Here is a 57,671-nt window from a genome sequence, read left to right as displayed (position 1 = left end):
GTAATCCTGGATTACAGGCCAAATGAAGGCTGCGCCCCCATGAATACAGCGGGCAGAGTTTCCGGTGCCAACCTTTCCATAAATTACCAATATACGGTCTGAGGGACAGCGCTTATACCTTCTTATAAAAGTAATAAGGATGATAAAGACAAATAAAATGGCGAACCCAATGGCCAATAAAGGCGCAAATGATTCTGCTTGAAGTGGTAAAAATGTCATGATTAGGCGGTGTGTTTGTTTACTATTAAAATTCCCGTCCCCGTTACTTGGGCTACGGTTACTATATCTCCTTGGTGAAGGTCTGAGGGTTCGTCGGTCAGCGCATCAAGTTCGCGCATCCCTCCTTGAATATTTATGTGAACTTTTCCAATCCGGGAGCGGTTTGCGCCAATGGTAAGATATACTTCTCCAATTTGGTTTAGGGCGTTTTCAATTTTAAGGGAGCCGCTACTGTTTAATTTTCCAAGATAGTAAAACAATGAAGCCATAATTGCCATCATCAACAATCCACATATTGTTGAAATTAAGATGGTCATCCCTTTGGAAAGTCCTTCGCCAATACAGGCAATTCCTGACCATCCAAAAAGTGTAAAAAAACCGATTAAATTTTTAAAGGAAAGAAACTGAAAGTGGATTCCTGTATCGCCTTCTATGTCTGAATCTACGTCGCCTGTGTCATCAAGTTCACCACCTACAAAGGTTAAAATTATAAGTACGATAAAAATTGCGGAAGCGATTAAGGCAATGGACCAGTAAACCTTTTCAAAAGGCTCAAATGCAGCAAACCATTCGTTCATTGGTTGGGTGTTAAATTAATCTTGGTAAGATATAAACTTTATGAAAAGGAAGCAATAAGTTAAAAAATTATTATTAAGATATTTTTGTTCAATTATGAAAAGATAACTTCCTAAATATTGAACGAAGCCCCCAAATTAACGGCGAATTGGTTGTGAAGTTTTTCAGCAGGGGTTAAGGTTTCTGTATTAAATTTTGCAAAGGGGGCGCTAAACTCCGTAAAAACCCCAAAACCGCTGGTAAAGAAATAACGCGCGCCCAAATGCCCGCCAAAGTTTTTCAAACTCACGTAAAGTCCGGGATACACATCAAAATTCGGGTCCACATTTATTACATTTCCCAGATTTGCATTGAAGCGTCCACGGAAATCGAAACGGTCTTTAAATTCCGCAAAGGGTTTTTCATTGCCGTCCAAATCGCTTACTTTATCAATCCCTAAAAGGTAAGCGGACGCAATGCCCAGGGAAATGTTCTCACCCACTCCAAAATCCAAACTGCCCATAATTCCGGTACCGTTGTTTTGAAAATTGGCGCCCACCTGAAATTTCACATCGCCCGCACCTGAATAGGCCTGCGCAAAGGTGAATTGGACGATAAGAAGTGCGAAAATGGTTGCAAATAACTTCATCATCAAAAAATTTAAAGGAAAGGTAGTGATTTCTTCGTTAATTATAGCGCTTTGTTGGTGCGGACAATGGCTTGCTCATTTTTCCAATCAATCCATTTTTGGCCTTTCAGCTTTCGCATCAATTGGTCAAAATAGCGCATAAAGGCAATGTTATAAACCGCTTTCGCTAAATTTTTGGGGTTTCGGGCAATGGCACGAAGGCTCATGGAAAAACCAGGGGTAATGTAGCGCATATAGTGCCAGTAACCTTCGGGCATATAAAGTACGTTGCCGTGCTCCAGATGTGCGGTGTAACCTTTAGCTTTTTTAAGGGCTGGCCATTTATCGTAATCGGGATTGGCAAAATTTATGTCTTCACGCGTAATTAAAGAATGGGGAATTTTGTATAAATAATCGTTTTGCTTTTGGTCAAAAAGGATCACTTTTTTTTTCCCTTCGAAATGGAAATGAAAAATGTTTGCCAAATCGATATCATAATGCATAAACGTGTATGAATCTCTTCCGCCGAAAAAAAGCATGGGCAGACCTTTCATCAATTTAAGACCAAAATCCGGAAAGTCAAAATCCTTTTGAAGTTGGGGCACTTCCTTTAAAATATTCCACAGAAAGATGCGGTATTTTGTAGGCTCGGTTTTTAATAACTCCACATAATCGCGCATTTTCATTTTGGCGTGTGGTTCATTAAATCCATCTTTGTGGCTCACTGGGCGATTGTCATAAAGAGGAACCATTTTATCCCCCGCCACATTCGCCATATAATCTAGATTCCATTTGGTATATGCAGGCCAGTCCTCAATAAACCGTTCAATTACAACGGGTTTTTGAGGTTTAAAGTAGTGTTTTAGAAAATCTTCTTTGGTAATAGTTTTTACCCTGTCTATTTGCTGTAGTTGCATAATTTTCTTGAACAGGCAAATTTACAAATCTCACTTTATTGTTGGGGGTGATGTTAATATAACTTTAAGTTTTTAAATTATCAACCCATTTTGGATTGTGGGGATCTGTGGCATCGTATAATTCAATTTTCAACTTTTTCGCCAATTCTTTGCCTATAATAAGAGCAATATCAGCCTTATTTTGAATAGCAAGATTGAAGTGCCTATTTCGGTCATACCACAGATTTATTTCAAAGAAATTTTTTTTGTTTCTGTAAACTGAAATATACTCTAGATTTTTAAAGCTTTTCCAGCTACCTATTTTCACTGGACCTACACAAAATAAAATCTTATATTTCTTTTCTTTAAAATTGAAGTGATAATCACGAACAATGGAAAAACTAATTCCTCCTCCGAACAAAAAAATTGCCACTGTCAAAAAATTGAGTGAGTTTCTCACTTTTTTTGTAGATTCAAAAATATTGAAAGTGTTGAAGAAAAAATATAAACAAATAAGCATTCCCGTAAAGAAAAGAGCAGCCAGTATAATCTGCCAAAATGGTCGATTGCCTTGGGAAATTAATATTTCTTTTTGTTCCATTTTGTTGTGAAATATTTCCAAAAATAAAAAATGCTTCCAATAGAGGAAGCATTTTTAAATATTTAAACAAGATAGCTTTTAATCTGCCAAAACCATCACACGATTGTTGTTACATTCAACAGTGCCGCCAGAAATTTGCAGTACCCATTTGCCGTCTTCCTGCGTAAATTTCTTTTCAAAACCTTCCGCAATGGTTGGATTTCCTTTAAATTTCACTTTTCCTTCCTGCAAAACAGATACAATAGGAGCGTGGTTGTTAAGCATTTGGAATTCTCCTTCCACACCTGGAACGGTTATGCTTTCAACTTCTCCGGCAACTAAGGATGCTTCTGGGGTTACTATTTCTAAGTACATATTTTCTAGTATTGAGATGTGAGATATGAGACGTGAGAAAATCTATTATCTCACATCTCAAATCTAAAATCTATTTTAAACTTCAGCAAGCATTTTCTCGCCAGCAGCAATCGCTTCCTCTATGGTTCCTTTTAGGTTAAAAGCGGCTTCTGGCAGGTGGTCCAATTCACCATCCATAATCATGTTGAAACCTTTGATGGTTTCCTTAATATCAACCAAAACTCCGGGAATACCTGTAAACTGCTCCGCTACGTGGAAAGGTTGTGAAAGGAAACGCTGTACACGACGCGCGCGGCCTACTGCCAGTTTATCATCTTCGGAAAGTTCCTCCATCCCAAGAATCGCAATAATATCCTGTAATTCCTTATAGCGTTGTAAAAGCTCCTTTACTCTTTGTGCGCAAGCGTAGTGCTCTTTTCCAAGGATAGATTCAGTAAGAATTCTAGAGGTAGAATCCAATGGATCCACCGCAGGATAAATACCAAGCTCGGCAATTTTACGTGAAAGTACGGTTGTAGCATCCAAGTGGGCAAACGTAGTTGCGGGCGCTGGATCCGTAAGGTCATCTGCAGGTACGTAAACCGCCTGTACAGATGTAATAGAACCTCTTTTAGTTGAAGTAATACGTTCCTGCATCGCCCCCATCTCTGTTGCCAAAGTTGGCTGGTAACCCACCGCAGAAGGCATACGCCCAAGAAGTGCAGAAACCTCAGAACCTGCTTGTGTAAAACGGAAAATGTTATCTACGAAGAAAAGTACATCTTTTCCTTGTCCCTCGCCAGCTCCATCACGGAAATACTCAGCAATAGTCAAACCTGAAAGCGCAACACGTGCACGTGCTCCAGGTGGCTCGTTCATCTGTCCGAATACGAAAGTAGCTTTAGATTCTTTCATTGCAGTTTTATCTACTTTTGAAAGATCCCAACCCCCATTTTCCATAGAGTGCATAAAGTCGTCACCGTATTTTATAATACCAGACTCAAGCATTTCACGAAGCAAGTCATTACCCTCACGAGTACGTTCCCCTACACCAGCAAATACTGAAAGACCACCGTGGCCTTTCGCAATATTGTTAATCAACTCCTGAATAAGTACCGTTTTACCTACACCAGCACCACCGAAAAGACCAATTTTACCTCCTTTTGCGTAAGGCTCAATAAGGTCGATTACTTTAATACCTGTGAAAAGAACTTCGGTAGAAGTTGAAAGATCTTCAAATTTTGGAGCCTCACGGTGAATTGGAAGACCAGCATCGCCAGCTTTTGGCAAGTTTCCAATACCGTCAATTGCATCGCCAATTACGTTGAATAGACGACCGTAAACAGCATCCCCAATTGGCATTTGGATAGGTGCTCCAGTTGCAACAGCGTCTACACCACGGCTCAAACCGTCAGTAGAATCCATTGATATGGTACGAACCATGCTTTCACCAATGTGAGATTGAACTTCAAGAACCAAAAGGTTTCCGTTGTTATTTACTTCCAACGAGTCGTATATTTTTGGAAGTTCCGATCCGCTATCAAACGCAACGTCAACTACCGGGCCAATAATCTGTGCAACTTTTCCTGTACTTTGTGACATGAGTAACTGTTTATTTTTTAGTTATCTAAGGGCAAAAAAACCACCCCTGTTTTGAACGGTGCAAAGATAGTTTTTTCTGAATGAAATTTGCAATGGAAATGTTTAAAAAATTTGGGGACTATGCTGGAAAGACCCAACAGGTTTCAAAAACCTGTCAGGTCTTGTAAAATCCAAGCTTTACGCACTATTCTTTAGTCTCCTTCGTGAAATCATCTTTGACAAAGTTTTAAACTTTGTGAAAGTTAATCGAGCTTCTCACACAATCCACGAACCTCTTTTTTGAAAAGGGAAATTATTTTTTTCTGAAGGGAATCATCTTTGGAAATGCTGCGTCCATCAATTTCAACAACGGGGGTAAGCTCGCCCATTGTTCCCGTTGCGAAAACGCCGTCGGCATTGTAGAATTGGGAGAGGGTAATATCTGCTTCGGAAATTTCAATATCGTGCTTTTTACACATTTCAATAACTGAATTCCGTGTTATTCCGGGAAGACAGGCGTGTGCAAAAGGCGTAACAACTTTTTCATTTTTCACCATAAAAAGATTGCTACCGTTAAGTTCGGCTATAAACCCGCGCTCGTCCAGCATCAATCCGGCGTCTTTTCCGGCAACGTTTGCCTGTATTTTTGCGATAATATTATTGAGTAAATTATTATGATGGATTTTACTGTCCAAAAACTGAGGCGAGTTTCGGCGTTGGCTGGTGCTTATTACTTTTATGCCGTGATCGTTATCGTAAACCAACGGTTTCCATTCTGCCAAAACGATTAAACAGGAACCGCTTTGGTTGAGCCGCGGGTCCATGCCGCTGGTTATTTTTTCGCCTCGCGTCAACGTCAGGCGGATGTGCGTATCGTCATTCATGTCGTTGGCGTCGAGAGTTTGTTTTATTGCTTTTTTGATGAATTCCTTGGAAGGAATATCCACAAATGCCAGTGTTTTTGCGGATTCTTGCAAACGGGTCAAGTGTTTTTCTAAGCAGACTACGCCTTCGGGATATACGCGTAAGCCTTCCCAAACGGCATCGCCGCCTTGAACGGAGCTGTCGAAAACCGAAACTTTTGCTTCACTGCGGGGATAGAGTTTGTCTTTTATAAATACTTGGATGTTGTCGTTTTTGGGATTGGATTTTTGAAGCATTTTTTTTGAAGTTGAGAGTTAAGTGTTAAGAGTTAAGAGTTATGGGTTATGCGTTGAAGGTGGTTTATGTTTTAAATTAAAATATTGCTTTTTAAAATTTCGTAATAAGGCAAAGCTTCTGCCAGCAACGGTTCCAAATGATTTGGCAAAGGTTGTGAGCTGCTTTTTTGCACAGCGAAACCTTCGGAATTGTGCACATTTTTATACCAATGTTTCGCCCAAACGCCGTCTTCGGGAATGCCGCCTTTTTTCCATCGAAGCATTTTTTCCGAAAAAGGTATTTCCAATAAATTGCACAGTTTTTTCAGATAGTTTCTTGGATTTTTCAAGAGTTCATCGCTGTCAATCACAATGGGTGTTTTTCCGTTTTTCTTCAGAAATAAAAATAGTTCCGAAGCTTTTTTGATGCCGATGTCATTTAGGGTAGGCGTATGGATTACTTTTGAAAAAGAGGCAATCAGTTTTTTTGGATGTCTAATTAGAATCACATTTTCCCAATTCAAAATAAAATTTGGCGAATCGGTCAAATAATGGTGCGCCATTCCTTTTACGAAAACATTTTTCTGCTTTCGAAGTGAATTGATGTTTTCAATTACTTTTTCTTCGTTCAGTTCCATCGTTTGAAGGATTTCCTTTTGGGAGGGATGCTCGATTTCCAAGGAAGCATTTTGAAGGTAATAGCCGTAAAAAGGTTCGTCCAAAACCGTCATATCCTCACGTTGTGCGAAAGAGTACATTAGCGCCGTTGAAAGATTTCGGGGACCGGAGATGAGGTTGATGACTTTCATAGCTTAAAAATAAACTACTGAAAAGAATTTTGTAACAATTTGGTGAAAAGATTTACAAATAAGTTATGAAATGGCAATTGACCATTTGGGCACCAACCGAAGAGGTATAATCAAGTCATTCCATTAAATATTTTAGGAAATGAAAAAAATCATTTTAATAAACGCACTTATCTGGGCCGCACTCTTGCTTAGTACGGCTATATTATTTAAAGGCCATGCCAATGTGGAATATTCGTTTTTCGGGATTTTAATTGCTTATTCAGTTATACACACCCTTCTCGCAAATTTCGCAAAGGGAAAGAAAGAAAAATGTTGAAACTTAAAACGCCTAATGGGTAAAGAGGAATCCAATTTGGAAAAGTTAAACACCTAAATAATAACTGTCCAGTGGCTTTGGGAAGATTTAACCAGAAATTTCCAAGACTTTTAGGTTAATGACTCTTAAAGTATATTTCCATATAATTTGCGGTGGAAAGATACTCAAGCCGAAGTTTATCAAGATATCTTAAAATGCTTTTATGGGAAGGATCGGTTTCTTTCAAATTGTCATTGAAGGCATCGTCTGTAACCGTTAAAGCAATATACCACGAGCCGGATCTAGAGGTGTATATGGCTTCAAAAATAGGTTCGTTGCCTTTACTCTCGTTCGCCAGATCTACGGCAATGGGAACCAAATTTACGGTTTTGGTGTTCCGTTCCACTTCGTAGAAAGTAAGATAATGTTTTTTGTTGTTTATGGTTATGGGTACATTTCCACCTCCTATATCATAATCAATATCAAACTTTGCGTTGATATAAGTGTAAAATTCATTGGCGTCTTTTGGGTCTTCAAACACGTAAACTTGCTGTTTCGGAAGCTGTTTTTTAAATTTTTTTCCTTTATAAATTTTTGCGCCGTCAATGTTAGGGGCTATTTGTAGCGGAATGCAGGAAAAAGTGAATAACCCCAAAAGTGCTAAAACAATACTTTTCGGAAAAGAGAAGGATGGCCTTTGAAATTTCATCAACTTAAAAAGTGAAATATGCAACCATTACTATTCCACGGTAACACTTTTCGCCAAATTACGCGGTTGGTCCACGTTACGGCCAAGCATTACGGCTATGTGGTATGAAAGCAATTGCAGCGGAATGGTGGTAACCAATGGCGACAGAGCTTCCGGGGTGTGCGGCACTTCCATTACATAATCTGCCATTTCCCTTACGGCGGTATCGCCTTCGGAAACTACAGCTATAATCTTACCTTTGCGGGCCTTGATTTCCTGAATGTTGCTAACTACCTTATCATAGTGGTCGCTCTTGATGGCAATCACTACCACTGGCATATGTTCATCAATCAGCGCAATTGGCCCGTGCTTCATTTCTGCTGCGGGGTAGCCTTCTGCGTGTATGTATGAAATTTCCTTTAGTTTCAGAGCCCCTTCCAAAGCTACCGGGAAGTTGTAACCTCTTCCCAAATAAAGAAAATTGCGTGCATCCTTAAAGACGGCGGAAATTTCCTTGATTTTATCTTCAGTTTTCAGGGCTTCATCTACGTGGTTTGGAATAAGCTCCAATTCGCGCAAATAAAGCATAAAATCGGTTTGGCTTATTGTGCCCTTGGCTTTGGCCAAACGAAGCGCAATCATTGCCAAAACGGTAATCTGCGTAGTAAACGCCTTAGTTGACGCAACCCCAATCTCTGGTCCGGCGTGCGTATAGGTACCGCTATGTGTTTCCCTGGAAATGGTAGAGCCGACTACATTACAAATTCCATAAACAAATGCGCCCTTTGACTTTGCAAGTTTTATTGCGGCAAGGGTATCTGCGGTTTCCCCACTTTGTGAAATGGCGATGACAACATCGTTTTCTGAAATTATTGGGTTTCTGTACCGGAATTCGGAAGCGTATTCTACCTCTACGGGTATGCGCACCAAATCCTCAAAAATATATTCAGCCACTAATCCCGCGTGCCAAGACGTTCCACAAGCCACGATGACAATACGGTCCGCATTGATGAACTTTTCTATGTAATCCTCAAGTCCGCCAAGCCTAACGATACCTTTTTCCGCTAGCAATCGGCCGCGATAGGTGTCCTTAATCACCGCGGGTTGTTCGTGGATTTCTTTTAGCATAAAATGGTCGTAGCCACCTTTTTCAATCTGTTCAAGGTTCAGCTGGAGTTCTTGTACGTAAGGCGCAACCAATTTATCGCCCTTAATTTTTCTCACTTTTACATCGCGGCCCAGACGTATGATGGCCATTTCTTCATCCTCAAGATAGATGGCGTTATTTGTGAATTCAATAAAAGGCGAAGCATCGCTTGCTACAAAAAATTCGTCTTCGCCAATACCGATTGCCAAAGGACTTCCTAATTTGGCAACTACAATTTCATCTGGTTTTTTTCTGTCGAAAAGTGCGATGGCATAAGCGCCTACCACCTGATTTAATGCAATTTGGACAGCCTTTCCCAGTTTTACTTTTTCGTTTATCTGAATATCCTCAATAAGATTTACCAATACTTCGGTATCGGTATCTGAGGTGAAAGTGTATCCTCTTTTTTTCAATTCCTTTTTAAGGGAATCGTAATTCTCAATGATACCATTGTGGATAATTACCAGATCGCCGCTGTTTGAATAGTGAGGGTGGCTATTAACATCGTTCGGAACTCCGTGGGTTGCCCAGCGTGTATGGCCTATGCCGAGATTTCCTTTTAAGATAATTTCGCGTTCTGCCTTTGCCTCAAGATCTGCAACCTTACCTTTTGTTTTGCAAAGTTGAATATCAGTACCATCGAAAAGGGCAATTCCCGCACTGTCATATCCTCGATATTCTAAACGTTTCAGTCCGTTCAGGATAATGGGATATGCTTCTCTTTTGCCGATATAGCCTACAATTCCACACATACGCAGGGTTTAATTAGGTTCAGTGTAATAAATTTGGAGTTTTAATCTTTTTTCTTGGTTAGGCGTTGCATTTCCGTAAAGTATGGTTCCTTCAGGTGAAATTACAGTACTGGACGGTATTTGCTCAATATTAGGCTCCATAGGGTTTTGAAGCTTCTGCGTCGTCCTTGTTAAAACGTTTTGAGATACCACTATGCCCAAAGGTACATTTGTGCTGTCTTTATTAATCAAATTACTGATATGGGTTGTTATTTTTAATTTGTAGTATTCACCGTTACCATCACTTCCTCTTTGCAGTTTTCCGTAATGATTTGTAAGGGCATCTACAGCTTCCAGGCCATTCGTTGGGTCCAGATTGTAATCTGCCAATACGTTACTGTTCTTAAGGTCATAGATTATTATACGTTCAGGTTCTGTAGCACCACCTACCATTAAATCCTGATTCACATAAAAAATGAGATTTGCCTCATTGACCAGCCATTTTTTATCGCGAAGAGTTTCAAGTTGATCTGCCACGCCGTTATTATCGTTGTCTTTCCCGAAGAGTTCCACAACAGAAATGATTCCATCACCCCCGCGTAGGTAAAGATTTTCATTTCCGGTTTCAATATTTGGATTCTCTACTGCGGTTTGTATTTGGGTGGGCAGTTGGTTTGTAAAAGTATTTACACTTATGCCTCCACTAAAATTCAATTTAAATACAGCATTGTCTCTTTCATCGGGTTCATCTTCATTATCGTAACTGTAAAATATAGAAACGTATGCTTTGGTAACATCAAAAATAAAGAGGCTGCCATTGTCCGTTGGTGAATTAACTTTAAAATAAAGACCTCTTAAAAAGTTTTTGAAGTTATTGCTGTTTCGCAATTCTGGAGTTCCTTCCATATCAATCACATTGTTTTGGAAGAAGGTCGAATCTAGCTTTATACGAAGGCCGGGTGTTATTTCCTCTTCATTTTCTTCTCCTTCAAATATAACATAGCTGTTCTTTGTCGGCAGAAAATTTTCTACTGAAGCTAGTTCCTCACCTAGATAGCCTTCAAAAACGTCTCCTTGGGTAGTGTAGTAGTTTTGAAATTCCTCAAAACCTGTATTGGGATCATATTCCCTTAAAAAATATTTTGATTCAAATATGGACACGTTTATAGGCGTGGTGCCATATATAGAATCAAGCTCATACGTAGTTACACTGTCCACTGTGGTTCCTGTACTGAAATATGGTAAATACACAAAAACACTATCTACCGTAGCATTCTCGCCAAAGCTGGGGTCGTTTGATTCAAGGGTAAGCTGTGATAAAAGATTCACTGTTGATTTTCCATATACAGGATCGTTATAAACCCCTAATTGATAAGCGGGTAGCCTATTGCTCTGTAATGGGCCGAGTTTTCTACTGTATGCAATGACGGATTGTGATTCATCTAAAATTCCGTTGGGGGTTTCAGTTCCCAATACTTCAGAACCCAAGGTTGAGATATCTTCTTGGCAAGAAGAGAATGCAATTATTATAAAGAAAATAGCACCTGCAAGGGGCAACAAATTTTTTATTTTCATTTGTTCTATTAATTGTTTTGTGTGAAATGTAATTAGCTCATTTCAATGAGATTGTTGAAGAAATTACTTTAAGACTTTTGAGCTGTAAAAGTCTAAATATGCTTGGGAAAAATTTTCCATATTATGATATTTTAACACAGGTTTGTCTAAAGTGTTAATAAATTCATCAAGCTCTTTTGGTATTTCTTCGGATCCAACAATGACTGCGTCAGAATTTTTGACGGCTATTTTCATAAGGTTTACGTAACTTGGCTCTTCAAGTTCAGTAATAACATCGTCATCAATAGCATCAAACCTAACTTTATCTATTGTGTTTTTAGCTAACGTTCCATCGAAGCCTTGATTGTACACAGAAGTAACTATTTTACTATTTTCAAAAAGGGGTTCGTTTCCGTAATAATTCCGTAGATATAAAGGAAGAAAAGAAGCAAGCCATCCGTGAACGTGTATAATATCTGGTGCCCAGTTCAGTTTTTTTACAGTTTCAATAACGCCTTTTGCGAAGAAAATGGCGCGCTCGTCATTGTCTTTGTAAAAATTTCCTTCTTCATCAGCATAGGTTGCCTTTCTTTTAAAATAATCTTCATTATCAATAAAATAAACCTGGATGCGCTCTTTAGGGATGGACGCCACTTTTATAATCAGTGGCATATCGAGATCGTTTATTACCAAGTTCATTCCAGAAAGGCGAATCACTTCGTGCAATTGGTGCCTTCTTTCGTTGATATTACCATAGCGTGGCATAAAAATTCTTATCTGGCCGCCATTATTGTTGATCATTCGGGGAGCTTCAAACGACATTGAAGAAATCTCGGTCTCGGGAAGATAGGGTATAACTTCTGAAGACACATACAAGACTCTTTTATCTTTCATCTATAGGGTTTTTTAGGAATTATTGCAATTTGCCCCAATGTCTCGAGGCGTTTAAAAACACGCAAAATTACGAAAATTTATGTAGATTGTCTTTAATATATTAATTTTGCCCGCTCTTAACCCAATTTTATGGTAATACATACCCAGAAAGAAACCTTGGTGCAAGCTTTGTCTTCCGGGGCAAAAAATGACAAGATAGGTTTTGTGCCAACAATGGGTGCATTGCATAAAGGGCATATATCTTTGGTAAAGAATGCTTTAGAAAATAATGATGTGGTGGTGGTGAGCATTTTTGTAAATCCCACACAATTTAATAACAGTGCAGATCTTGAAAAATATCCGCGCACTCCCGAAGATGATATCTCCCTATTAAAAAAATTAAAAGGCGATGTGATTGTGTATTTGCCAGAGGTTTCAGATCTATATGATGCTTCGGTTTCCGCAAAAAAGTACAATTTTGGAAACCTCGAAAATGAAATGGAGGGCAAGCACCGAAAAGGACATTTTGACGGAGTGGGAACCATTGTTAGCAAGCTTTTAAAAATTGTGAAACCAAATACAGCCTACTTTGGCGAAAAAGATTTTCAACAATTACAGATCGTTAAAAAGTTGGTCGCCATCGAAATGCTACCCGTAAAAATTGTGGGATGCCCAATTTTGAGAGAGAAAAACGGACTTGCAATGAGTTCACGTAACAAACGACTGACTGCAAAACAATTTGAAGAAGCAGCACTTATTTATAAAACATTACAAGAAGTTCGGGAAAAATTCAGTTCTACATCCCTTGCAGGGTTGAACACATTGGTTACGGAACGGTTTTTGCAAAACCCCAACTTGAATTTGGAATATTTTGAAATAGCCAACGAAAAAACACTCAAAACCGCAAAGCGAAAAAACAAAGCTTCAAAATACAGAGCTTTTATAGCAGCTTTTGCGGGCGATGTTCGGCTAATAGATAATATGCCTTTAAATTAATACCTTTGCACCATGCAAATACACGTAGTAAAATCTAAAATCCATAGAGTAAAAGTTACTGGTGCCGATCTAAACTATATTGGCAGCATTACTATTGACGAAGATTTAATGGACGCAGCCAACATTATTGAAGGCGAAAAAGTCCAGATAGTAAACAATAATAACGGCGAACGCCTTGAAACATACGCCATTCCCGGTCCTCGAAACAGTGGCGAAATTACTTTAAACGGTGCCGCCGCAAGACGTGTGGCGCCCGGGGATGTGCTTATTCTTATTACCTATGCCTTGATGGAAGTGGAAGAGGCCAAGGTCTTTAAACCGGCTTTGGTGTTCCCAGACGAGGAAACAAATCTACTCCGATAAATTGAGCCGCTCCCTCTCAAAATTTTTGCAGATTGCGATTCCGTTGGGATTGGGAGTTTTCTTGATTTGGTATATCTACCAGTCTTTTACGCCACAACAACTTGCCGAAACTGAAAAATATTTTGCCAATGCAAACTATGGTTTCGTCTTGCTTTCTGTTGTATTTAGTGTGTTAAGCCATCTCTCTCGATCCTATCGATGGAATTTTATGTTGGAGCCATTGGGTTATAAAACCAAATTGGCCAATAATTTTATGGCGGTTTCCGTGGCGTATTTAATGAATATTTTTATTCCGAAAAGCGGTGAAGTTTCCCGAGGGATCATTTTGGATAAATATGAAGGAGTGCCTTTTCAAAAAGGATTTGGAACCATTATTTCCGAAAGGGTTGTTGACCTTTTATTCCTTCTTTTTTTCACTGTTTTGGCACTTGTTATAAAGTTTGACGTATTGTATGATTACGTGTTGGAAAGTATTCCGCCCTCACTTTTATATGTTATTATCTTCGGAATTGTTTTAATGGGCGTGAGCATTCCCGTATACATTAAATTTTCAAAATCGAATATCAATAAAAAAATAAAAAGCTTTGTTATTGGATTGAAAGAAGGCGTGTTCAGCATTTTGAAAATGAAGAAAAAAGGCACTTTTCTTTTTCACACTTTTATCATTTGGGGCCTATACCTACTGTCCTTTTACACAGCGCTGCACGCATTGCCGGATACTACAAATATTTCTTTTGGAACAATTATAATCACTTTTGTTGTCGGAAGCTTCACTTTTGCATTTACCAATAGTGGCTTTGGAACCTATCCTGCTGCAGTTGCGGGAATTTTGAGTGTTTTCGGAGTTGCCAAAACCGTGGGGGTTGCTTTTGGATGGATTGTTTGGATTTCAAATATTTTTTCCATTGTTTTCTTTGGCGTGCTCTCATTAGTGATACTTCCAATTTACAATCGAAAACGGCTAAAATTGTAATTTTTTCGAAATAATTTTTCGGTGAAAAAAACACAAATTGAAAATTTGTTATCTTTCCGCAGCCTAAAAATTCTAACCAATGAAAAAAATCCTACTATTCGCAGTTTGTGTGCTGCTCAATTATGCTTCATTTTCCCAAATAATTTACGAAGAGTTCAATTCTGACAAACTTGGCGAGTCTCGAAGATTAAAAATTCAACTTCCCAGAAATTACGATACCAATATTGATAAAAAATACCCCATAGTTTTGGTGCTGGATGCTGATTATCTTTTTGAGCCAGTAGCTGGAAACGTTGATTATTTCAGTTATTGGGAAGATATGCCAGAGTCTATAGTAGTTGGCGTTATGCAAGGTGATTTACGTTATGAAGATTGCTCTTATGACGACAATACTTTTATGCCTGGCGAAAAGGGTGCCCAATTTTTTGAATTTATTGGGATGGAACTTATTCCATATATTGATAAAAAGTATCGCACCGCAAAGTTCATCATTGGTGTGGGGCACGATTTTACGGCCAATTTTTTAAATTATTATCTCTTTAAAGATCCGCCGTTGCTGAATGGTTATATAAATCTAAGTCCAGATATGGCTCCTATGATGGAAGAGCGCCTTGTGGAACGCATTCCACAAATTCCCGGAAAAATATTCTATTATTTGGCTACGGGAACTGACGATATTAAAGGCTTGATGGAATCTACCCAAGACCTTAACAACCAATTAAACGGTTTGAAAAGCAAATCCTTCAATTATTATTATGATAATTTTGATGGTGCTACCCACTATTCTTTGGGTGGTCGTGGCATTCCGAATGCTTTGGAAAAAATATTTTCGGTTTATAGACCAATTAGCAAAAAGGAATACACTGAAGTTTTATTGAAATTGGATACGCCAATTAGCCAATATCTGCTTGATAAATATAAGGTGATAGAGGATCTTTTTGGCATTACAAACAACATTCGCGTTAATGATTTTATAGCTACGGCCACTGCTTCAGAAAAACGAAACCAATGGGAATCTTTGCGAGAGATTGCAACCTTGGCAAAAAGACAATATCCAGATACGGTATTGGGAGATTATTATTTGGGACGTTATTACGAAGAAACCGGCGAGCCCAAAAAAGCCATGAAAATTTTTCAAGGAGCCTACGATAAAGAAGAGGTAGATTTTATAACCATTGATAAATTATTGGACAGGGCAGACAAGATAAAAGCTGATTTTGGTTATTAAACCTATAGCTCTTTAATAACATTTTTGTGTAAATATGCCCAATTGGTCAAAGCATTGGTGGTAGTATTTTCAATTTCCAGCTTCATGATTATGTTGCTCCGGTGTTTTTCTACCGTTCGTATTGAAATGAAAAGTTGTTCTGCAATTTCGCTGCTGCTCATTTGTTCTGCTACTAACTTTAAAATCGTTTTTTCAGAAGAGGTTAAATGCTTTATTTTTTTTAAATCTTCTGAAACGGTTACTAATGAAGAGGCGTCAAACGAGCGGCTAAAGCATACATCATTATTTAAAACACATTGAATACAATCTTCAATTTCAGAAAATGAGTCTTCCTTCAGAAGATAACCATTTATTTGAAGTGCTTTGGCCTGGGATAGGTAGTCATTCTCTTTATGAAAGGATAAGATTATAAACTTAGTGTCAACCTTCTTTTGTTTGGCCATTTTTATAACTTCAAAACCCGTTAAAAGTGGCATATCAATGTCAAGAAGAGCTATGGTTGGATTATGTGTTAAAATAAGCTCCAGCGCCTGCATGCCATTGGCCGCTTGGCCCAAAACATTATAGTTATTTGCCTGTAGCTCATCATGCAGTCCTTTTAAAATCATAGGATGGTCATCTGCAATAACAACGGAAATTTTACTCTTTTCAAGCATTTATATCGGGATAATTAGCGTTATGGTTGTTCCTTTATTGATTTGACTTTTTATATCAATTTTTGAGTGTAAAATTTTTGCGCGTTCCATTAAAGTTTTCATCCCGAGGCTAGTACTGATCATTACTTTTTCTGAAATTTCAAAGCCTTTTCCATTGTCTGCAATAGTAGCTTCAATGGTATGGCCCTTTTTTTCAATTGTAACCGAAGCGGCTTTGGCTTCGGCATGCTTCACCATGTTGTTTAAAGTTTCCTGAATAATCCTATACAAATGTAATGATGCCTCTCTACTTAACAAAGCATCTATATCATCAATTTCATGGGTAAAAAAAATATTTGTGTTAGAGTCCACTTCATCAACCATATTCCGAATGGCAGCCGTGGGACCCAAACGTTCCAGTGTTGCAGGATGAAGACCTCTCGAAATTGCACGTAGTTCTTCCAAAGTATTAGCCGCTAAAAACTCCATTTCTTGGTTGCCGTTTGTTTTGGTTTTTTTTGTGAGCAGCATCAATTTTTGTCCAACGCTATCGTGAAGCTCGCGCGCCACACGAGTACGTTCTTCTTCTTGCGCTTTTATGAGATTGTGGGTATATGCTTCATTTCTTTTTTGTTCTGCTTTGTTTTTGAAATAATAAAATAAAAAAACACTTAATGATGAAACAGATAATAAAGAAACCCAAAAAAACCAAGTTTTCCAAAACGGAACAGTTATCACAAATGCATATTGAAACGGGTGGTTTTGCCATACACCATCACCATTATCCGCAATAAACTCAAAAGTATAGTCACCTGGCGGAAGATAAGAAAACACTGCGATAGGGTCTTTTGTAGGTTGGGTCCATTCATTTCCATCCCGAAGTCCTTTCATTCTATATTTATAGTGAACGTTTTCTGGGTTGGTGAACGTTATCGCTTCCATTGAAAAGCTTAAATAGTTTTTTTGATGCGGAAGAACAATGCCATTGCCGGTTTTGTAAAGACTATCCACTAAAGGTTCTGAGAACAGAAGAATTCCCGAAAGATCAAGTTTTGGAGGCTGCGAATTTGGAAGATATGTTTTTTCATCAAAAGCGAGCATTCCGCTGAGGGAAGTGGCCAAAATGGTTTTGTCTTCGGTAATTAAAAGCGAATTGAAATCTATGTCATTTTCCAAAAAATGTGACACAGTGGTATATTTTTTTGACACAATGCTATCTTTTTGCAACAAAAGTTCCAAATCAACTTTCAGCAACATGTCTCTGCCCGCCAACCATAAATTTTTTCCATCAACCTTCAATGCCCGAAATTGTTTTAAGGAGGCAAATCGATTCATCTCAAAAGTCTGAATTTTAAAATGCTCGTTCTGAAGTGTTATGTGGTATAATTTTTTTTCGTTTCCAGCCAGTACTTCATTTGCATTAATGGCATCCAAGCTTCTAAAGTCATTGTGCAAATTGGGATGAAGTCCAGGAATGGTATCTGTTTTTCTATCATTCATTTGAAACAGACCGCCTATTTTGCCAAGTATATACCGATCTGCGATAGGCACAATGGTTATAGCTCTTCGAGATTTTATAAAATAGATTGAATCTTTTGTCAAAACTTTAATTTTATCGGTACCAAAAAGAAAAGTTTTATTCTGCTTTTCGAACAATAGATTATAATCGCCCTCATCTATTAATCTGGGCCTAGGGTTGCTCTTTGCATGCTCAAAAACTGCTGTTTCTGTAGTATAGAGAAGGTTATCATTTGGTGTAACAAATAGATTCTTTATTGCACCACTTTTAGTGATGGGCCGAATTTTCTTGTGTTCATCTAATGCAAACACACCGTCATTTGTGGCCATGAGCAATTCCCCGTCCCATTCCACAATTGCATTTACAGATTTGGACGGCAACCCCTGTGTGTCATCATAAATTTTGAAAGCCATATCCCTGAACCGTATAATACCTTCGCCATAACTGGTCATCCAGTAATTGCCTTCAGTATCTTTAATCATTCGGTAAATGTATTTGGAAGGAAGACCTTGTGCTTCATTAATGACCTCTAAATCTCCCGTTTGCTTATTGAATATTCCAAAGCCATTCCCTTCAAAACTTAAAAAGAGCTCGTTTTCATTTTCTTCGAGAATTCCATAAACACGGTTTTCGTCAAAATCCTCTTGCTTGAATTTATATTTTGTAAGCTTCCCGTTTGATATTTTATATAATTCGCCATAAGCTCCCACCCAAACATCCTTTTTGCCATCCACAAAAACTGAATAGCAAATGTTGTTTATCCCGTCTTTTTCATTGTAAATGTTTTCAATTTTTAGTGGATTAAGTGACATTTTAAAAATTCCCCTATTAGATGAAGCTATATATAGAGTATTGTCATCATGCCAATCTGCACTTTGAAACCCTGAGATTTGGTTTTCCTCAGTTCCTTTTAGCAAATACTCCAGCTTTCCGTTTTTGTAGGTCACTATGCCTTTTACGAAAATGATATAAATAGTGCCGTCGCTACCTTCCAAAATATAGGTAGCACTTCCCAAAAAGTCAAAATCAACGCCTTTTGGATTTGTAATTTTTCCGTTTTCAATAATGCTTACACCATTATCCAGTGTGCCAGCCCAAATACGACCCTTGCTATCCTCAAAAATGCTGAAAACAATATTGGAAGCTAAGCCGTCTTCCGTAGTGTAGTTTTTAAAAGTTTTTCCGTTAAAACAACTTATTCCGCCAGTAGTACTTACCCAAATTTTGTTATTGCTATCTTGTATTATAGCAAAGGTTTCGTTATTTACCAGCCCTTCTTCTGTTTTATATTTTTTGAATTGGTATCGTTGTGCGGTGGAAACCAACGAACAAAAACACAATAAAAAAAATGTGAGGAATAAGCGTTTCATTTAGCGAAGGTTTGTAGCGTAAATATATTTATTTTAGCGGAACTATTATGGCCAAAACAAAGACAACATTTTTCTGCCAAAACTGCGGCGCACAATATGCCAAATGGCAAGGGCAGTGTAACTCTTGTAAAGAATGGAACACCATTGCCGAGGAAGTAATCCAAAAAGCTGAAAAGGTGAGTTGGAAAGCTTCCGAAGGTACCTCCAAAAGAGTTGCGAAACCACAGCGTATTTCTGAAATTTCAACCCAAGCCGAAGCACGTTTAAATACAAAAAACAACGAATTGAACCGTGTGCTCGGCGGCGGATTGGTTCCCGGCTCATTAACGCTTTTGGGCGGCGAACCCGGAATTGGGAAAAGTACGTTAATGCTTCAAATTGCGCTGCAGTTGCCCTATAAAACGCTGTATGTTTCGGGGGAAGAAAGTGCCCAGCAAATAAAAATGCGGGCGGAACGTATCCAGCCTGTTTCAGAAAATTGTTTCATTTTAACGGAAACAAAAACACAAAATATCTTCAGAAATATTGAAGAAATTGAACCGGATATTGTGGTGATTGATTCCATCCAAACCCTTCACACAGATTATATTGAGAGTACTGCCGGAAGCATTTCGCAAATTCGTGAAACTACAGCCGAGCTTATAAAGTTTGCAAAGGAAACCGCAACGCCAGTAATTTTAATCGGCCACATCACCAAGGATGGAAACATCGCCGGCCCAAAAATTTTGGAACATATGGTTGATACGGTTTTGCAGTTTGAAGGCGACCGCAACCATATTTACAGAATTCTTCGGGCGAATAAAAACCGTTTTGGAAGTACCAACGAATTGGGAATTTACGAAATGCAGGGCAGCGGTTTAAGAGAAGTTTCAAACCCTTCGGAAATTTTGATTTCTAAAAATGACGAAGATTTAAGCGGAACCGCAATTTCCGCAACTTTGGAAGGCATGCGCCCGTTGATGATAGAAATTCAAGCCCTGGTGAGCAGCGCCGTTTACGGTACGCCACAGCGCAGTGCCACCGGGTATAACGCAAAACGGTTGAATATGATTCTTGCCGTTTTGGAAAAACGGGCAGGTTTCAAACTTGGCGCAAAAGATGTTTTTCTGAATGTTACCGGAGGAATTACCGTTGACGATCCCGCAATCGATTTGGCAGTAGTTGCCGCCGTGCTTTCCTCCAATATTGATATTGCAATAGACAAGCGACTTTGCTTTGCTGCAGAGATAGGTCTGGCAGGTGAAGTGCGTCCCGTAACCCGAGTGGAACAACGTATTTTGGAAGCCGAAAAACTTGGGTTTACTTCTATCGTTATTTCAAAATATTGCAAAATTCCGAAGCAAAACTTCCACATTAACATCATAAAAGTGGCAAAAGTGCACGATGTGGTGCACCATCTTTTTGGTTGATTGTGGTATAATTTCTGCTACTTTAGCACTGCTATGAATTTGAGATTTTACTTAAATATTTTCCTTTTTGGAATGGTGTTTATGGGCTGCAAGCAAGTGCGCAAAGCGGCCGATGTAATCGTGCAACCAACAGCAAGGGAGGTTTACGAACGCAACTTTTCAAAGAACGATTCATTGTTACTTCGATGGAAAAATGCCTTTGAAACCGCAAAGCGCGATAGTATTCAAATTACGTTGCCGTATTCTGAAAGCGGTGTTTTTTCTGAAGAAAATTTCAACGTTTACAGCTATAACGTTCAGTTGAAAGAAGGCGAACGGATTGTGGTTGAGGTTGAGAAACAGCCCGATTCCGCCTTGGTATTTGTTGACCTTTTTCAAGCGAAAACCGATTCATTGAAATCTTTCAAACTTTTAAAATCTTCCGAAGACAAAAAAGCATTTCTTTCACAGGAAATTGAGGCCTTCGGTTTTTATAAAGTTATCGTCCAGCCACAAATGCAATTGCAGTTTCCCTTTGTGCTGAAAATTTATACGGAACCTATCTATGCGTTTCCGGTGAGCGGAGCAAATAATAAAAACATTCAAAGTTTTTGGGCAGATCCGCGCGATGCGGGAAGCCGCTCCCACGAAGGTGTCGATATTTTTGCCAATCGTGGCACGCCCGTGGTTGCGGTTACTGACGGTATCATTACTTCGGCGGGCGAACGCGGTCTCGGCGGCAAACAGGTTTGGCTGCGCGATGGGCTTTTCGGAAAAACTATTTATTATGCGCACTTGGATAGTATTGCGGTTTCCGAAGGGAAGAGGGTAAAGATTGGCGATACCCTTGGTTTTGTAGGCAATACGGGCAATGCAAAAACTACGGCGCCCCATCTTCACTTTGGAATTTATAAATCGAAAGGCGCCATAAACCCGTTATCGTTTATCAAAAAAACCGAAATACAGCCCAGTGAAAAACCATCGGCCATTGTAAAGGCGATAAGTTTAAGAAACCGTGCAGATGTTCACAAGGGTCCTGCTTCGGTCTTTGAACAATTTGGAAGTTTGAAAAAGAACGACACCATCATAGTTTTGGGCAAAAACCAAAAGTGGTTCCACATTCAAACTGCAGACAGCCTAAAAGGTTACGTAAATGAAACCGTGATAAAACCGCTTCCTCCAAATTAACTTTTTTTTAGCCTTAAGAAAACCGCATAATGGTATCTTTAGAAGTCAATTCTAAAAAAACCACTATGTCCTTCTTTTCAAAAATAAAACAGACTATAAGCTTAATGCAGGATATCGATCTGGATGCGCTGGGGAAACTTTCGCAAAAAGTAGATCTTTCTGAAATTATGAAAACCGTGGGCGAACTCGACGATCGGCAACTTGCGGGTTTGATGCGAATGCTGAAACACAAAGGCGGAAAAAAGGGGCAACACAAACTGCCGCCCATTGATGGCGATTTTTATGATATGGCGCTAAAACTTACTCCGCAACAACGCGAACTTCAGATAAAAGTGCGAAATTTTATGGAGGACGAAATAAAGCCGATTGCAAATGAATATTGGAATAAAGCCGAATTTCCCTTTCAGATTATTCCAAAAATGGCAGAACTGAACATTTGCGGCCTTACCTATGAAGGCTACGGCACACCTTACGAAACCTACGTTATGGAAGGCATTATCGCGATGGAATTGGCGCGGGTCGATGTTTCTATTTCTACCTTTTTTGGCGTACACAGCGGCTTGGCTATGGGTTCCATCTACATCTGCGGAAGTGAGGAGCAAAAACAGGAATGGCTGCCTAAAATGGCAAAAATGGAACTAATCGGTGCCTTCGGGCTTACCGAACCCGACGTGGGTTCTGCCGTAGCGGGAGGTTTGGGAACTACGTGCAGACAGGAAGGCGACGAATGGGTTTTAAACGGACAGAAAAAATGGATTGGGAATGCAACATTCGCAGATGTTACAATAATTTGGGCGCGCGACGAAGCTTCCGACCAAGTAAAAGGGTTTTTGGTTCGAAAAGGAAATCCGGGTTTTAAGGCCGAAAAGATTGAAAACAAAATGGCGCTCCGCACGGTGCAAAATGCTTTGATTACAATGACGGATTGCAGAATTCCCGAAAGCGACCGACTTCAAAAATGCGATTCTTTTAAAGATACCGCCAAAGTACTGCGAATGACGCGGGCCGGAGTAGCCTGGCAGGCCGTGGGCTGCGCAAGAGGCGCTTATGAAGCCGCGCTGAAATACACCAAAAAACGCGAACAGTTCGGAAAACCGATTGCCTCCTACCAGTTGGTTCAAAACCATTTAGTGGAAATGGTTTCCAATCTTACAGCGATGCAAACCTTGTGTTTTCGTCTTTCCGAATTGCAGGATGAAGGTTTGCTGACCGACGAACACGCTTCTTTGGCAAAGGTTTTCTGCAGTATGCGAACCCGCGATGTGGTAAGCCAAGCCCGAGAGGTTATGGGCGGCAACGGAATACTCTTGGAATACGATGTAGCCCGTTTTGTTGCAGACGCTGAAGCAATATACAGTTACGAGGGCACTAAAGAAATCAACTCGTTGATTGTTGGTCGTGCTATTACGGGTTATAGCGCATTTGTTTAAGGCGCTGGATTCGGAATTTGGTTGTGGATGGCATCAATCTCCTTTAAAATTTCTTTCGAAAGCGAAATATTAATGCTTTCAATATTTTCTGAAAGTTGCTCGATGGAAGTGGCGCCAATAATTGGCGCGGTTACAAATTTCTTTTGAAGAATAAAAGCCAGTGCCAGCTGTGCAAAACGGAGGTTGTGCTTTTTGGCGATTTCAAAATATTTCTCGGTAGCATCCACTGCGGGTTTGCTGCTGTAGCGCGTGTATTGTTTGAATTGGTTAATCCGTGAATTTTCATCAGCACTTCCATCCAAATATTTTCCACTGAGCGTTCCAAAACCCAAGGGCGAATAGGGCAAATACCCAATATTTTCCCGCTGAAGTATTTCACTTAAACCTATTTCATCTTTCCGATTTACCAAATTATAAGGATTTTGAACTGAAACAATTTTCAACTTTCCTTTTCGCGATTCTTCCATACAGCGCATAACTCCGTAAGGGGTTTCGTTTGAAAGTCCGATGTGGCGGATTTTTCCTACTTTTACAAAACCTTCCAAATCATTTAAAACTACACCAAAATTATCGCTCCAACTTTCATCTTGTTTATGGGTATAATCACGCTGCCCAAAATAATTGGTATTGCGCTCCGGCCAATGTAACTGGTACAAATCGATATAATCTGTTTGCAAACGTTTCAGACTTTTATCAATCGCATCCTCCAAAGATTTTTTGCTGAAATCCAACGGTTGTCGAATGTGGTCCATTGATCGGCTGGGCCCTGCAATCTTTGAAGTGATAACTAACTCTTCGCGATTCTTCTTTTTTGCAAGCCAATTACCAATATAAGTTTCCGTTCTTCCCTGTGTTTTTGGGTTTGCGGGCACGGGATACATTTCAGCACAGTCAATAAAATTGATGCCTTTTTCAATGGCGAAATTGAGCTGTTCGTGGGCTTCAGCTTCTGTGTTTTGTTGACCCCAGGTCATGGTGCCAAGACAGAGTTTGCTGATTTTTAGATTAGTATTGGGGAGAATTTTATATTTCATTTTTCAAATTCAAGTTCCACCAAATGCGGGCAATGGTCGCTGTGCATGGCATCGGGCAAGATTACGGCGCGCTTCAAATTATCCAATAATGCTTCCGAAACCAAATTGTAATCTATCCGCCAACCTTTGTTGTTGTTACGGGCATTGGCGCGGTAGCTCCACCAGGTATAATTGTGCGGCTCTTTGTTGAAATGGCGGAAACTGTCAATAAACCCACTTTTCATAAATCCGTCCAGCCATTTTCTCTCCACGGGTAAAAAACCGGAAACGTTTTTATTTCGAACGGGGTCGTGAATGTCAATGGCTTCGTGGCAGATATTGTAATCGCCACAGATTACCAAGTTTGGAATTTCCTTTTTCAGCTTGTCAATATATTTCTGAAAATCGGCCATATACGTAAACTTGTGCTCCAAACGGGCAATGTTTGTGCCGCTTGGCAAATACAGGCTCATCACCGAAACATCGTCAAAATCTACGCGGATGTTTCTTCCTTCGGCGTCCATATATTCAATGCCGGTGCCGTATTCTATATGGTTCGGTTTTATTTTTGAAAGGATCGCCACTCCACTGTAACCCTTTTTTACGGCACTGTACCAATAATGATACGGATAGCCGGCCTTTTCAATTTCGTCGATTTCCACTTGGTCAAAATTGGCTTTGGTTTCCTGAAGGCATATAACATCTGGGTTTGCAGCTTTCAACCAATCGATAAAACCTTTGCGCATCGCGGCGCGAATTCCGTTTACGTTGTATGAAATGATTTTCATTGTAAGTAGCGTTTATTAAAGGCCACTAAGTTAATTAACATTGTATTTTTACACAGCCCACGCCCGTAAAGATTTTCATAATATATTCACAAAATATAATCGGCTACATTAAGTTATATTGGTAATGAAGTTATACCTGTCTGTTTTTCTTTTTTTTATTGTGGCTGCTGGCTATGCGCAGGATATTACTTCCAACTATAAAGTGAAAAAAGTTGCTTTAAGGGATACCGTGGTTTTGGACAGCGCGGGCATCAACCCAAAACGTTTCGTGATTCTTGATAGAGAAGGAAACTCACCCGATCCTTTCAGTTATCGGATAGATTTCAAAAAAGGAACTATTATTTTTTCTGAAGAATTGCAGCAACAAAACGATTCAATCACCATTCAATATTTGCAGTATCCGGAATTTTTAACGCGGGAATATTTCGCCCTCGATTCAAAAATTATTGTGGAAAATACGGGCCAAATAGAGAAGCTGTACTCTTTGGACGAAAGTAATACTAAAAATACATTTACACCTTTTGACGGGTTGAATACTTCCGGTAGCATTTCGCGCGGCATTACTATTGGCAACAATCAAAATGCGGTGGTGAACAGCGAACTCGATCTTCAAATTATAGGAAAATTGAGCGAAAAGGTTTCCATTCGGGCATCAATTCAGGACGCCAATATTCCCACACAGGAAGGCGGCTATTCCCAAAGTTTGAATGAGTTTGACCAAATTTTCATCGAACTTTTTGGCGAAAACTGGAACATCCGCGCTGGTGATATTGACTTGCAGAATAGCAATAGTTATTTCGGCCGATTTACAAAAAAAGTACAGGGAATCTCGCTTGGCGGAACTTTTAACAACGAAGACGGTTCCAAAATTTCAGCTTTTGCTTCCGGCGCTTTGGTGCGCGGCGTATTTTCAAAAAGTGAATTTGTTGGGCAGGAAGGTAATCAAGGGCCCTATAAATTGGTCGGTCCCAATGGCGAACTTTACATTTTGGTCGTTTCGGGTAGCGAAAGGGTTTATGTAAATGGATTGCTTTTGCAACGTGGTGAAAACGAAGATTATATTATTGATTATAACGCTGGGGAAATAAAATTCAACCCAACATACCCCATAACCAGCAATATGCGTATTTCGGTGGAATATCAATATACCGATAGAAGCTACACCCGTTTCATCGGCTACGGCGGTGGGAATTATACCAGTGAAAATTTGGATTTGGGCGTGTACGTATATTCTGAAAATGATGCCAAAAATCAACCCTTGCAACAAAATCTTTCCGAGGAACAAGTGGCTATTTTACAGGCCGCCGGTGATGATCGGGAGCTGATGAATGCGCCTTCGGCAGTGCCCGACACCTATTCCGAAAATAAAATTCTCTATAAAAAGGAAATTGTTAACGGTGAAGAAGTTTTCGTTTTTTCAAGCAATCCAGATGATGAACTTTTCAGTGTGCGGTTTTCATTGGTGGGCCCCAATAACGGCGATTATGTGATTAGTGAGACTAACGCCATCAGCCGAATTTTTGAATATGTAGCGCCCGTAGACGGTATTCAGCAGGGCAATTATGCGCCGGTTATTCGGCTGAACGCTCCCGTAAAATTGCAGGTGGGCGGGGTAAACGGAAGCTTTCACCCTTCGGAAAAGACGCGTATCGATTTTGAGGTTGCGGGCAGCCAAAACGACCTCAACCTTTTTAGTGATATTGATGATAACAATAATGATGGTTTCGCTGGAAGACTGGCTTTTAAACAACGGTTGTTGACCACGGCCGATACTTTAAAAATTGATGGCTTCGGTTCCTTGGATTTTGTTCAAAAAGATTTTAGAACCATTGAAAGGCTTTACAATATTGAATTCAACCGCGATTGGAACCTTATCAACCCTATGGGCAACCAAAGTTTTGTGATTTCAGGAGTTGAGGTTTCACATCCAAAAATTGGAGGTGGACGCTACGAATTCCAAAATTTGAATTTTTCTGAAAATTTCAATGGTACACGGCACGTAATCGCTTCAGAAATAAAACTGAAAAAATTAAGGTTGCAGACCTATGGAAGCTTTCTAAACAGCAAAGCAGATTCTATTTCCTCAAAATTTTTCAGGTTGAACAACACATCAACTTATTCCTTCAAAAAAGCTTGGGTAGGCGGTAAAGTGGCTTTGGAAGACAACCAAATAAAAGATGTAACGCGCGATAGTATTTCGCCCATAAGTCAAAAATTTGCGGCATTTGAGGCTTTTTCCGGCATTGGTGATAGTACTAAAGTTTTTGTTGAGGCCGGTTATCAATTTCGGGTTAATGATAGTGTTCGCAATAATGTGCTTCAAAAAGTGAATTCTTCAAATACATATTATTTAAAGTCTCGACTTATAAATACTGAAAACACGCAGCTTTCGGCCTTTGCAAATTATAGAACGCTGAAATACGAACCCAATTCGGGAACGGGTATTGACCCAAACGATACGCTGCCCGTAACCATCGACAAGCGGGAGACCGAACGTTCGCTCAACTCGCGCATTATTTACAACCAAGCGTTGTTTGACGGCGGAATCCGTTTAAATACCGCATTGGAGTCCAACAATGGGGTGATTCCGCAGCAGGAATTTACCTATGTAAAAACTGAGCCGGGGCAGGGCGTTTACACTTGGATTGATTACAACAACAACGGCATTCAGGAATTGGAGGAATTTGAAGTGGCGCAGTTTCAGGACCAAGCCGAATATATTCGGGTGTTGCTTCCCAATCAGGTTTTTTTGAAGATTAGGCAGAATAAGTTCAGTCAAATCCTTACGTTGAATCCACAAAACTGGTCAAATAAAGAAGGCTTTAAAAAGGTACTTTCACATTTTTACAATCAGACTTCCTATGTTTTGGACCGAAAAGTAAAGCGGAAAAATGACGGTTTCAACATTAACCCATTTGAAGATGGCGGCGATGACCAATTGGGGCTTACGCTGAATTTTCGCAACGCTTTATTTTTTAACCGAGGAAAACAGCATTTCACTACAAGCTATACTTTTATATCTACTTCGGCAGATAATCTGCTCGCTGTGGGTTTACAGCGAAATAATTTGAAAAGCCATCAGTTTAACTTCAACCATAAATTTTGGGAAAGCTGGTTGTTGAATTTAAAGGGCGCAACGGGCAGCAATGAAAGCCTTTCGGAAAATTTTGCCAATAGAAATTACCGTCTCGATTCCTATGAATTCAATCCAAAAATTTCCTATTTATTGAGCCAGCAAACGCGATTTGATGTTTTTTATGAATTTGCCAACCAAGACAACCAATTGGGCGAGATGGAAAAGTTGAACCAGCAAACAGTAGGTTTTTCTTTCGCATATACCAACGCTGAAAAAATTTCGATAAATGGGGAATTCAATTATATCGATAATAAATTTGAGGGCAGTCCTTTTTCGCCAGTGGCATACCAAATGTTGGAAGGCTTGCAACCCGGCACTAATTTTACATGGCGCTTGCTTTTTCAAAAACGAATAACTAAATATTTGGATGCCAATCTTTCCTATTTCGGCAGAAAAAGTGAGACCACAAAAACGGTTCATACGGGAAGTATTCAGTTGCGGGCCTATTTTTAATTTTTGTATCTTCATACATCACTTAAAAATCATAAAGAATGTTGTCTAAAATTTCACTTTCGGTATTACTGCTAAGTTTTACTGTTTTATCCTGCATAACTTCACAAAACCAATCCCAAACTATGTAAACCAATAGTGCAGCAGAAATAGAAGCTAAAAAGGCGCTTGCGGCACAAATGATAGCCGATGGTTATTTGCCGGGCAGAATTTTGTACTCTGATTTGGCCGATGATTGTGAATACACCATTCAGTTAAAGGAAGACGAAAAGGATTTTTATTATGTAGACCCCATTAATTTGAGTGAAAATTTCAGAAGAGACAACCAAACAGTGTGGGTGAAATTTAATGGCCTTCGTAGAATGAACCGTTGTGAAAAGGCCGCCCCGGTTGAAATTACCGAGATTAAAAATCGGGATGAATAATTATGGAGCAAAAAAAAGGAGGATAACCAAATATCCTCCTCCTTCGAAATATAGAATTAACCACTTAAAAAATTATTCGGAAAGCCAATGTTTGAATGAAATGGTTTCCTTCATTTTTTCTGAAATCGCTGCAATAGAGATTCGTTCCTGTTCCATAGTGTCGCGATAGCGAATCGTTACGGTATTGTCTTCAATGGTTTGATGGTCCACGGTAATGCAGAATGGCGTTCCAGCTGCGTCTTGGCGACGGTAGCGTCTTCCCACGGCATCTTTTTCGTCATAGATTACGTTGTAATCCCATTGCAGATCGTCAATTATTTTTTGGGCAATTTCGGGCAGACCGTCCTTTTTCACCAAAGGTAAAACGGCGGCTTTTACGGGTGCTAAAATAGCCGGAAGTTTCAAAACAGTACGCACGCTTCCATCTTCCAAAGTTTCATCCTGTAGCGAATTGCTCAAAACGGCAAGGAACATTCTGTCAAGGCCTATTGAGGTTTCAACCACGTAGGGTACGTAGCTTTCATTGAGTTCCGGATCGAAGAATTGGAGTTTTTTTCCAGAGAATTTTTCGTGTGCCTTTAAATCGAAATCGGTGCGGGAATGGATTCCCTCCAATTCTTTGAAACCGAAAGGAAAGTTGAATTCAATATCTGCCGCGGCATTCGCGTAATGCGCCAATTTTTCGTGATCGTGGAAACGATAGTTTTCTTCACCCATACCTAACGAAAGGTGCCACTTTAATCGGGTTTCTTTCCAGTATTCATACCATTTCAGCTCTTCGCCCGGACGTACAAAAAATTGCATTTCCATCTGTTCAAACTCACGCATACGGAAGATAAACTGCCGTGCTACAATTTCGTTACGGAACGCTTTTCCGGTCTGTGCGATTCCGAAAGGAATCTTCATCCTTCCACTTTTTTGAACGTTCAAAAAGTTTACGAAAATACCTTGGGCCGTTTCTGGGCGAAGGTAAAGGTCCATGGCACTTTCAGCGGAAGCTCCCAATTTGGTACCAAACATCAAATTGAACTGCCTTACCTCGGTCCAGTTTTTAGAACCTGTTTCGGGATCGGCAATACCTAATTCTTCAATCAAAGCCTTTACATCTGCCAAATCTTCCTTTTCAAGAGAGCGTGCCATACGTTCCAAAACGGTACGCTGTTCCTCAAGATATCTTACAACACGTGGATTTGTAGCTACAAATTGCGCTTCATCAAAACTATCGCCAAAACGGCCTTTGGCTTTCTCAATTTCCTTTTGGGCTTTTTGGTTTAGTTTTTCGGCATAATCTTCAATAAGCACATCGGCGCGGTAGCGTTTTTTTGAGTCCTTATTGTCTATCAACGGGTCGTTGAAAGCATCAACATGACCAGAAGCCTTCCACGTAGTGGGGTGCATTAAGATTGCGGAATCTATTCCCACAATATTTTGATGCATATATACCATGCTGCGCCACCAGTATTCACGAATATTTTTCTTTAATTCTACACCGTTTTGAGCATAGTCATAAACAGCACTTAATCCGTCATAAATTTCACTTGAGGCGAAAATATAACCGTACTCCTTTGCGTGGGAGACTACTTTTTTAAATTGATCGTCGTTGTTTGCCATAGCGCAAAAATAAAAAAACCGCCGTGATAAGTTCACAGCGGTTTCATTTATTTTAAAATTACCTACTCTTAATTTTAAAATAAAATTATTTTAGTTCCATTGTTGTGGTTGCTATTTGGTTTGGACCATCAAAAAGGTTGATGGTATAGCGTCCTTCCACTAGATCTGCTTCGGCAGAATTTACCAAAATGCACACGTCCAATTCATCATTTTCGTAAAATACATTTGTTGAACTACTATAATTGATGTTTTTTTCCTCAAACTGTTTTACGGCGTCATCTCCCATCATTTTGTTGCGAGGATTTATTACTTGCACGTAAAGAGTACGGTCGCCTCTTTGTGCAATGGCGTTTGGTGCCAAAGTAAAGCACGCTCTAATTTTATCGGCGCGACTGGCACGTTTGGTATCCACAACTTTTCCGCTGTTTCTGATGATTACGGCTTCGCCACGAAGATCGGTTGCTTTAACGATAGACCCTTTTTTAATGGTTTCGTTCATTGCCATGTTTTCCTGGCTCACCGAATCTACCACCATACGTGTGTTTGAAAGTTCCATGGAAGTGCTATCGCGCTCCATTGCCAATTGCTTGTTTGCGGCAATCAAACTATCGGCGCGTTTAAAGAGCATAGATCGTTCCTGCTTAAGTCTGCCCACTTCGGCTTTATACCTTTCAATTAAAGCCACGTTTGCTTTGGCATCTTTAACAGAATCCAAAAGAATGGTTATTCTTTCCCGTGCGGCCAAAAGGTCTTTGTCTTTAAGCTCGTTGTCCTTTATTACTTCATCATAATTTGCAATCAGCCCTTCAAGTTCCTGCTCAATGTCTGCCTTTTGCATCTCAAGATTTGATACCGTATTTTTACTATCATTAAAGAGCGTAACAGTATAGACGGCCAGCGCAATAAGCAAGACTGAAAGAACCCCAATCAGAATCTTGAATTTGCCACTATTGTTTTCGTTTTCGGTACTCATAATTAATAAGTTAAGTTTAGTTGGTAAAAGTAGGTAGGTATTTCTTTAACAAACGTTTACAAAATGGTAAAAATTCTTAAAATATGTTAAATCTACTGTTTCCGAAGGTTTGCGCAGGCTGTAAGCAACAATTGCTGAAACAGGAAGATGTATTATGTACTGAATGTGTCCATTCGCTGCCCATCGCTTCATTTCACAAAACAGGAAACTCCGTCCTAAAAGATAAATTCTACGGAAGATTTCTGCTGCAAAATGCCACGGCCTTGGCCTATTTTCAGAAAAGGGGTTTGACCCAGCAATTGCTGCACAACCTAAAATACAGGGGCAGAAAAGAAATAAGTTCTTTCTTCGGAAAATGGTTAGGAGCAGAATTATCTGAAATTGATTGCTATAAAGAAATAGATCTGGTGATTCCGGTCCCGCTCCACAAACAGAAATTGAAAAAGCGTGGGTTTAACCAAGTGGAAGGTTTTGGAAATGAAATAGCCAAAGCCTTGGATGTTCCCTACCGCGACGATGTTTTGATAAAAATTTCAAAATCGGGCTCCCAAGTTTTTAAAACACGAATACTGCGTTTTGAGGCCGAAGAGGTTTTTTCAATCCAAAATCTGGAAGCAATAAATAACAAGCACGTTTTATTGGTTGACGATATAATAACCACGGGCGCCACACTGGAAAAATGCGCGCTCCAACTGCTGAAAGGTGAAAATGTAAGTATAAGCATCGCCACAATTGCAGTAGCCTAAAGTTATTTGTAAATTGTTGCTACATATTGTTTAATTTTGAACCCGCGCCGCAGCGCCACAAAATTTTAAAGAATACTAAGTGAAACACCGCCTGCTTTACATTCCCATAGCTTTTTTGATGATTTTGTCATTCGTTGACTGTGCAAAAAAAGGATCTCCATCGGGCGGGCCGCGGGATACCATTCCACCTGTGATAGTAAGAAGCAGTCCTGAAAATTACACAACAAATTTTACGGGAGACGAAATTGAAATCCGTTTTGATGAATACATAAAACTGAAAGAAGTAAACAAAGAGCTCATCATTTCGCCACCGATGACGTTCGCTCCCATTATTACGCCATTGAGCACTTCAAAAACCCTACGGATAAAAATACTCGATACCCTAAAACCAAACACTACGTATTCCTTCAACTTCGGAAATAGTATTGTGGACAATAACGAGGAAAACAGGTTTGAATACTACAAATATATTTTTTCGACCGGAAGTTATATTGATAGTTTGAAACTTTCGGGACGGGTAAAGGATGCAGAGTTTATTGCGCCGGAAATTCCAACCACTGTAATGCTTTATGAAGTAAATGAAACTTTTACCGACTCCATTATTTATTCTGAAAAACCAACTTACATAACCGTTACCAAAGACAGTACGGGAGTTTTTGAACTCACCAACTTAAAGGAAGGAAAATACCTACTTTTGGCATTGAAGGAAAAGAACAACGATTATATCTTTCAACCGCAAAACGATAAAATAGGTTTTGAGAAAGAGTTCGTAACCATTCCCACGGATTCCACTTATACATTGACGCTCTTTAAGGAAACCCCCGATTATAAAATTGCACGCCCCAGCCAGATAGGGAAGAACCATATCGTTTTTGGTTATGAAGGCCGCGCCGACAGTCTTGCCATTGAAATGCTTTCCGAAGCTCCCGAAGACTTCGATTATCGGATTTTTAAGGATGAAAAAAAAGATACCCTGCATTATTGGTTCAGACCCGCCATTGCAGCCGATTCCCTAAACTTTAAAATTTCCAACGGAACAATTGTCGATACCGCCACAGTGCGGATGCGCGAACTTTATACGGATTCGCTGAATATTTCAGCCTTAAAAACCGGGACACTCAAATTGAAAGACACGTTCAAACTGCGGGCAAACACACCGCTCGTTTCTTTCGACGCCGAAAAATTTCAGGTAATGGCAAAGGATTCTTCCCTAATTGAACCCTTAGTAAAACTAAACAGCGTGTACAACTGGGCCGAGGTTTTCTTCCCAAAAACCGAAGACCAAAGCTATCTGATAAAGCTTTTACCGGGAGCGTTGACCGATTTTTTTGAGAAGACGAATGATACTCTAACATTTAACGTAAACACCCGCTTGGAAAGCGATTACGGCACCTTGAACCTTAGCTTGCAAAATGTGGAACGGTTTCCCGTTATTGTACAGTTATTGGATACCAAATACAATTTGGTGGCCTCAGAATATCTTTCGGAAAATAGGGAGGTGTTTTTCGAAGCGCTTTCGCCGAATAAATATTTCCTCAGAATTATTTACGATACCAATGAAAACGGGAGGTGGGACACCGGCAGCTTCCTAAACCGCAGGGAGCCCGAGCGAATTATCTATTACCCTACGCAACTTGAAGTACGCGCCAATTGGAGCTTGAATGAAACTTTTAGGTTAAAGTAAATTTATCGCGATCATTCAAAAACTGCAAATGCTTCCGGTTGCTCTCAATGTGCTCCTTGGATAAAGTTACAGTTTCAATAAACTCATCAAAAGCGGAAGGGGAAACTTGTTTTCCCAAAACGTCATAAACCGCCGAATGGCCTACATATTCGTGGTCATTGCCGTCAAAACCCACGCGGTTTACGCCCACGCAGTAACTCATATTTTCAATGGCGCGCGCGCGAAGCAGCGTATCCCAAGCAACGGTACGCACTTTTGGCCAGTTGGCCAAGTAAATTAAAACGTCATAATCTTCGGTATTTCTGGACCATACGGGGAAACGCAGGTCGTAACAAATGAGCGGGCAGATTTTCCAGCCTTTGTAATTTACGATTAAACGCTCCTTACCTGCGGTGTATGTTTCATTTTCCTTTGCCAAGGTGAAGGTGTGCTTTTTGTCGTATTTTTCATAAGTGCCATCGGGCAAAACGAAAAAGAGGCGATTGTAGAATTTGTCATTTTCTGAAATAATCACGCTGCCGGTAATGGCGCAGTTGTGTTTCCGGGCTTCGGAAATCATCCAATTTAAACTGTCGCCATCATTGGGTTCGGCAAGTTTTTTGGCATTCATCGAAAATCCGGTAGTGAACATTTCGGGCAAGACTATCAAATCTGTTTCCCCTTCAAAGGTTTGGAATTTCTTTGAAAACAATTCCCTGTTGGCCGATGCGTTTTCCCAAACCAGTTCACTTTGAACAAGCGTTATTTTTAAATCGGTTTTCATTTTTTTCTTTTAAAAGTACGGTTTCCTTTTAATACCAACATACAAAATAATCCTATAATTCGCGAAGGATTTTTGCAGCTTCCGCAAGCGTTTCATCGGTTTTGGCAAAGCAAACCCGAATCTGTTTAAAATCTTTTCTGCCTTCGTTGAAAACAGAAGTGGGAATGGTCGCAATCTTGTGTTCCTTCGTAAGCCTTTCCGCAAAAGCGATATCGTTTTCATTTGAAATTTCCGTAAAATCGAGCATTTGGAAATACGTGCCTTTTGAAGGAACAATTTTGAAATTGGAACCTTCCATTAAATGCAGAAAGAAATCGCGCTTTTGCTGATAGAAATCCGAAAGTTTCAAATAATGATTTTTGTCTTTCAAATAAGTAGCCAATGCTTTTTGAATGGGATGGTTTACGCAGAAAACTACGAATTGATGCACTTTTTGAAAGTCTTTCATCAAATTCTCAGGAGCGGTGCAATAGCCCATTTTCCAGCCCGTATTGTGGAATGTTTTTCCGAAGGAAGCCGTTACAAAACTTCGCTCCGCCAAAGCTTCAAATTTCGATGCACTTTGATGCACATTGCCGTCAAAAATGATGTGTTCGTAAACTTCATCGCTTAAAACCAACAAATCATTTTTTTCTGCCAAATCTTGTAATTCGAGCATATCGTCTTTTGAAAACAGCATCCCACTCGGGTTGTGTGGCGAGTTGATGATAATCATTTTCGTTTTGGAAGAAATGTTATCCGCAACTTCCTGCCAATCCACTTCATAAAAAGGAGGTTTAAGTTGAATCGGCACAATCTTTCCGCCGAACAATTCCACAGTTGGCGCATAACAATCATAAGCCGGCGTGAAAATGATTACTTCATCACCTTTACTAATTGTTGCCGCAATTATTGTGAAAATAGCTTGCGTTGCACCAGCGGTAATCGTGATTTCGATTTCGGGATTGTAGAAACGGTCGTGGAGGTTTTCGATTTTCTTTGAAATTTCCATCCGCAGCCCGAAATCGCCGGGCATTGGGGCATATTGGTTATAACCGTCGCTCATCGCTTGGTCTACCAAGGCATTTAAAGCGGGGTCGCTGGGGAAATTTGGAAATCCCTGTGAGAGGTTTAAGGCGTTGTGGTCTGCCGCCATTTTGCTCATTTTGGCGAAGATGGAGGTTTCAATATTGGGTAATTTTGAGTTAATCATTCTGTCCGGTATTTATATACACCAAAATATCGTTGATGCATTTGTTGAGGTTGTTCTTTATTTCGTTGGTCCAAAACCGAAACACGGTATAGCCCATTTCTTCGAGTTGTTTGTTCACTTCGCGGTCGCGCTGCATATTGCGCTCAATCTTTGGAATCCAAAAACCACGGTTGCTTTTCAGGTTTTTCTTTCGTTCCGGCCAATTGTAACCGTGCCAAAACTCACCGTCAATAAAAATGGCAAGTTTGTGTTTTTGGATGGAAACATCGGGCTTTCCGGGGAGTTTTTTGCTGTCCACGCGATAACGGATGCCTTTTTTCCAAAGCGCTTTTCTGAAAAGCAATTCCGGCTTGGTATTCTTCCCACGGATTTTGCCCATCATTTTGGAACGCTTTTTTGTGGTGTAGAAGCCGGATTCCTCGTTGAATCTTGGGACTTTTATTTTTTCTTCTTCATAAATCATTCACTTAAAGTATGAATAATCTTGGCTTTTTAAAAGTTAAATATTTTTCAATAAAAAAACCCTCACATAACTGCAAGGGTTTCAATCTAACGTCTAAAATCTAACGTCTAATATCTATAATACTCAGGCTTAAACGGCCCTTCAACAGTAACGCCAATGTATTCGGCTTGTTCTTCTGTAAGCTCGGTAAGCTCAACCCCGATTTTCTCAAGGTGAAGTTTCGCAACCTTTTCATCCAAATGCTTTGGAAGCATATAAACTTCGTTTTCATAGTTTTCGCCATTTTTCCAAAGCTCGATTTGCGCCAAAGTTTGGTTGGTAAAACTGTTGCTCATCACAAAACTTGGGTGTCCCGTTGCGCAACCAAGGTTTACCAATCGGCCCTCGGCCAAAAGGATAATGTCCTTTCCATTGATGGTATATTTATCAACCTGTGGCTTAATTTCAACGTGGGTATTTCCGTGGTTTTTCTTCAACCAAGCAACGGCAATCTCATTGTCAAAATGCCCAATGTTACAAACGATGGTTTTGTCTTTCATCGCTTCAAAATGCTCTCCGCGAACTATATCTTTGTTTCCGGTTGTCGTAATTACAATATCAGCATTTCCAACAACGGTTTCCAATTTTTTCACTTCAAACCCGTCCATTGCAGCTTGTAGCGCACAAATTGGGTCAATTTCGGTAACGGTAACAATACTTCCCGCACCTTTAAACGAAGCGGCAGTTCCTTTACCCACATCGCCATAACCGCAAACAACCACACGTTTTCCTGCCATCATGATATCAGTGGCACGGCGGATGGCATCTACGGCACTTTCGCGACACCCGTATTTATTGTCGAATTTACTTTTTGTAACGCTATCGTTAATGTTGATGGCCGGCATTGGCAACGTGCCTTTTTTCATACGCTCGTAAAGACGGTGAACACCGGTGGTAGTTTCTTCAGAAATACCTTTTACGCCAGCGGCAAGCTCTGGATATTTGTCCAAGACCATATTGGTTAAATCGCCTCCATCATCAAGGATCATATTTAACGGTTTGCGGTCCTCGCCAAAGAAAAGCGTTTGCTCAATGCACCAGTCAAATTCTTCCTCGGTCATCCCTTTCCAAGCATACACCGGAATTCCAGCGGCAGCAATTGCGGCGGCAGCATGGTCCTGGGTGGAGAAAATGTTGCAAGAGCTCCAAGTAACTTCGGCCCCCAATGCAACTAAAGTTTCAATAAGCACCGCAGTCTGAATGGTCATGTGAAGACATCCCGCAATTCGCGCACCTTTCAAAGGCTGCTCGTCTCCATATTCTTCACGCAAACTCATAAGCCCCGGCATTTCCGCTTCGGCAAGCTCAATTTCTTTTCTTCCCCAGTCTGCCAGGGAAATATCTTTTACTTTAAACGCCGTGTAAGGCACAGTTTTCGTTGACATATTTGTTATATTTATACCCTTAAAAGCGGGCATTTGTTAAAAATAATTTCTGTTTTTCAGTCCGCAAAAGTACACAATATCCTTTAAAAGTTTATGCCACTTTACAAAACTATAACAGTAAATCCCCACACTAAAGTCTTCATTTGGAAGATTGAAGAGTCTTTTGAAGCCCTTTCCGAAGGAATCCAATTGACCCAAAATTGTGCAAACCGAGTAAACAATATGAAAAGCGACCTGCACCGTCGCGGGTTTATGAGCATTCGGCATTTAATGGCTCTGGAAGGATATACTGATCAGGATTTGTATTATGACGAAAATGGAAAACCGCATTTAACAGGCGATAAGCATATTTCCATTACCCATTCCTTCAACTTTGCGGCCATAATTATTAGTGATATTGAAGTGGGAATAGACATTGAAATGCAACGTCATAAAATCTTACGGATTGCCCATAAATTCACTCCGTTAAAAGCGTACAAGATTTTTGCCAACGAAGATGCTTTAATGCGAAAGCTAACTATAGTTTGGTGCGCCAAAGAATCTTTATATAAAAGTTTTGCCGAAAAAGGGGTAAGCTTTTTGGAACATATTTATGTGGAAGATTTTTTGCTCGATGAGACCAAAACTACTGCTACCGTAACCTATGAGGGCAAACAACAAAAATACAATGTGGATTTTTTGGAATTTGAAGAATTTACCTGTGCCTATGCACTTATTTCTGAAAAATAGTAAATGGAAGAAAATTTTTATAAAAATCTTCTAAAATCGGTTGCCGAAAAGGAAAATCAGCTTGCTATTTTGATTGACCCTGATAAATTCGATATTTCTGAAACGAAACCATTTCTGAAAAAAATTCCGAAGGAAACCACTCACCTTTTTGTAGGTGGAAGTACCGTTGCCAATGGTGAAACGGAAGCCACTGTAAAAGCTTTAAAAAATGATACAAAACTTCCGATTTTTCTTTTTCCTGGCGACTATTCACAAATTACACCTTTGGCGGATGCATTGCTTTTTTTGACCTTGCTTTCTGGGAGAAATGCGGAATATTTAGTTGGACAGCAGATAAAATCTATTTCAAAATTGAAAAATAGTTCTTTGGAAATTATTTCCACAGGTTACATTTTGATTGATGGCGGAAATTATTCCGCAGTTTCCAAAGTGACAAATACCGAACCGCTTCCGCAGGAAAATATTGAAAACATTGTGCACACGGCGTTAGCGGGACAATTTATGGGGGCGAAGATTATTTATTTGGAAGCGGGCAGCGGCGCAAAATTTCCTGTAAAGCCCGAAATCATTTCCGAAGTAAAAAAAGCAATCAACATCCCTTTAATTGTTGGCGGCGGAATAAAAACCGAAGCACAAAAAAATACCGCTTACGAAGCTGGAGCAGATATGGTTGTGATGGGAACGGCGTTTGAGTAAATTCCAAATCTTAAAAAACCAGATTCCAAAAACTGCAAACTGCGACTGAAAACTTTTTAAAATCGTAGTTTTGAAAAAAATGAAAAAATGAAAATTTCAGTAGAATTAACCCTCACGCCTTTACAGGACGATTACGAACCAGCCATTATCAATTTCATAAAAAGTTTGCGAAATTCTGGACTTACTGTGTTGGAAAATCCGCTAAGCACACAGGTTTACGGCGATTACGATGCAGTAATGAATCTTCTTCAAAAAGAAATGAAAGTTGCATTGGAAGCCGTGGAAAGAGGTTTGCTTTACATCAAAATAGTAAAATCAGACCGCAGCGACTATGAGCCCCATTTTTGATTGGTTTTTTGCGCAATACGCCGAAGTTCCCGCACATTTAATAGTGCTGGAACTCATCGGCGTTTTCTTTGGTTTTTTGAGCGTATGGTTCAGCAAGCAGGATAATATTCTCGTGTATCCCACGGGGATTATCAGCACAGCTATTTTTGTTTACATTCTCGCTGTTTATGGGCTTTTGGGCGATATGATGATAAACGCCTATTACTTCGCAATGAGCATTTACGGCTGGTATATTTGGACCCGTAAAGTAGATGCGACCCATTATACGCCCATCACAAAGGCTACAAAAACCGAAAACAAACAATCTATTTACATTTTTATCGCAACGCTTATTTTCGTTTTTGCGGTCTATGAATTTTATGATAAATGGAACAGTTGGACAGCCTATGTTGACACGATTACGACCGCAATTTTCTTCGTGGGAATGTGGCTTATGGCGAAAAAGAAACTCGAAAACTGGATCTATTGGATTATTGGCGACCTAATTTCCGTACCACTATACCTTTATAAAGGGCTCGTGTTTACTTCGTTCCAATACCTTTTATTTACTATTATTGCCATTTACGGATACCGCGCGTGGAAAAGAAACCTAAACATACCCGAAACAAGTCTGCTGAATTGATAAAAGTAGTACTATACGGCCCCGAATCTACTGGCAAAACAACCTTGGCAAAACAATTGGCGACGCATTACAAAACGCTTTGGGTGCCGGAATTTATGCGGGAATACCTTCAGAAAAAGTGGGATTCTGAAAAGAAATTAGTTGAAAAGGAAGATTTAATTCCCATTGCAAAAGGACAATTGCAACTTGAAAAAGAAGCCTCGCAAAAGGCTGAAAATCTGCTGATTTGCGATACAAATCTGCTCGAACTAAAAGTCTATTCGGAATATTATTACGACGGATTTTGTCCTTCGGAAATAAAAACCGAAGCAACCAAAGACAATTACAGCATCTACCTTTTGACCTATGTTGACACGCCTTGGGAGCCAGACATTTTGCGCGACCGTCCAAACAACCGCGAGGAGATGTTTCGTATTTTCGAGGCCGAATTGAAAAAACAGGGTTTCCCATATAAAATTTTAAAGGGAAACGAGGAAGAGCGGTTTAAAAAAGCAACCGAAATAATTGACGTATTATTAAATAGGTAAAATCTTTGCGTTCTCTGCGCCTCTGCGGTGATAATTTACCGCAAAGGCGCAAAGGTCGCGAAGAAACTTGCAATTACATTGAATAAAATGTTTACAGAAAAAAACATACAACAAATAAAAAACCACGGGCTTTCCGAAGCTAAAGTAACGCGACAACTCGAAATTTTTAAGGAAGGAATCCCCTTCGCAAATGTAGTTGAACCAGCTTCGGCGGATAATGGCATTGCGGTATTTTCAGAAACGGAACAACGCCATTTTGCATCGCTTTTTGAAGCTGAAAAAGACAAATTGGATTTGCTGAAATTTGTACCAGCTTCGGGGGCGGCAACGCGAATGTTTAAGTTTTTGCATCAGTTTTTGGAGAGTTATGATTTTGAAAATGAAGACATCGATGCGTTTCTTCAAAAGGAAGAAAACAAGAACTTAAAAATCTTTTTTGATTCAATCGACCAATTTGCTTTTTCTTCTTTGGTAAAAGAGAAATTGGAAGCGAAATTCCCCGATTTTGAAAATTTCGAAAAAGGAAAACACTACTATTTCTTTGTAAAGGAAATGCTAAAAGAAACCGGTCTCAATTTTAGCAACACGCCCAAAGGACTGGTTCCTTTTCACAAATACGGCGAAAATTATGTTACCGCTTTTGGCGAACAATTATACGAAGCAGCTTTTTACGCAACTTCGAAAGGGATTGCCAATTTGCATTTTACGGTTTCCGCAGAACACGAGGAAAAGTTCAAAATAAGATATGAGGAAATTCAGGAAACTGTTGATAATAATACAGGCGTAAAGTTTAATATTTCCTATTCCTTTCAGAAAAAGGAAACTGATACAGTTGCCGCAACTCTTGAAAACAACCCTTTTTTGGATGAAAACGGCGATTTGGTTTTTCGTCCGTCCGGGCACGGGGCGCTATTGGAAAATTTGAATGAAGTAGATGCCGACATCGTTTTCATAAAAAATATTGACAACGTGGTTTCGCAAAATTATGTGGAAACCATCGCTTTTCAGAAAAAGGTGCTTGCCGGGAAATTGCTTTCGCTTCAGAAAAAGATCTTTGGTTTTGTGGAAAAACTTCACGCTGCAAATCCTTCTGACCTGTCCGCCGGGGCGGAAGAGGTTTTGAAAAACGCTTCGGACTTTATTTCCCGAGAACTTTTCATAAAAAACACTCCTATATATAAAGAGGAAATTTTGAAAATTTTGGAACGGCCCATTCGAGTTTGCGGGGTTGTTGAAAATACGGGTGCTCCCGGTGGCGGCCCATTTCTTATAAAAGACAAGAACGGAAACCTTTCCTATCAAATCGTGGAAATGAGCCAGATTGACACCAACAACACACGGCAAAAGACTTTGGTTGACAGAGCAACACATTTCAATCCGGTGGATTTGGTCTGCGGCCTGCGAAATTATAAAGGTGAAAAGTATGATTTGCTTCAGTTTTCAGACCCTGACGCGGGTTTTATTTCGAATAAATCGTATCACGGAAAACCCATAAAAGCACTGGAGATGCCCGGACTTTGGAACGGTGCGATGGCAAACTGGAACACGGTTTTTGTGGAAGTGCCACTCATCACCTTTAATCCCGTAAAAACGGTAAACGACCTTTTAAACCCTGTACACCAGCCGCAATGAACACGGAGCAATTAATTTCTGAACTTTCCTTTAAAGCCATCCGCAGCAGTGGGCCGGGCGGGCAGCACGTGAACAAAACGGCTTCAAAGGTGGGGGTGTCCTTTAATTTGGAAACTTCCGAAGCACTTTCGGAAACTGAAAAGGAACGAATCTACAACAAACTTTCCCCAAAAATTTCTTCCGAAGGGATAATTACCCTGCAATGTGGCGAAACCCGAAGCCAGCACCGCAACAAAGCAATCGTTATTGAAAGGCTTGTTGAATTGATTCAAAAAAACCTTAAAGTCGCAAAACCGCGAAAGAAAACAAAACCTTCAAAAGGCGCGATTGAAAAACGCTTAAAATCGAAAAAAGAGAATGCGCTAAAAAAATCACACCGCAAACCGCCCAAAATTGAATAACGTTTACACACAAACTGTGTAAATTTTACACAACTGTACTGTTCATTACACAATTTTTAAAATTCTATTTGTCTTAAAGAATAAATTAAAATGCTGTTTTTCAGTTTTTTAAGAATTATTGCCGTTGCCTTTTTTCTGTGGCACTACTTTTTCTATTTACAAGGCAACAAACAAACTTAGAAACGAATAAATAATTTTTTTAAAATCAAAAAACAATGAAAAAGTTAATTTTAAGTACAGCAATCGTCTTGGGAGGTTTAACCGCAGCAACCGCGCAAGATAAAGAGCCAACGGCAATGAACGAGCAAAAACAAACTGCCGTGGAAGCGCAAGTGGAAAGCAGAATTGAGGCTGCACAAGATGCCGAAATTGCTGAGGTTGCTGTTCCTGTTCAAGACTATAAAGAAGTAAAAGCTTCTGAGGTACCACAAACCGTTAAAGACGCCGTAGCTAAGGATTTTAGCGGTGCCACTATTTCTAAGGCTTATGTGAATGCACAGGGAGACTATAAAATCGAACTTGCCACTGCCGATGCCAAAAAAGCAACGGTGTATGCAAACGCAAAAGGCGAGTGGATTAAAAATGAATTAAAGAAGCAGTAAGCTGCAGGTATTTTAGATTCAATACTTCTGGGAAAGGCGTCCATAAATTGGGCGCCTTTTTTTATGATAAATTTAAAGTTTGCCCAGCCATATACTCACTATTTTTACGGTCTCACAAAATATAATGGCGCAGCAAATACATATAGTTGAAGACGATGTAGCTTTTGGAAAGATGCTCACCTCTTTTTTGGAACGAAAAGGTTTTAATGTCTCTGTTTCGCTTTCAGGCGAAAATGCCCGAAAAACCATTTCTGAAAACAAGTTCGATTTGCTGATAACCGATTTAAAGCTGCCGGATGATTCGGGTCTTGACTTGCTTGAATTTTCCCAAAAAACCTCCCCAAACACTAAAGTGATTTTAATGACGGGTTATGCCGAAGTGGATACAGCGGTAAAAGCCATAAAAAAAGGGGCGCTGGATTATATTTCGAAACCGTTTCGGCCAGAAGAATTATTGATGATTATTGAAGCGGATTTTCAAAATACGGAATCTTCGGAAGAACCTATTTCAGAAACTGTTGAGCCAAAACAACCTGCTTCCCAACCAACTTCCGAAAAACCCAAATTTGTCATCGGCATCAGCGAAGCCTCCAAAAAATTCAATGAATATTTAAAGCTGGTCGGGCCAACGGATATGTGCGTGCTTATTCAAGGCGAAAGCGGAACGGGGAAAGAGGTTGCTGCAAAAGCAATCCACAATTATAGTTCCCGAAAAGATAAAAATTTTGTTGCCGTGGACTGCGGCGCCATTCCGAAAGAGATTGCCGCCAGCGAATTTTTCGGCCACATAAAGGGAAGTTTTACGGGCGCGGTAAACGACAAAAAAGGCCATTTTGAAGCGGCAGACGGAGGTACACTTTTTTTGGATGAAGTGGGTAATCTTTCCTACGAAAACCAGATCCAATTGCTTCGCGCTTTGCAGGAACGCCGCATAAAACCCGTGGGCAGCAATACCGAAATTGACGTGGATGTACGGATACTTTCCGCAACGAATGAAGACTTGCTGAAAGCCGTTTCCGAGGGAAAATTCCGCGAGGATTTATATCATCGGTTGAATGAATTTTCCATCCACATACCATCGCTACACGAACGGAAAGAGGACCTTTTTCTGTTTATTGAATATTTTTTAAACGAAGCGAACAAATCTTTGGGAAAGGAAGTAATCGGACTTTCAAAAGAAGTGGAGGAAGCATTCAAAAACTATGCTTGGCCGGGCAATTTGCGCGAGTTGAAAAACGTAATCAAGCGTTCCGTTTTGTTGACCAATTCCCGATTGATTCCGTTGGAAGTGATTCCGCGGGAAGTTTTGTTTGCTGAAAAAACGAAAAAGGAAACCGTAGATTTTTCAAAGGAAAGCAACGAAAAACAGCTTATTTTGAACGCTTTAAAGGAAGCCGAGTTCAATAAAACCAAAGCCGCAAAACTGCTGAATATTACCCGCAAAACGCTTTATAACAAACTGGAACATTATCAAATAGATTTGTAAATCAGCTATTAGAAAGCGCATTTTGTAAATCCCGAATGTTCAAAATGAGCTTTTCAAAATCCATCTTCATTTCCACAGGTTCAACTGTTTCGGCTGTGTAATCCTCCATTTTTTCGAGAATGGGAATCACTTCCTTCGCCCTTATTTGGCGGAACATCGTGAGCATTCGGTGGGCAATTTCAGAAATAGTTTTTGTGTCATTTTCCGCAATTGAATTTTTGATTTGCTGCAGATCTTTTTCGGTTTGGACGTTGAAAACTTCCAGCACTTCTTCCAAGGCTTCGGGCGTATTTAAAAAAGATTCTAAAAGGGAAAGGTCGAATTTTCCATTGTCTGTGGAATTTGATTTGAAAATTTCATCCACAATTTTTTCTTCCGAAAAATTCCTGCGGTTTGGAAAAATGCGCTCCAAAACCGCAACCAGTTCCTGTTTTGAAAAGGGTTTCGGCAGCATTTCAGAAAAACCTTTTTTGAGGTAGAAATCGCGGCTGTGCTCCCTACTTCCCGTCATTGCTATAATTGGCTGGTTTTTATAGGAATTTATTTCACCATTTTTTAGTTTTTTCAAAACCGTAAACCCGTCGGTTTTTGGCATTTGTATGTCGGTTAAAACGAAATCGATCCCGATAGCTATCGGGACGAAATCCGAACCGATTCGAAAATGCTCATAACTTTCAAATGCTTCCGAGGCAATATCCATCTGCTCAAAAATTTCCTGCAACAGGGCACGCATCGACTGGTCATCGTCTATAATTACGGCTTTCAGACCTTCAAACGAAATGTTTTCCTTCGGAATGGTTTTCGTCAAAATCCTATCTGAATTTTTCAGCGGAAGGGTTAAAATAAAGTTGCTTCCTTCCCCCAAAACACTTTCCACCTTTAGGCTTCCGCCCAAAAGCTCGGTGAGTTTTTTTGAAATTGCCAATCCTAAACCACTACCGCCAAATTTGTGTGCTATCTCTGTTTCGGCCTGTGTAAATTCATTGAAAATAAGTTGCTGTTTTTCTTCGGAAATGCCAATTCCAGTATCGATTACGGAGATTTTTATTTTGGAAATTTTTGGAACACTGAGCGCAGTCGAAGTGTCAAGTTCTTCAACCTTAATTTCAACGCTTCCATTTTCGGTAAATTTGAAAGCATTGCCGACGAGATTATTTATAATCTGCCGAATCCGCAGCGGGTCGCTTTCATAAATTTTGCTTTTGATTTCCTGCGAAATGGAAAACTTCAAATCGACAGCTTTCTGCGGAAACTGCTGTTTTACGGCATTCCCGGCTTCAACGATAATATTTTCCAAAGAAAAGGGAACACTTTCAATGGGCAATTTTCCCGCTTCCAATTTGGAGAAATCCAGCAAATCATCCACCAAGTGCGATATAAAATGCGAGCTGGAAGTGATTTGCCCTAAATAGTATTTCTGCTTTTCGGAAAGGTTTGAATTTTCAAATAATTCGGAATAGCCGCTGATGGTATTTAAAGGTGTTTTTAAATCGTGGCTTACGGTGGAAATGAGCTGTTCGCGGCTTTTCAAAAGCGATTCCGCATAATTTTTGGATTCTTCCAAATTCTTTTTAAACCGTTCCGCCCTAAAAAAATCTGAAAGGATAAAGTATGAAAACAGCAAAACCACGATACCGCCCAGAATACCGGCAAACTTCAGGATTTCCTTGGTGCGTTCCATGGATTTTGCCCGCTGCTGCTTTTCCAGATTGTTGTTCTTTGTAATTTCACGGTCAAAACTGGCAATTATTTCGCGCAAACGTTCCGAAATGTTGAGGTCGTTGCGAATCAATTCGTTCTCTTTTTGTATCAACGATTCGCGAATTCTCGAATTTTCCTTTTTCGCTTCGGCAACAATATACCGTGCGGCAACGAGCATGGAATCTACGGTTTTCGACTTTACGGTGGATGTGTCGCGTGCGGCATCACTGTTGAGATAATCGGCATATTTCTGCCAAATGCTGCGTTCGCGCGGTTTCAATTTTGACGGATTCCTGATTAACGACTCCACCGAATTCAAGCCTACGGAGGCTTCCAGTTTTCGCACCTCGCGCATAATGTCGTCCAGCGAAGTGTCTTTTTGGTTCGTCAAACGAAGAATTCGCAACTGTTCAATGTTTCGGTTCTTTTCCTTGAGCAGCGATTTTACGCTATCCAATTGTTTTAGCTGAAAATCGTTGGTGGTAAGCGATTTTATCTCGTCTATTTTTCTGAAAAGCGAATCGGTCTTCGCCATATATTTTTCAAAATCTTCATCGCTTTCGGTTAAAAGCGCGAGCCTCGAAAAGCCATCGGTCTCGTAAACCAAATTGATGAGGGTTCCGGTTTCAATAAACTTTTTTTCGCCTGTGGTTTCTGTTGATTCCGCAGTGAAATTTTTGAATTCGGAATATAAAAAAAAGCCCACTAACACAGCCAAAGCCCCCAAAACAAGGTAGCTGAGGATGATTTTAAAGGTGAATTTGTTCTTTGAAGTGGCCATCGTTCAAATGTAAATAGTAATGAAACGGGGAAGTATTAAGGATATGATAAAAAAATCGAAACCGATACCGAAACCGAAATCGAAATCGAAAACGATGCGGGAGTATTTGGAGAAATTGAAAAAAGAAATGTACTTTTGCCGAACATCTCAAAGGGGTGCGGATTTTAGTCTTGAGCCAGTAGTGGTGAGAGGTGAGACTTAAAACTCATAACTCATAACTCATAACTCATAACTCGAAGAAGCTGAGATTATACCCAAAGAACCTGGGCGGGTAATGCCGCCAAGGGATACAAATAAGAACCCCCTGTAATATTGCGAGGCGCAATGTTTTCAGGGTTTTTTTATATAAACCATTTAACAAACCAAGAATAACGCCCCTTTTATTCGTATAAAATATTTTTTACGAATGAAAAAGTTATTGATTACCACAGTTTTTACTTCTCTTTTTATTACCGTTTCCGCGCAGGAAAAAACGCAGGATTCCACAAAAATTGAAGCTTTGGACGAAGTTTTGGTACAGGCCGTGCGAGTAGATGCCGATTCACCAATTACCCACTCAAACCTCGATAAAGAGGAGCTCGAAAAACGAAACCTCGGGCAGGACATTCCGTATATGCTCAACTATCTTCCGTCGGTGGTTACCACGAGCGATGCTGGCGCTGGCGTGGGCTATACCTACATTCGTGTTCGTGGGAGCGATGCTTCGCGCGTAAATGTTACGCTGAATGGAATTCCGTATAACGATTCCGAAAGCCAAGGCACGTTTTGGGTGAATCTGCCCGATTTTACTTCCTCGGTGCAAAGTCTGCAATTACAGCGCGGCGTGGGAACTTCCACCAACGGTTCGGGCGCTTTTGGTGCGAGTTTAAATTTGTTGAGCGATGCTGTTTCAAACGAAGCGTATGGTGAAATTGCAAATTCCTTCGGAAGTTATAATACACACAAACATAACGTCAAGTTCAGCACTGGCTTGCTTTCTGACCATTTTGAAGTGGGGGGAAGACTTTCCACTATCCAATCCGACGGATATATAGATAGGGCAAGTTCCGACTTGAAATCCTATTTTCTACAAGCAGCTTTTGTGAATAGAAACACGTTGATTAAGGCTTTGGTTTTTGGTGGAAGAGAAGAAACCTATCAGTCGTGGAATGGTTTGGAAGATCCCGAAAAGCTTGAAAACGACCGTACCTTTAATTCTGCCGGAATGTACACCGATGAAGACGGAAACATTCAGTTTTATGACAACGAAGTAGATAATTATGCCCAAGACCATTATCAATTGCTTTGGAACCAGCGTTTCAACAATAATTGGAGCACCAACGTTTCGTTGAATTACACAAAAGGGAAGGGTTATTTTGAACAATACAAAGAGGATGAAGATTTTGAAACCTACGGTTTTGAACCCATAGAAATTGGCGGTGATACCATAAATACAACCGATTTAATCCGCCGCCGCTGGCTCGATAACGATTTTTACGCGGCGAATGCGAACGTGAATTACAAAAACAATAAAATTGATTTTACTGGCGGGGCGTTTTACAGCTATTACACCGGTGACCATTACGGCGAGGTAATCTGGGCACGCTACGCCAGCAATTCTGAAATTCGCGATCGTTATTATGAAGGGAACGGAGAAAAAAGTGAATTCACCGTTTTTTCCAAAGCAACGTATCGATTCAGCGAAAAGTGGAGCGTTTTCGGCGATTTGCAGGGACGGTTTTTGAACTATAATATTTCGGGGATTACTTCAGATTTGGAAGCTTTGACCGTAGATGAAGACTATTCCTTTTTCAACCCAAAAGCGGGATTGACCTATAAATTGAACCCTTCAAACCAGTTCTATTTCTCCTATGGAAAGGCGCATCGCGAGCCTTCACGAAATGATTACGAACAGGGAATTGTTACGCCCGAGAAATTGGACGATTTTGAACTTGGATGGCGATTCTTCTCCGAAAAGGCAAAGGTCAACACCAATATTTATTATATGAATTATAAAGACCAATTGGTACTTTCCGGGGAGTTGAACGATGTGGGCGCACCGTTGCGAACAAGCAGCGGAAAAAGCTACCGTTTGGGGCTGGAAGTGGATGCTGAAATACAGCTTTTGAAAAATTTGCGAACGCTGCCAAATATCGCTTTGAGCACCAATAAAAATGTGGATTTCGTAACTTCCCGCGATGGGGAATTGGTCAATTTGGGTAACACGAACATTTCCTTTTCGCCTTCGGTAGTCGCAGGAAATATGCTGGAATATTCGCCAATCCAGAAATTGCAATTGGGCTTTCTTTCAAAATTTGTGGGCGAACAATATATGGGCAATATTGACAGCGAAGCTTCAAAATTGGACAGTTATTTCGTGAACGACTTAAATATTGTTTACACTTTGGACTCGCTTCCGTGGGTAAAGGAAGTAGTTTTTTCGGCCTTGGTGAACAATATTTTCAACGTGGAATATATTTCCAACGGATACTTTTATACTTATGATGATGATTTCAGCGATCCCGGAACCGTTACTACCGTGGAAGGCGCGGGATATTATCCGCAGGCTACGATTAATTTTTTAGTGGGAGCTACGGTGAAGTTTTAACCGCTATCTTTTCGGCTCCGTCAGTCCCGAGGCGCAATGGACAGATGGAGTGGAAGGAATGAGGGTGGCAAAAATTAAGTCTAATGGGTATTTAGGTATTAGTTACTCACATTAATGGTATTGCCGTTTCGCACCGCCCGATAGGATTGCATTGGGTATTGGGTGTCGGGCTCGGTGGTGTGCCTTCCAAAATTTACGATATTATACTTATTGTCGTCATCCGGGCAAGGACAGGTAGCAATAGGGCCATCCACCTCCATTCGCGAACAATTGCTCGGCACGTGGTTCGGGTCGGTGAGGTCATACGCAAAATATTGAGTTTCACTCACACAATAAACCACAATTCCCTTAATTCCCTGGGAAGTAATAACATAATTTCCGGGAAATCGAAGACCGTTGTACTCAGGCAAATTTAAGTTTAAGTTCAGATTTACAACAGGATCGGTTAAATAGGGATTTCGTTCTTTTTGGTCATCATTTTTTGAACAGGATACCAGTGTGAAAATTATTGAAAGGGAAATAATTATATTCTTCATGGAAACTACTAAATTTTAAGGCCGAAATTACAACAAATTATACTACAACTAAATTTTTAGTATATTTGTTAAACATAATCCCGTCGCCGTATGGGATTTTTCTATTCCCGCGCTGGCGGGAATCTTATTATATGGAATTTAAGAATTTAAAAAAGGGTTTGTAATACACAAACGATGAAGTTATGAGTAAAGTATCTTATTACACCGCCGAGGGATTAAAAAAGTTAAGGGATGAAGTAGATTATCTACGCGATGTGGAGCGCCCAAAAGCCTCTAATGCCATTGCCGAGGCTCGCGATAAAGGCGACCTCAGCGAAAACGCGGAATATGACGCAGCCAAGGAGGCCCAAGGAATGCTGGAAATGCGTATTGCAAAGCTCGAAGAAGTACTTGCAAACGCCCGTTTGATAGATGAGTCGCAACTGGATTTGAGCAAGGTTTTGGTACATTCCAAAGTGAAAATAAAAAACCAAAACAATGGCATGGAAATGAGCTATAAGCTCGTGGCCCAAAGTGAAGCTGACCTAAAAACTGGAAAAATTTCTGTAGATTCCCCCATCGGAAAGGGATTGCTGGGCAAGCAAAAAGGCGAAATAGCCGAAATACAGGTCCCCAATGGCGTGCTTAAATTCGAAATACTGGAAATTTCAAGAGATTAACTATGGCATCAATTTTCACTCAGATTATTGAAGGGGAAATTCCTTCTTATAAAGTGGCAGAAGACGACAATTTCATTGCGTTCTTGGACATAAATCCAAACGCAAAAGGCCATACGCTTTGTGTGCCGAAAGAGGAAATCGACAAGATTTTTGACATGGGCGAGCATATGTACCTTCAGTTGATGCAGTTTTCGCGAAAAGTTGCACGCGCGCTTGAAAAAACGGTTCCCTGCAAACGTGTGGGAATGGCCGTTGTGGGCCTAGAAGTGCCGCACGTACACGTCCATCTTATTCCTTTGAATGAAATGGACGATATGCGATTTACCAAAAAGGTAAAAATGACTTCGGAAGAATTTGAAATGTTGGCCGAAGCTATTGCCGAAAAACTTAAATCGTAGGAATTAGTAGATACACTACCGCTGCAATCAAAACAATTGCTGCGATTACTAAAATATAAAATAGCGGTTTTACCTTTAAATATTGTTTATTGGTTTCCGCTATTTTTTTGTTGTAATCAAAAACGCGCTCAATGTCTTCCGTCCAGTTTACGGGGTAAATATCGTTTTTGCAGGTATGGCAGTATAAATTGCTTTCTATTTCGGAAGCTGGTTTTTTAAAAAAAGAGTTTTCTTTTTCTACTTGGGTAAATGTAAATTCCAGGCCATCGGTCCCAAAACAAGTGGGGCAATTGTTTTTTAAGCGCCCCGTGTGTAAAATATGTGTTTTGGTCTCCATAATTAACTTTCTGTCTTTAAGGCTATTTCCATTGTTGTGCCTTGGTTTGGTGCGCTTTTAAGTACACGTATTTTACCATTATGATATTCCTCGATAATTCTTTTTGCGAGGGAAAGTCCAAGGCCCCAGCCGCGTTTTTTGGTGGTATAGCCAGGTGTAAAAATTCTTCTGAACTCACTTTTTGTAAGGCCTTTTCCCGTATCGGCTATATGCACTAGCGCATACTTTGAGTTTTGTTCTATTGAAATGGTAATCTTTCCTTTTCCTTTCATCGCGTCAATTCCGTTTTTCACCAAATTTTCAATGGTCCAGCTGAAAAGTTGGGGATTCATCTGAACATACACGGGTGTTTCAGGAATATCGAGTTGAAAATCGATGAGTTTCGAAGTCCGTTTCTGCAAATAATGAAAAGTAGCTTTTGTTTCAGCAACCAGATCACAGCGTTCCAATTTTGGTACCGAGCCGATTTTTGAAAACCGGTCCGTAATTTTTTCCAAGCGCGAGATGTCCTTTTCCATCTCGGCAATATATTCGGAATTTACATTTTCACTTTTCAAAATTTCCGTCCAGCCCACCAAGGAGGAAAGCGGGGTGCCAATTTGGTGTGCCGTTTCCTTTGCCATCCCCGCCCAGAGCCTGTTCTGTTCGGCAGATTTTGAGGTTTTGTAAAAAAGATAAACGGCTAAAATGAAAAGAAAGATAATTAGGATTAAGGCTGCGGGATAGTATTTTAATTTGTTTATCAAGGGTGAATTGCCAAAATAAATCACAGAAAGAACTTGATCATTATACTTTACCTCCAACGGTTTATACTCTGACGTAAAACGGTCAATGAGTTTTTGTCTAGCGACTTCGTTCTTTAAAATTTCCGGGTCAATATTTCTTCCGTCATAGAAATCCTCTTTTAAAGTGTGAAGGATCATTGGAGTCGTACTGTTGCTTTGGATTATAGCAAGGGCGGTTTCACTAACCGTATTCCCTTCTCCAGCAAGACTCTGAGCCAATTCGCCTTGGGCAGCCGCCCAAATCTCCATTTTGGCCCGCTCGTTTGCTTTTAATTGGGTAAAGAACGCATAAGTATTCCACAAAATAAGGCTGATAACGATAAGCGAAGCCAAAATAAAACCCCAGCGGGAGAGTGATTTATTGAGAAACATACATAAATATTAATTGCAGCGATGCTTTCCAAAAGCAGGTTTAAATATAAAGCAAATATGTTGATATTATTGTATAATCAAGTTTTTACAAGCTATAATCTTTGGGTACATTTGCAGCAATGATCTCTATTGAACCACACGAATTATCCACCGGAAAACTGCACGGCTATCTTTTGGGCGCGGTGGCGCCTAGACCTATTTGCTTTGCAAGTACTGTTGATAAAGAAGGAAACGTAAACCTTTCGCCTTTTAGCTTTTTTAATGTTTTTAGCGCACGGCCGCCAATCCTGGTGTTTTCGCCAGCGCGCCGCGGCCGCGACAACACCACGAAACATACCTATGAAAATGTTTTGGAAGTGCCCGAAGTGGTTATAAACATTGTGAGCTTTGAAATGGTGCAGCAAGTGTCGCTTTCTTCCACGGAATATGCCAAGGGCGTAAATGAATTCACAAAGGCAGGCTTTACTGAAATTCCTTCAGAACTAATAAAACCACCCCGCGTTGCCGAAGCGCCCGTACAGCTGGAATGTAAAGTGAACGACGTAATTAAACTTGGCACCGAAGGCGGCGCAGGAAATTTAGTAATTTGCGAAGTTGTAAAAATTCATATAAAAGAGGAAATTTTAAGTGAAGATGGCAGCATCGATCCTTTTAAGATTGACAACGTTTCACGGCTCGGCGGCAATTGGTACAGCCGTGCAAAAGAGGGTCTTTTTGAAGTTCCCAAACCATTGACAACTTTGGGAATGGGCGTGGATAGTCTTCCCGAAGAAATCCGCCGTAGCAAAGTTTTGACGGGCAATGATTTGGGAATGCTGGGCAATGTAGAAAATTTCCCAAATTCCGAAGAAATTAATACCTTTATAAATGAATCAGACGAATTGAAATGGTTGCGGGATGAGGGTAATGTTTTAGAAATTCATAAAAAAGCCCAAGACTTTCTTTGCGAAGGAAAAATTGAGGAAGCTTGGAAAGTGCTTTTAAGCAGAAAATAAAAGAAGAATAATAAATATTTAAGTAAAAAAATGGAACTACAAGGAAAAATAAAAATGATAGATGAAACCAAAACCTACGGCAATAACGGGTTTCGGAAACGTGAGATGGTAATTACTACCGAAGAGCAATATCCACAACATATAATGATTGAGTTTGTGCAGGACAAAACAGATTTACTGAACAGTTATAAAGTAGGGCAGGACGTAAAGGTGAGCATCAACGTCCGCGGCCGCGAATGGGTGAATCCTCAGGGCGAGACCAAATATTTCAACAGCATTCAAGGCTGGCGTATTGAAAACCTTTCGCAAGCACCAGCAAGTGGTGATATGCCTCCAATGCCTCCGGCGGAAGCTTTTGAACCTGCAAACGATTTTAACGAAGAAGAACACGACGATCTTCCCTTTTAAACAAGGGCAGGAATTTTTCCCAATAATTGGCCCCGAAGAAATTAAATTTTCTTCGGGGTTTTTTTATGCTGAAATTTTCAGCAATTTTGAATGATGCATTATTTAACCGATAAACTTTGGTTCCCCGGTCCTGAAGAAGCAACTACAGATGGTTTGCTGGCAATTGGCGGCGATCTTTCTGTGGAGCGCCTCCTGCTTGCTTACCATTCCGGTATATTTCCTTGGTTTGAAGATGATCAGCCCATTCTTTGGTGGAGCCCGGATCCGCGGATGGTTTTGTTTCCCGAAAAATTCAAGGTTTCCAAAAGTCTTCGGAAAACTTTAAATAGTGAAAAATTCAAAATTACCTTCAATCAAAATTTTTCCGAAGTCATTAAATATTGCGCCAATGTTTCGCGGAAAGGACAAGCAGGAACTTGGATTACGACAGAAATGCAGCAGGCTTATAATGCAATGCACAAAACAGGATACGCTCTTTCCGTTGAGGTTTGGGAAAACGATAATTTGGTTGGCGGACTTTACGGTATTGACCTTCCACAGAAAAAAGTGTTTTGTGGCGAAAGTATGTTCAGCTTGGTGAGCGATGCTTCAAAAGTGGCTTTTTACTACCTTGCGGAATACGTAAAAAGCAAGGATTACAAGTTTATTGATTGCCAAATTTATAATGAACATTTAGAAAGTCTTGGAGCGGAGGAGATTGGGAGAGGGGAGTTTTTGAGAAGGCTTGTATTGTAAATTTATAGAAAACAGATAACTATAAAATAATTTAAAACTATACCTTCGTATTCCACAATTCATTAATCTTATGAAAAATAACTACGCAAAATACCTTTTGGTATTTATGATGCTATTGCAGTCCGCATTCGCCATTTCACAGGAAAAACCGAACCTTCCGCACAATCTCACCGAAACGGAGAAAAGATTGGTGGCCGATTTTCAATTTACCAGCCCACGATTTACGCCACCGCCTTCCGGTCCCGTGCGGGCAGCTGCAGAATGGGAAGAGGTGGAATATCTTTTGGTTACTTGGAATCCTTCGTACCCCAATATACTTCGGCAAATAGTACAAGCTGGTGTGCAGGAATGTAAAGTAATTATTACAACCCAAAACCAAGCTTCAGTGTCCAATTATCTAACCACCAACGGTGTTGATATCACAAATGTGATTTTTTTGAACGTGCCGTGGAACAGTATCTGGATTCGTGATTATGCCGGAAACACAATTTATTCAGACGATGTAGGCGAATTGGCATTGACTGATTGGATATACAACCGCCCGCGTCCAAGTGATGATGTGATGCCAGCAGCGCATGCCGCACAGGTGGGTATTCCATTATATACAACCAATTCTGGAACCAACGATTTGGTAAACACGGGTGGAAATTATATGAGTGACGGTTTGGGAAATGCTTTTGCCTCTAAACTTATTTTGGACGAAAATGCCGCTGGTAATCCTTACGGAGTAAGTGTAAAAACCGAAGCCCAAATCGACGGTATTATGCAGGAATATATGGGGATCAACCGGTTTGTGAAAATGAATACGCTTCCGTATGATCAAATCCATCATATTGATATGCATATGAAATTGTTAGATGAGGAAACCATCCTCGTGAGCAAATATCCTCCCGGAGTAGCTGACGGTCCACAGATTGAAGCAAACATCCAATATGTTTTGGACAATTTTCAATCACCTTTCGGAACACCCTACGATATTGAATGGATTGACGCTCCGCCAAGTACATCAGGACATTATCCTGACACCAACGGCCCTTACAATACTTTTAGTAATTCGGTTTTCGTAAACAAAACTATCCTAGTGCCAACCTACCGTGCCTCTGTAGATGCCCCGGCCTTGGCAAAATATCAGGAAATGTTGCCGGGTTATAACGTGGTGGGTATTGATGTAGACAACCCTGGCGAAAATTTGATAAATTCATTAGGAGCCATTCATTGCATAACCCATACCATTGGCGTTGCAGATCCCCTTTGGATCGTTCACCAACCAATTGATGAGGCCAACGCCGGAAGTACCGTTACAATTGAAGCCATGATTAAACATAATTCTGGCGTAGCGCAAGCAAAGGTTTTTTGGCGTGAGGAGGGCGCAACTACCTATAATGAAATTGAAATGGCCCCATCAAACGGCGATAATTGGGCTGTAGATTTTACCATTCCAAATTCGTCCGTGAATATTGAATATTACATTTGGGCAAGAGCTATTTCCGGAAAGGAATTAAACCGTCCCATTGTTGCGCCAGAAGGATATTGGACCATTCAGGTTGAAACCTTGTCAGCAGAGGAGTGGGCACAGAACCATATTTCCGCAGCCTATCCAAACCCTACCACTGAAAAAGTTTCTTTTAATATGAATGCCATTCAAGGTCCTGTAAATGTGAAAATTCACAACCTTTTGGGGCAGAAATTATATGAAGCAAAGATTGAAAACGGCAATGGAAAAATCACTTTAGACCTGAACCAAAACTGGCAAGGAACGCTGTTGGTAACCTTTGAAGGCGACTTCGGAAAGATCCATAAAAAGGTTATTAAGCTGTAAATCATTTAGTTTAGAATAAATTTTATTAAAAAAACCACAGCTTATTGTTTTTTTTTTTTGTTTTTTTACAATCATAACCTAAGCAATCAACCGTAAACCTACATTATTACGGTTGCTTGTTTTTAAAATTTAGCCCCAAATGAAAATCAAGTCTAGCCTACTTGCGTTTCTGCTATTTGCAGGAATTAACACCATTTCCTTTTCACAATCTAGCACAAAAACCGATGTCAACAAAGATATTGACGTGGTTCGTGTATATGAACAAGTGGTATCTGAAGGCTACGGCACGGCCATTATTTATAAAGAATTGGCCAATGCCTATTATTTCAAAAGTGAATACAACAAAGCGCTTTTGTGGTTTGAAAAACTTTTTGAAACTGAAAAAACCAACGATCCAGATATTTTACAGCGTCAGACTGTCTCAAAACTTAATAACTCTGTGGATAAGTAGGAGTTTTTTTTTCCTTCAAAACCCCCGTATTTCCGTATCTTCATGCCATGGAATATCTACAGGGACAAGACCGCCAGCAACTGGCCCTCTACACCACCTGCCTCGACGAGATGGTGCCGGAGGAGAACAGCGTCCGCTTTATCGATCGATTCGTCGGGGCACTCGATCTGGAAGAGCTGGGGTTTGCCGCCCTGCCCGCACAGGGCCGTCCGCCGTACGACCCGGCAGACCTGCTCAAGCTCTACATCTATGGCTAC

57 protein-coding genes (1 of these 57 running past the window's edge) are annotated in these 57,671 nt (G+C 40.2%); 30 read left to right on the top strand and 27 right to left on the bottom strand.

Features of this window, described 5'->3' with window-relative positions; translation table 11 throughout:
* From LS48_RS12945 to LS48_RS12905, 9 genes are all read right to left on the bottom strand, one after another.
* Nucleotides 1–219: the 5' end (the start) of a flotillin family protein gene (locus LS48_RS12945; protein ID WP_062622927.1), read on the bottom strand. It extends 1,200 nt beyond the left edge of the window; the window shows 219 of its 1,419 coding nt (coding positions 1–219); its start codon is at nt 217–219; its stop codon lies off the left edge, out of view.
* 2 nt (nt 220–221) lie between these two features.
* Nucleotides 222–797 (bottom strand): hypothetical protein, encoded by a 576-nt coding sequence (locus LS48_RS12940; protein WP_062622926.1) that lies wholly within the window; start codon nt 795–797, stop codon nt 222–224.
* 110 nt (nt 798–907) lie between these two features.
* Nucleotides 908–1,426 carry a DUF6646 family protein gene (locus LS48_RS12935; protein ID WP_193392802.1) on the bottom strand — a complete coding sequence of 173 codons (519 nt, stop codon included), beginning with the start codon at nt 1,424–1,426 and terminating at the stop codon, nt 908–910.
* 38 nt (nt 1,427–1,464) lie between these two features.
* Nucleotides 1,465–2,319: a cupin-like domain-containing protein gene (locus LS48_RS12930; RefSeq protein ID WP_062622924.1), complete on the bottom strand. Its 855-nt coding sequence runs from the start codon at nt 2,317–2,319 to the stop codon at nt 1,465–1,467.
* A 64-nt stretch (nt 2,320–2,383) separates the two neighbouring features.
* On the bottom strand, nt 2,384–2,899 hold the full coding sequence (locus LS48_RS12925) for a hypothetical protein (RefSeq protein ID WP_062622923.1): 516 nt from the start codon (nt 2,897–2,899) through the stop codon (nt 2,384–2,386).
* A 78-nt stretch (nt 2,900–2,977) separates the two neighbouring features.
* Nucleotides 2,978–3,253, bottom strand: a complete 276-nt coding sequence (locus tag LS48_RS12920; RefSeq protein WP_062622922.1) for a FoF1 ATP synthase subunit delta/epsilon — start codon at nt 3,251–3,253, stop codon at nt 2,978–2,980.
* A gap of 75 nt (nt 3,254–3,328) precedes the next feature.
* Nucleotides 3,329–4,834: a F0F1 ATP synthase subunit beta gene (gene atpD / locus LS48_RS12915; RefSeq protein ID WP_062622921.1), complete on the bottom strand. Its 1,506-nt coding sequence runs from the start codon at nt 4,832–4,834 to the stop codon at nt 3,329–3,331.
* A gap of 242 nt (nt 4,835–5,076) precedes the next feature.
* Nucleotides 5,077–5,973, bottom strand: a complete 897-nt coding sequence (locus tag LS48_RS12910) for an aminotransferase class IV (protein WP_062622920.1) — start codon at nt 5,971–5,973, stop codon at nt 5,077–5,079.
* 71 nt (nt 5,974–6,044) lie between these two features.
* Nucleotides 6,045–6,761 carry a sulfotransferase-like domain-containing protein gene (locus LS48_RS12905; protein WP_062622919.1) on the bottom strand — a complete coding sequence of 239 codons (717 nt, stop codon included), beginning with the start codon at nt 6,759–6,761 and terminating at the stop codon, nt 6,045–6,047.
* A gap of 139 nt (nt 6,762–6,900) precedes the next feature.
* Here LS48_RS12905 and LS48_RS15355 point away from each other — a divergent pair, with 139 nt between their 5' ends.
* Nucleotides 6,901–7,077, top strand: a complete 177-nt coding sequence (locus LS48_RS15355; RefSeq protein ID WP_157881737.1) for a hypothetical protein — start codon at nt 6,901–6,903, stop codon at nt 7,075–7,077.
* A 115-nt stretch (nt 7,078–7,192) separates the two neighbouring features.
* Here the strand turns inward: LS48_RS15355 and LS48_RS12900 are convergent, their stop codons facing one another.
* The 4 genes from LS48_RS12900 to LS48_RS12885 form a co-directional block, all read right to left on the bottom strand.
* A complete protein-coding gene (locus tag LS48_RS12900) occupies nt 7,193–7,765 on the bottom strand; it encodes a hypothetical protein (RefSeq protein WP_062622918.1) in 573 nt (190 codons plus the stop codon).
* A 30-nt stretch (nt 7,766–7,795) separates the two neighbouring features.
* The gene (gene glmS, locus LS48_RS12895; protein ID WP_062622917.1) at nt 7,796–9,643 is read right to left on the bottom strand and encodes a glutamine--fructose-6-phosphate transaminase (isomerizing); all 1,848 of its coding nucleotides are present in this window, start codon (nt 9,641–9,643) and stop codon (nt 7,796–7,798) included.
* Between the two features lie 9 nt (nt 9,644–9,652).
* Nucleotides 9,653–11,197, bottom strand: coding sequence for a BamH family beta-barrel-assembly machinery protein (bamH, locus tag LS48_RS12890; protein ID WP_062622916.1), 1,545 nt, complete (start codon nt 11,195–11,197; stop codon nt 9,653–9,655).
* A gap of 63 nt (nt 11,198–11,260) precedes the next feature.
* Nucleotides 11,261–12,070 (bottom strand): glycogen/starch synthase, encoded by an 810-nt coding sequence (locus LS48_RS12885; protein WP_062622915.1) that lies wholly within the window; start codon nt 12,068–12,070, stop codon nt 11,261–11,263.
* Between the two features lie 129 nt (nt 12,071–12,199).
* On the opposite strand from LS48_RS12885, the gene panC reads away from it, so the two are divergent.
* The 4 genes from panC (at nt 12,200) to LS48_RS12865 (ending at nt 15,609) form a co-directional block, all read left to right on the top strand.
* On the top strand, nt 12,200–13,045 hold the full coding sequence (gene panC, locus LS48_RS12880) for a pantoate--beta-alanine ligase (protein WP_062622914.1): 846 nt from the start codon (nt 12,200–12,202) through the stop codon (nt 13,043–13,045).
* Nucleotides 13,046–13,057: 12 nt separating this feature from the next.
* The gene (gene panD / locus LS48_RS12875) at nt 13,058–13,408 is read left to right on the top strand and encodes an aspartate 1-decarboxylase (RefSeq protein ID WP_062622913.1); all 351 of its coding nucleotides are present in this window, start codon (nt 13,058–13,060) and stop codon (nt 13,406–13,408) included.
* 1 nt (nt 13,409) lies between these two features.
* Complete coding sequence (locus LS48_RS12870; protein ID WP_076692477.1) at nt 13,410–14,381, top strand: lysylphosphatidylglycerol synthase transmembrane domain-containing protein; 972 nt, start codon at nt 13,410–13,412, stop codon at nt 14,379–14,381.
* 79 nt (nt 14,382–14,460) lie between these two features.
* Nucleotides 14,461–15,609: an alpha/beta hydrolase gene (locus LS48_RS12865; protein ID WP_062622912.1), complete on the top strand. Its 1,149-nt coding sequence runs from the start codon at nt 14,461–14,463 to the stop codon at nt 15,607–15,609.
* A 2-nt stretch (nt 15,610–15,611) separates the two neighbouring features.
* On the opposite strand, the gene LS48_RS12860 is transcribed toward LS48_RS12865, so the two are convergent.
* Both LS48_RS12860 and LS48_RS12855 read right to left on the bottom strand, forming a co-directional pair.
* The gene (locus tag LS48_RS12860) at nt 15,612–16,265 is read right to left on the bottom strand and encodes a response regulator (protein ID WP_062622911.1); all 654 of its coding nucleotides are present in this window, start codon (nt 16,263–16,265) and stop codon (nt 15,612–15,614) included.
* Nucleotides 16,266–19,133 carry a sensor histidine kinase gene (locus LS48_RS12855; RefSeq protein ID WP_078056439.1) on the bottom strand — a complete coding sequence of 956 codons (2,868 nt, stop codon included), beginning with the start codon at nt 19,131–19,133 and terminating at the stop codon, nt 16,266–16,268.
* A gap of 47 nt (nt 19,134–19,180) precedes the next feature.
* Here LS48_RS12855 and radA point away from each other — a divergent pair, with 47 nt between their 5' ends.
* The 3 genes from radA (at nt 19,181) to LS48_RS12840 (ending at nt 23,139) form a co-directional block, all read left to right on the top strand.
* Nucleotides 19,181–20,542, top strand: coding sequence for a DNA repair protein RadA (gene radA, locus LS48_RS12850; protein WP_062622909.1), 1,362 nt, complete (start codon nt 19,181–19,183; stop codon nt 20,540–20,542).
* A gap of 33 nt (nt 20,543–20,575) precedes the next feature.
* On the top strand, nt 20,576–21,709 hold the full coding sequence (locus tag LS48_RS12845; protein WP_062622908.1) for a M23 family metallopeptidase: 1,134 nt from the start codon (nt 20,576–20,578) through the stop codon (nt 21,707–21,709).
* Nucleotides 21,710–21,774: 65 nt separating this feature from the next.
* Nucleotides 21,775–23,139, top strand: coding sequence for an acyl-CoA dehydrogenase family protein (locus tag LS48_RS12840; RefSeq protein ID WP_062622950.1), 1,365 nt, complete (start codon nt 21,775–21,777; stop codon nt 23,137–23,139).
* Here the strand turns inward: LS48_RS12840 and LS48_RS12835 are convergent.
* Both LS48_RS12835 and LS48_RS12830 read right to left on the bottom strand, forming a co-directional pair.
* The gene (locus LS48_RS12835) at nt 23,136–24,173 is read right to left on the bottom strand and encodes an NADP(H)-dependent aldo-keto reductase (RefSeq protein ID WP_062622907.1); all 1,038 of its coding nucleotides are present in this window, start codon (nt 24,171–24,173) and stop codon (nt 23,136–23,138) included. The genes LS48_RS12840 and LS48_RS12835 overlap by 4 nt on opposite strands.
* Complete coding sequence (locus tag LS48_RS12830; protein WP_062622906.1) at nt 24,170–24,940, bottom strand: exodeoxyribonuclease III; 771 nt, start codon at nt 24,938–24,940, stop codon at nt 24,170–24,172. The genes LS48_RS12835 and LS48_RS12830 overlap by 4 nt, the downstream gene beginning before the upstream one ends.
* 124 nt (nt 24,941–25,064) lie before the next feature.
* On the opposite strand from LS48_RS12830, the gene LS48_RS12825 reads away from it, so the two are divergent.
* Both LS48_RS12825 and LS48_RS12820 read left to right on the top strand, forming a co-directional pair.
* Nucleotides 25,065–28,529, top strand: coding sequence for a DUF8818 domain-containing protein (locus LS48_RS12825; protein ID WP_062622905.1), 3,465 nt, complete (start codon nt 25,065–25,067; stop codon nt 28,527–28,529).
* Nucleotides 28,530–28,705: 176 nt separating this feature from the next.
* The gene (locus tag LS48_RS12820) at nt 28,706–28,951 is read left to right on the top strand and encodes a hypothetical protein (protein WP_062622904.1); all 246 of its coding nucleotides are present in this window, start codon (nt 28,706–28,708) and stop codon (nt 28,949–28,951) included.
* A gap of 72 nt (nt 28,952–29,023) precedes the next feature.
* On the opposite strand, the gene LS48_RS12815 is transcribed toward LS48_RS12820, so the two are convergent.
* Both LS48_RS12815 and LS48_RS12810 read right to left on the bottom strand, forming a co-directional pair.
* The gene (locus LS48_RS12815; RefSeq protein ID WP_062622903.1) at nt 29,024–30,562 is read right to left on the bottom strand and encodes a glycine--tRNA ligase; all 1,539 of its coding nucleotides are present in this window, start codon (nt 30,560–30,562) and stop codon (nt 29,024–29,026) included.
* Between the two features lie 85 nt (nt 30,563–30,647).
* Nucleotides 30,648–31,535, bottom strand: a complete 888-nt coding sequence (locus LS48_RS12810; protein WP_062622902.1) for a DUF8428 domain-containing protein — start codon at nt 31,533–31,535, stop codon at nt 30,648–30,650.
* 83 nt (nt 31,536–31,618) lie between these two features.
* Here LS48_RS12810 and LS48_RS12805 point away from each other — a divergent pair, with 83 nt between their 5' ends.
* Together LS48_RS12805 and LS48_RS12800 are read left to right on the top strand one after the other, a co-directional pair.
* A complete protein-coding gene (locus tag LS48_RS12805; RefSeq protein WP_062622901.1) occupies nt 31,619–32,281 on the top strand; it encodes a ComF family protein in 663 nt (220 codons plus the stop codon).
* A 79-nt stretch (nt 32,282–32,360) separates the two neighbouring features.
* Nucleotides 32,361–33,965 (top strand): Ig-like domain-containing domain, encoded by a 1,605-nt coding sequence (locus tag LS48_RS12800; RefSeq protein WP_062622900.1) that lies wholly within the window; start codon nt 32,361–32,363, stop codon nt 33,963–33,965.
* Here the strand turns inward: LS48_RS12800 and LS48_RS12795 are convergent.
* From LS48_RS12795 to ahcY, 4 genes are all read right to left on the bottom strand, one after another.
* Complete coding sequence (locus LS48_RS12795) at nt 33,952–34,728, bottom strand: amidohydrolase (RefSeq protein ID WP_062622899.1); 777 nt, start codon at nt 34,726–34,728, stop codon at nt 33,952–33,954. The genes LS48_RS12800 and LS48_RS12795 overlap by 14 nt on opposite strands.
* A gap of 52 nt (nt 34,729–34,780) precedes the next feature.
* Nucleotides 34,781–35,920 carry a methionine aminotransferase gene (locus LS48_RS12790; protein ID WP_062622898.1) on the bottom strand — a complete coding sequence of 380 codons (1,140 nt, stop codon included), beginning with the start codon at nt 35,918–35,920 and terminating at the stop codon, nt 34,781–34,783.
* On the bottom strand, nt 35,913–36,383 hold the full coding sequence (locus LS48_RS12785; RefSeq protein ID WP_062622897.1) for a very short patch repair endonuclease: 471 nt from the start codon (nt 36,381–36,383) through the stop codon (nt 35,913–35,915). Before LS48_RS12785 ends, LS48_RS12790 begins: the two co-directional genes overlap by 8 nt.
* 107 nt (nt 36,384–36,490) lie before the next feature.
* Nucleotides 36,491–37,807, bottom strand: coding sequence for an adenosylhomocysteinase (gene ahcY, locus LS48_RS12780; RefSeq protein WP_062622949.1), 1,317 nt, complete (start codon nt 37,805–37,807; stop codon nt 36,491–36,493).
* 93 nt (nt 37,808–37,900) lie between these two features.
* On the opposite strand from ahcY, the gene LS48_RS12775 reads away from it, so the two are divergent.
* The 9 genes from LS48_RS12775 (at nt 37,901) to LS48_RS12735 (ending at nt 44,850) form a co-directional block, all read left to right on the top strand.
* Nucleotides 37,901–38,536: a 4'-phosphopantetheinyl transferase family protein gene (locus LS48_RS12775; RefSeq protein WP_062622896.1), complete on the top strand. Its 636-nt coding sequence runs from the start codon at nt 37,901–37,903 to the stop codon at nt 38,534–38,536.
* Nucleotides 38,537–38,539: 3 nt separating this feature from the next.
* Nucleotides 38,540–39,232 (top strand): phosphoglycerol geranylgeranyltransferase, encoded by a 693-nt coding sequence (locus LS48_RS12770; RefSeq protein ID WP_062622895.1) that lies wholly within the window; start codon nt 38,540–38,542, stop codon nt 39,230–39,232.
* 87 nt (nt 39,233–39,319) lie between these two features.
* Nucleotides 39,320–39,580 carry a thiamine-binding protein gene (locus tag LS48_RS12765; protein WP_045081418.1) on the top strand — a complete coding sequence of 87 codons (261 nt, stop codon included), beginning with the start codon at nt 39,320–39,322 and terminating at the stop codon, nt 39,578–39,580.
* Nucleotides 39,564–40,202, top strand: coding sequence for a nicotinamide riboside transporter PnuC (gene pnuC / locus LS48_RS12760; protein WP_062622894.1), 639 nt, complete (start codon nt 39,564–39,566; stop codon nt 40,200–40,202). The genes LS48_RS12765 and pnuC overlap by 17 nt, the downstream gene beginning before the upstream one ends.
* Nucleotides 40,199–40,729: an AAA family ATPase gene (locus tag LS48_RS12755; protein ID WP_078056438.1), complete on the top strand. Its 531-nt coding sequence runs from the start codon at nt 40,199–40,201 to the stop codon at nt 40,727–40,729. The genes pnuC and LS48_RS12755 overlap by 4 nt, the downstream gene beginning before the upstream one ends.
* A gap of 87 nt (nt 40,730–40,816) precedes the next feature.
* Nucleotides 40,817–42,361, top strand: coding sequence for a DUF4301 family protein (locus LS48_RS12750; RefSeq protein WP_062622948.1), 1,545 nt, complete (start codon nt 40,817–40,819; stop codon nt 42,359–42,361).
* Nucleotides 42,358–42,762 carry an alternative ribosome rescue aminoacyl-tRNA hydrolase ArfB gene (gene arfB, locus LS48_RS12745; protein WP_062622892.1) on the top strand — a complete coding sequence of 135 codons (405 nt, stop codon included), beginning with the start codon at nt 42,358–42,360 and terminating at the stop codon, nt 42,760–42,762. Before LS48_RS12750 ends, arfB begins: the two co-directional genes overlap by 4 nt.
* Before the next feature lie 215 nt (nt 42,763–42,977).
* Complete coding sequence (locus tag LS48_RS12740; RefSeq protein WP_062622891.1) at nt 42,978–43,364, top strand: hypothetical protein; 387 nt, start codon at nt 42,978–42,980, stop codon at nt 43,362–43,364.
* 124 nt (nt 43,365–43,488) lie between these two features.
* Nucleotides 43,489–44,850 (top strand): sigma-54-dependent transcriptional regulator, encoded by a 1,362-nt coding sequence (locus LS48_RS12735; protein ID WP_062622890.1) that lies wholly within the window; start codon nt 43,489–43,491, stop codon nt 44,848–44,850.
* Between the two features lies 1 nt (nt 44,851).
* Here the strand turns inward: LS48_RS12735 and LS48_RS12730 are convergent, their stop codons facing one another.
* Nucleotides 44,852–47,332, bottom strand: coding sequence for an ATP-binding protein (locus LS48_RS12730; protein ID WP_062622889.1), 2,481 nt, complete (start codon nt 47,330–47,332; stop codon nt 44,852–44,854).
* Between the two features lie 406 nt (nt 47,333–47,738).
* Between LS48_RS12730 and LS48_RS12720 the strand changes: the two genes are divergently transcribed.
* Nucleotides 47,739–49,919 (top strand): TonB-dependent receptor, encoded by a 2,181-nt coding sequence (locus LS48_RS12720; protein WP_062622887.1) that lies wholly within the window; start codon nt 47,739–47,741, stop codon nt 49,917–49,919.
* 98 nt (nt 49,920–50,017) lie between these two features.
* On the opposite strand, the gene LS48_RS12715 is transcribed toward LS48_RS12720, so the two are convergent.
* Nucleotides 50,018–50,455, bottom strand: a complete 438-nt coding sequence (locus tag LS48_RS12715; protein WP_062622886.1) for a hypothetical protein — start codon at nt 50,453–50,455, stop codon at nt 50,018–50,020.
* 182 nt (nt 50,456–50,637) lie between these two features.
* Here LS48_RS12715 and greA point away from each other — a divergent pair, with 182 nt between their 5' ends.
* Together greA and LS48_RS12705 are read left to right on the top strand one after the other, a co-directional pair.
* Nucleotides 50,638–51,114 carry a transcription elongation factor GreA gene (greA, locus tag LS48_RS12710; RefSeq protein WP_045081347.1) on the top strand — a complete coding sequence of 159 codons (477 nt, stop codon included), beginning with the start codon at nt 50,638–50,640 and terminating at the stop codon, nt 51,112–51,114.
* Nucleotides 51,115–51,116: 2 nt separating this feature from the next.
* The gene (locus tag LS48_RS12705; RefSeq protein WP_062622885.1) at nt 51,117–51,512 is read left to right on the top strand and encodes an HIT family protein; all 396 of its coding nucleotides are present in this window, start codon (nt 51,117–51,119) and stop codon (nt 51,510–51,512) included.
* Here the strand turns inward: LS48_RS12705 and LS48_RS12700 are convergent.
* Both LS48_RS12700 and LS48_RS12695 read right to left on the bottom strand, forming a co-directional pair.
* Nucleotides 51,502–51,849, bottom strand: a complete 348-nt coding sequence (locus LS48_RS12700; protein ID WP_045081345.1) for a hypothetical protein — start codon at nt 51,847–51,849, stop codon at nt 51,502–51,504. The two genes, LS48_RS12705 and LS48_RS12700, sit on opposite strands and share 11 nt — an antisense overlap.
* A gap of 2 nt (nt 51,850–51,851) precedes the next feature.
* Nucleotides 51,852–53,006 (bottom strand): sensor histidine kinase, encoded by a 1,155-nt coding sequence (locus LS48_RS12695; protein WP_062622884.1) that lies wholly within the window; start codon nt 53,004–53,006, stop codon nt 51,852–51,854.
* Between the two features lie 119 nt (nt 53,007–53,125).
* Here LS48_RS12695 and LS48_RS12690 point away from each other — a divergent pair, with 119 nt between their 5' ends.
* The 6 genes from LS48_RS12690 to LS48_RS12665 all read left to right on the top strand — a co-directional run.
* Complete coding sequence (locus tag LS48_RS12690; protein ID WP_062622883.1) at nt 53,126–54,001, top strand: flavin reductase family protein; 876 nt, start codon at nt 53,126–53,128, stop codon at nt 53,999–54,001.
* A gap of 30 nt (nt 54,002–54,031) precedes the next feature.
* A complete protein-coding gene (locus tag LS48_RS12685; protein WP_062622882.1) occupies nt 54,032–54,409 on the top strand; it encodes a DUF3127 domain-containing protein in 378 nt (125 codons plus the stop codon).
* Between the two features lie 93 nt (nt 54,410–54,502).
* Nucleotides 54,503–55,144: a leucyl/phenylalanyl-tRNA--protein transferase gene (gene aat / locus LS48_RS12680; RefSeq protein WP_062622947.1), complete on the top strand. Its 642-nt coding sequence runs from the start codon at nt 54,503–54,505 to the stop codon at nt 55,142–55,144.
* A gap of 70 nt (nt 55,145–55,214) precedes the next feature.
* On the top strand, nt 55,215–56,963 hold the full coding sequence (locus LS48_RS12675) for an agmatine deiminase family protein (RefSeq protein ID WP_062622881.1): 1,749 nt from the start codon (nt 55,215–55,217) through the stop codon (nt 56,961–56,963).
* Between the two features lie 139 nt (nt 56,964–57,102).
* Complete coding sequence (locus LS48_RS15250) at nt 57,103–57,414, top strand: hypothetical protein (protein ID WP_062622880.1); 312 nt, start codon at nt 57,103–57,105, stop codon at nt 57,412–57,414.
* Between the two features lie 47 nt (nt 57,415–57,461).
* The coding region (locus LS48_RS12665) for a transposase (protein ID WP_131807695.1) at nt 57,462–57,671 on the top strand (210 nt) is incomplete at its 3' end.

The sequence above is a fragment of the Aequorivita aquimaris genome, from assembly GCF_001573155.1.
GTDB lineage: Bacteria > Bacteroidota > Bacteroidia > Flavobacteriales > Flavobacteriaceae > Aequorivita > Aequorivita aquimaris.
The sequence above is the reverse complement of the archived record's forward strand: the minus strand, read 5'-3'. Positions and strand labels throughout refer to the sequence as shown.

Excerpts from the sequence above, each read along its gene's own strand:
- LS48_RS12940 (WP_062622926.1), bottom strand. The coding sequence starts at position 797 with ATGAACGAATGGTTTGCTGCATTTGAGCCTTTTGAAAAGGTTTACTGG.
- LS48_RS12935 (WP_193392802.1), bottom strand. The coding sequence starts at position 1,426 with ATGATGAAGTTATTTGCAACCATTTTCGCACTTCTTATCGTCCAATTC.
- LS48_RS12930 (WP_062622924.1), bottom strand. The coding sequence starts at position 2,319 with ATGCAACTACAGCAAATAGACAGGGTAAAAACTATTACCAAAGAAGAT.
- LS48_RS12925 (WP_062622923.1), bottom strand. The coding sequence starts at position 2,899 with ATGGAACAAAAAGAAATATTAATTTCCCAAGGCAATCGACCATTTTGG.
- LS48_RS12920 (WP_062622922.1), bottom strand. The coding sequence starts at position 3,253 with ATGTACTTAGAAATAGTAACCCCAGAAGCATCCTTAGTTGCCGGAGAA.
- atpD (WP_062622921.1), bottom strand. The coding sequence starts at position 4,834 with ATGTCACAAAGTACAGGAAAAGTTGCACAGATTATTGGCCCGGTAGTT.
- LS48_RS12910 (WP_062622920.1), bottom strand. The coding sequence starts at position 5,973 with ATGCTTCAAAAATCCAATCCCAAAAACGACAACATCCAAGTATTTATA.
- LS48_RS12905 (WP_062622919.1), bottom strand. The coding sequence starts at position 6,761 with ATGAAAGTCATCAACCTCATCTCCGGTCCCCGAAATCTTTCAACGGCG.
- LS48_RS15355 (WP_157881737.1), top strand. The coding sequence starts at position 6,901 with ATGAAAAAAATCATTTTAATAAACGCACTTATCTGGGCCGCACTCTTG.
- LS48_RS12900 (WP_062622918.1), bottom strand. The coding sequence starts at position 7,765 with ATGAAATTTCAAAGGCCATCCTTCTCTTTTCCGAAAAGTATTGTTTTA.
- glmS (WP_062622917.1), bottom strand. The coding sequence starts at position 9,643 with ATGTGTGGAATTGTAGGCTATATCGGCAAAAGAGAAGCATATCCCATT.
- bamH (WP_062622916.1), bottom strand. The coding sequence starts at position 11,197 with ATGAAAATAAAAAATTTGTTGCCCCTTGCAGGTGCTATTTTCTTTATA.
- LS48_RS12885 (WP_062622915.1), bottom strand. The coding sequence starts at position 12,070 with ATGAAAGATAAAAGAGTCTTGTATGTGTCTTCAGAAGTTATACCCTAT.
- panC (WP_062622914.1), top strand. The coding sequence starts at position 12,200 with ATGGTAATACATACCCAGAAAGAAACCTTGGTGCAAGCTTTGTCTTCC.
- panD (WP_062622913.1), top strand. The coding sequence starts at position 13,058 with ATGCAAATACACGTAGTAAAATCTAAAATCCATAGAGTAAAAGTTACT.
- LS48_RS12865 (WP_062622912.1), top strand. The coding sequence starts at position 14,461 with ATGAAAAAAATCCTACTATTCGCAGTTTGTGTGCTGCTCAATTATGCT.
- LS48_RS12860 (WP_062622911.1), bottom strand. The coding sequence starts at position 16,265 with ATGCTTGAAAAGAGTAAAATTTCCGTTGTTATTGCAGATGACCATCCT.
- LS48_RS12855 (WP_078056439.1), bottom strand. The coding sequence starts at position 19,133 with ATGAAACGCTTATTCCTCACATTTTTTTTATTGTGTTTTTGTTCGTTG.
- radA (WP_062622909.1), top strand. The coding sequence starts at position 19,181 with ATGGCCAAAACAAAGACAACATTTTTCTGCCAAAACTGCGGCGCACAA.
- LS48_RS12845 (WP_062622908.1), top strand. The coding sequence starts at position 20,576 with ATGAATTTGAGATTTTACTTAAATATTTTCCTTTTTGGAATGGTGTTT.
- LS48_RS12840 (WP_062622950.1), top strand. The coding sequence starts at position 21,775 with ATGTCCTTCTTTTCAAAAATAAAACAGACTATAAGCTTAATGCAGGAT.
- LS48_RS12835 (WP_062622907.1), bottom strand. The coding sequence starts at position 24,173 with ATGAAATATAAAATTCTCCCCAATACTAATCTAAAAATCAGCAAACTC.
- LS48_RS12830 (WP_062622906.1), bottom strand. The coding sequence starts at position 24,940 with ATGAAAATCATTTCATACAACGTAAACGGAATTCGCGCCGCGATGCGC.
- LS48_RS12825 (WP_062622905.1), top strand. The coding sequence starts at position 25,065 with ATGAAGTTATACCTGTCTGTTTTTCTTTTTTTTATTGTGGCTGCTGGC.
- LS48_RS12820 (WP_062622904.1), top strand. The coding sequence starts at position 28,706 with ATGATAGCCGATGGTTATTTGCCGGGCAGAATTTTGTACTCTGATTTG.
- LS48_RS12815 (WP_062622903.1), bottom strand. The coding sequence starts at position 30,562 with ATGGCAAACAACGACGATCAATTTAAAAAAGTAGTCTCCCACGCAAAG.
- LS48_RS12810 (WP_062622902.1), bottom strand. The coding sequence starts at position 31,535 with ATGAGTACCGAAAACGAAAACAATAGTGGCAAATTCAAGATTCTGATT.
- LS48_RS12805 (WP_062622901.1), top strand. The coding sequence starts at position 31,619 with ATGTTAAATCTACTGTTTCCGAAGGTTTGCGCAGGCTGTAAGCAACAA.
- LS48_RS12795 (WP_062622899.1), bottom strand. The coding sequence starts at position 34,728 with ATGAAAACCGATTTAAAAATAACGCTTGTTCAAAGTGAACTGGTTTGG.
- LS48_RS12790 (WP_062622898.1), bottom strand. The coding sequence starts at position 35,920 with ATGATTAACTCAAAATTACCCAATATTGAAACCTCCATCTTCGCCAAA.
- LS48_RS12785 (WP_062622897.1), bottom strand. The coding sequence starts at position 36,383 with ATGATTTATGAAGAAGAAAAAATAAAAGTCCCAAGATTCAACGAGGAA.
- ahcY (WP_062622949.1), bottom strand. The coding sequence starts at position 37,807 with ATGTCAACGAAAACTGTGCCTTACACGGCGTTTAAAGTAAAAGATATT.
- LS48_RS12775 (WP_062622896.1), top strand. The coding sequence starts at position 37,901 with ATGCCACTTTACAAAACTATAACAGTAAATCCCCACACTAAAGTCTTC.
- LS48_RS12770 (WP_062622895.1), top strand. The coding sequence starts at position 38,540 with ATGGAAGAAAATTTTTATAAAAATCTTCTAAAATCGGTTGCCGAAAAG.
- LS48_RS12765 (WP_045081418.1), top strand. The coding sequence starts at position 39,320 with ATGAAAATTTCAGTAGAATTAACCCTCACGCCTTTACAGGACGATTAC.
- pnuC (WP_062622894.1), top strand. The coding sequence starts at position 39,564 with ATGAGCCCCATTTTTGATTGGTTTTTTGCGCAATACGCCGAAGTTCCC.
- LS48_RS12750 (WP_062622948.1), top strand. The coding sequence starts at position 40,817 with ATGTTTACAGAAAAAAACATACAACAAATAAAAAACCACGGGCTTTCC.
- arfB (WP_062622892.1), top strand. The coding sequence starts at position 42,358 with ATGAACACGGAGCAATTAATTTCTGAACTTTCCTTTAAAGCCATCCGC.
- LS48_RS12740 (WP_062622891.1), top strand. The coding sequence starts at position 42,978 with ATGAAAAAGTTAATTTTAAGTACAGCAATCGTCTTGGGAGGTTTAACC.
- LS48_RS12735 (WP_062622890.1), top strand. The coding sequence starts at position 43,489 with ATGGCGCAGCAAATACATATAGTTGAAGACGATGTAGCTTTTGGAAAG.
- LS48_RS12730 (WP_062622889.1), bottom strand. The coding sequence starts at position 47,332 with ATGGCCACTTCAAAGAACAAATTCACCTTTAAAATCATCCTCAGCTAC.
- LS48_RS12720 (WP_062622887.1), top strand. The coding sequence starts at position 47,739 with ATGAAAAAGTTATTGATTACCACAGTTTTTACTTCTCTTTTTATTACC.
- LS48_RS12715 (WP_062622886.1), bottom strand. The coding sequence starts at position 50,455 with ATGAAGAATATAATTATTTCCCTTTCAATAATTTTCACACTGGTATCC.
- greA (WP_045081347.1), top strand. The coding sequence starts at position 50,638 with ATGAGTAAAGTATCTTATTACACCGCCGAGGGATTAAAAAAGTTAAGG.
- LS48_RS12705 (WP_062622885.1), top strand. The coding sequence starts at position 51,117 with ATGGCATCAATTTTCACTCAGATTATTGAAGGGGAAATTCCTTCTTAT.
- LS48_RS12700 (WP_045081345.1), bottom strand. The coding sequence starts at position 51,849 with ATGGAGACCAAAACACATATTTTACACACGGGGCGCTTAAAAAACAAT.
- LS48_RS12695 (WP_062622884.1), bottom strand. The coding sequence starts at position 53,006 with ATGTTTCTCAATAAATCACTCTCCCGCTGGGGTTTTATTTTGGCTTCG.
- LS48_RS12690 (WP_062622883.1), top strand. The coding sequence starts at position 53,126 with ATGATCTCTATTGAACCACACGAATTATCCACCGGAAAACTGCACGGC.
- LS48_RS12685 (WP_062622882.1), top strand. The coding sequence starts at position 54,032 with ATGGAACTACAAGGAAAAATAAAAATGATAGATGAAACCAAAACCTAC.
- aat (WP_062622947.1), top strand. The coding sequence starts at position 54,503 with ATGCATTATTTAACCGATAAACTTTGGTTCCCCGGTCCTGAAGAAGCA.
- LS48_RS12675 (WP_062622881.1), top strand. The coding sequence starts at position 55,215 with ATGAAAAATAACTACGCAAAATACCTTTTGGTATTTATGATGCTATTG.
- LS48_RS15250 (WP_062622880.1), top strand. The coding sequence starts at position 57,103 with ATGAAAATCAAGTCTAGCCTACTTGCGTTTCTGCTATTTGCAGGAATT.